This window comes from Brachybacterium sp. SYSU DS0246 (assembly GCF_059391765.1).
The window spans coordinates 1-48,609 of the sequence record NZ_JBZXYT010000028.1; the positions used below are offsets into that span (position 1 = coordinate 1).

The window sequence follows — 48,609 nt, forward strand, 5'->3', positions numbered from 1 at the left end:
TTTTAAACAGTTTAAGGGCAAGAAACCCCATTTTTGCTTTGATGAGGTGCGGGCGCGGGCGCGCCGCCGCTGCTGGCCCGGAGCCGTCGGCGGGTGTCGGGGTAGAAGTCACGGTCACCACAGGCTCGTCCCCACTGTTCTCTTCGAGATGGCGTTGGCGGACAGCACGAGCGTGAGCCCGATGATCGACTCGAACAGGCCGATCGCCGTCGCGTAGCTGAAGTTGCTGGACTCGATACCGATTCGATAGAGGTACGTCGCGATGACGTCAGCCGTCGGATAGGTCAGCGGGTTGTACAGCAGCAGGACCTTCTCGAAACCGACCGCCATGAACGTGCCGATGTTGAGGATGAGCAGCGTGATCATCGTCGGCCGGATGCCCACCAGAGTGATGTGCCAGGTCTGCTGCCAGCGGTTGGCACCGTCGATGCGGGCGGCTTCGTACAGCTGGTCATCGATCGTGGTCAGTGCGGCGAGGTAGAGGATGGTTCCCCAGCCGACCGTCTGCCACAGCTCCGAGCTGACGTAGATGGTGCGGAACCAGTCCGCGTTCTGCATGAAGTTGATTCTGTCGGCCCCCACCAGGGTGATCAGCTGGTTGACCGTTCCCTGGACCGAGAAGATCTGGAACACCATGCCGGCCACGATGACGATCGACATGAAGTGCGGCAGGTAGGAGACGGTCTGCACGAGACGCTTGAACCACCGCACGCGGATCTCGTTGAGAAGCAGCGCCAGGATGATCGGCATCGGGAAGCAGATCAGCAGCGTCAGCAGCCCCAGGATCACGGTGTTCTGGAAGACGTCCCAGAACTTCGCGTCCGAGATGAACATCTTGATGTAGTGCAGGCCCACCCATTCGTCGCCGAAGATGTTCCCACCGGGGCGGAACCGACGGAAGGCAATGATATTCCCCGCCATCGGCAGATACCGGAACACCAGCAGATACGCCAGCGGCAGGACCAGGAACGTGTACAGCCGCCAGTCCTTGCGCAGCACGCGCCGCCAGGTGTTCTTCTTGGGTCCGGGTCTCCCGCTCGAGGGAGGGGCCGCTGTCGCCGGTCGTGCGGGCACGCCGTCGACACCCTGTGTGCCATCCGGTGCGGGTGATCCCTGCTGAACGGTCATACGTCGTGTACCGGCTGCATCGACATCGATACTTCACCTCTTCTCATCACTACGTCGTGATCACCGCCGAAAAGATTCATCCGGAGTATCGGTGTGTTTTCAGTCTATAGGGCGCCGTTTCTCACCGTCAAGGGAAGCGCTCTCCCCTGCCAGTCGCTGCGGCGACCGCCCGATACGTTCTGAGCGCTGTGGACGGCGGACATCATTCCGGCAGGCCACAGCACTGCAGGGCGGCAGCGAGAGGGCTGTGCACCGTCAGGGTCCGCTAGCGGGAATCCTTCTGCGCGCACGCCGTCGGATACCCATCACGTAACGAAAGTTTTCGGACCGCGGTCTGACCGGGGCCCTCATGGTCCTCACGGTCCTCGGGTCGCCCCGTGAGGTCAGTGCTGACCGGGCAGGAACGCGGTGGCACCGGCGAGGGCGCCCTGCGACTCGGAGCTCCTGCTCACCGGCACGACCGTCGACGGCGTGACGAGCACCCGGTCGCCGTCGCCGACCTCGCGCACCTCGCCGACGACCCGGAAAGAGGCCTCGTGCGCGGTGTCCTCGCTCGAGGCGCCCACGCGCACCCGAAGCTCGCCGGGCTCGACGATGCGCCGGTAGTCCTCCCCGAGGAAGGCGGCGCGGTCCATGTGCAGATCGAAGGTGACCCGGGCGCTCTCCCCCGGGGCGAGAGCGACCTTGGTGAAGCCGATGAGCCGCTTCAGGGGGCGCACCACCGAGGCGACGGGGTCGCAGAGGTAGAGCTGGACGACCTCCTTGCCCTCGCGCTCGCCCACGTTGGTCACCACTGCCGAGACCTCGACGGCGCCGTCGGGCGCGACCTCGGTGGCCGAGACCTCCAGGTCCGAGTACTCGAAGCGGGAGTAGCCGAGACCGTGGCCGAAGGGGAACAGCGGCTTGGGATCGATGTTGGAGATGCCCTCGCTGACCCACGCCAGCACCGGGGCCAGATAGGTGCCGGGCTGGCCGCCCATGCCGCCGGGGATGCCGATGGGCAGGCGGCCCGAGGGGTTCACGCGACCGGAGAGGACGCCCGCGATCGCGCTGCCGCCCTCCTCGCCGGGCATGAATGCCTGCACGATGGCGGCGCAGCGGTCGACGTAGGCGCCGAGCGCGTAGGGACGACCGGTGACCATCACCAGCACCACCGGGGTGCCGGTGGCCAGGACGGCCTCGACCAGCTCGTGCTGGGCGCCGGGCAGCTGGAGGTCCGCGACGTCGCAGCCCTCGCCCGAGGTGCCGGCACCGAAGAGTCCGGCGATGTCGCCGACGGCGAGGACCGCGACGTCGGCGGCCTCGGCCGCCGTGACGGCCTCGGCGATCCCGGCGGTTCCCGTACCGGTGAAGTCCGTGCCCGCGACGGTGGTGACCGTGGAGCCGGGGAACTCGGCGGTCATCGCCTCGGCGAGCGACGGAACGGGGACGGCGGTGCCGTTGTCCTCCAGGCGCGAGAGGACGTGGTTGGTGAAGCTGTAGCAGCCCAGGAAGCTGCGCGGCTCGACGGCGCTGGGGCCGATCAGGGCGATCCGGCCCGGGGCCGCCAGCGGCAGGGTCGCGGCGTCGTTGCGCAGCAGGACGATGGATTCCTCGGCCAGCCGGCGCGCGACCTCGCGGTTCTCGGCCGGGTCCAGGTCGATGGCCTCGCCGGTCGTGGCGGGGTCGAAGCCCGGATCCAGCAGACCCAGCTCCACCTTCTGGCGCAGCACCCGCCGCACCGCGGTGTCCAGCACCTCGACGTCGAGGTCCCCATCCTCGATGGCCTCCAGCAGCAGCGGGAACGTGTTGGTCTCGGGCAGCTCGACGTCCATACCGGCGCGGAGCGTGGTCACGGCGGCCTCGCGCGTGGTCTCCACGACCCGGTGCATGGACTGCAGGAAGTTCACGGCCCAGTAGTCGGAGACCACGGTGCCCTCGAAGCCCCACGTCTCGCGCAGCAGCTCGGTCATCAGCCAGTGGCTGGCCGCGGGGGCGATGCCGTCGACGTCGGCGTAGGAGTTCATCACCGCGCCGACCTCTCCCCGGCGCACGGCCATCTCGAAGGGGACCAGGTCGATCTCGTGGAACTCGCGACGGCCGATGGAGACCGGGGCGTGGTTGCGGCCGGCGCGCGAGGCGGCATGGCCGGCGAAGTGCTTCAGCGTGGCGATCACGCCGGAATCCTGCAGACCCCTCACGTACTCGGTGGCCAGCATACCGGTGAGGTACGGGTCCTCCCCCATGGTCTCCTCGATGCGGCCCCAGCGGTAGTCGCGCACGATGTCGAGGACGGGCGCGAGGCCGACATGGGTTCCCAGTGCCCGCATGTCCGCGCCGATGCGACGGGACATCTCGCCGATCAGCTCCGGGTCGAAGCTCGCACCCCAGGCGATGGCGGCGGGATAGGTGGTGGCCTCGTGCGCCATCAGCCCGGTCAGGCATTCCTCGTGCGCGATCGCCGGGATCCCGTGCGGGGAGTTCTCGGTGACGGTGGCCTGCATGCGGCGCAGGTTCTCGACACCTTCCTGCGCAGTCATCGGGGCGCTGCCGAAGGGACGGGTGATGTGCCCGAGACCGTTGCGCGCCGCCTCCTCGAAGGGATCGCGGCCCTCGTCGAAGGTGGACTGCATGGGGGCGAAGCCCTCCGCGTCACCGATCTCCGGCCGCTTCCAGTAGCTGCCCAGCTGAGCGACCTTCTCCTCCAGGGTGAGGTCGGCCAGCAGCGCCTCGACGCGCTGCTCGGTGCCCACCGAGGGGTCTGTCCACGCGGGAACGGTCATGGGGTGCTCCTTCGCACTGCCGACGAGGGCACGCATCGGCGTCGGCCACTCGGGGTTCGGTCTCGTTTAGCAAGTTTTCGGCCACTTTCGGTGGTGCCGAGACTAGATGAGCGTCCGCTTGCCGGTCAACACCGGCGGCGCGATAGGGTGCAAGCGGTTCCCGACGGACGCTCCCCGGCCCCGGCGCTCCACGGCCTCCCGCGTCATCACTGGCCAACGGACTTTTTCGGCATGGACGCCGTGCCGGTGGGGATCGACCGCCGCGTCGGGAGCAGCGCCCGCCCGTCGTCCCGAAACTTTTCCCGAGGAGCCGTGAGACAGCCCGTGACATCGCCGCATCAAGATATCCGACCACTGCACGTCGGCATGGTCGGCTACGGCTTCATGGGGGCCGCCCATTCCCATGCCTGGCGCACCGCGCATCGCTTCTTCGACCTGCCGCTGACGCCGGTTCTGCACTCCATCGCGGGCCGCACGGACAGCTCCGTGCGCGCGGCCGCCGAGCGCTACGGCTTCGCGTCCGCCACCACACGCTGGCAGGACCTGGTCGAGGATCCCCAGATCGATCTGATCGACATCTGCACGCCGGGCGATACCCACCTCGAGATCGCCACGGCGGCGCTGGCCGCGGGCAAGCACGTGCTGTGCGAGAAGCCGCTGGCCAACTCGGTGAAGGAATCCGAGCAGATGGCCCGGGCCGCGCAGCAGGCGCGCGAGGCCGGATCACTGACGATGTGCGGGTTCAGCTACCGCCGCACCCCCGCGCTCGCCTACGCCCGCCGCCTGGTGGCGGACGGCGCGGTCGGCGAGATCCGCCAGATCCGGGCCAACTACCTCCAGGACTGGCTCTCCGACGCCGACGCCCCCATGACATGGCGCCTGGACAAGGACAAGGCGGGATCCGGGGCCCTCGGCGACATCGGCGCCCACGTCATCGATCTCGCCCAATGGGTCTCCGGCCAGCACATCGCGGAGGTCTCCGGCACGCTGGAGACGATGGTTCCGACCCGGCCCGCGGCAGGGACCGCGGAGGGACTCGGCGGCCGCGGCGACACCTCCGGCGAGCGCCAGCAGGTCACGGTCGACGACGTCGCACTGTTCACCGCCCGCTTCGCGAACGGCACGCTGGGCTCCTTCGAAGCCACCCGGATGGCGCAGGGCCGCAAGAACGCGATGCGCCTGGAGATCAACGGCTCGAAGGGCTCCCTGTCCTTCGACTTCGAGCGGATGAACGAGCTGCAGTTCTACGACGCCACCGCACCGGAGGGGCGGCAGGGCTTCACCCGCATCCTCACCACCGAGCCCGAGCACCCCTACGCCGAGGCCTGGTGGCCCACCGGGCACGGCCTCGGCTACGAGCACACCTTCACCCACGAGATCGCGGACCTCGTGCGCGCGATCGGCGAGGGCACCGAGCCCTCCCCGTCCTTCGAGGAGGCGCTGCAGGTCCAGCGCGTCCTCGCGGCCGTCGAGTCCAGCTCGGACCACGGCAGCAGCTGGCAGCGGATCGACACTCAGGAGAACACCCGATGACCGACCACCCCACCTCCTCGACCAGCATCTTCGTCGACGAAGGCCAGGATCCCGGCGCCCGCAGGGCGCTCGTCGTCCGCGGCGGCTGGGACGGCCACCAGCCCGTCGAGACCACCGACCTGTTCATCCCTTTCCTGCGGGAGAACGGCTTCGACGTCCGCATCGAGGGCTCCCCGGCCGTCTATGCCGACGCGGAGTACATGGCCACGGTGGATCTGATCCTCCAGTGCAACACGATGTCCACCATCGAGAAGGAGGAGTTCGAGGGCCTGCGCGCGGCCGTCGAGGCCGGCACCGGGCTGGCCGGCTGGCACGGCGGCATCGCCGACAGCTACCGCAGCAACTCCGACTACCTCACGCTGATCGGCGGCCAGTTCGGCTGCCATCCGGGCAAGCATCCCGACGAGCGCACCGGCGAGCAGTCCGACAACTACGTGCCCTACACCGTGAACATGCTGCCCGAGGCCGCCGAGCATCCCATCACCCGGGGCATCGAGGACTTCGACCTGGTCACCGAGCAGTACTGGGTGCTCTCGGACGACTACATCGACGTGCTCGCCACCACCACGCAGAAGGTGCGCGAATGGGATCCGTGGCACCGCCCGGTGACCTCCCCGGCGATCTGGACACGGCAGTGGGGCCAGGGGCGCATCTTCGTCTCCACGCCCGGTCACCGGGTCGAGGTGCTCGAGGATCCGAACGTGCGCACCATCGTCGAGAGGGGCCTGCTGTGGGCAGCACGCTGAACGATCAGAAGACCGCTTCGGCTCCGGCCGGGGCGGTCGGCGGCGACCGGGAGCCGATGCGGATCGGCATGATCGGCTGCGGCGTGATCTCCCGGCAGTACCTGGCCACCTTCGACGCCCTGCCGGGGGTCGAACTGGTCGCCGTCGCCGACCTCGACCCCGAGCGCGCGCAGGCCGCGGCGGAGGGCCGGGAGGGGGTGCGGGCGCTGGGAGTCGACGAGCTGATCGCCGATCCCGATGTCGACACGGTCCTGAACCTGACGATCCCCGCCGCGCACGCCGACGTCGACCTGCGCGTGATCGCCGCCGGCAAGAACGTCTACTCCGAGAAGCCGTTCGCGGTCACCACCGAGGAGGGGCGGGCGGTCCTCGAGGCCGCCCGCGAGGCCGGGGTCGTCGTCGGCAGCGCGCCGGACACGGTGCTGGGCACCGGCACCCAGACCGCCCGCGCCGCGATCGACGACGGCCTCATCGGCACCCCGATCGCCGCGACGGCGACCATGCTCACCCCGGGCCATGAGCGCTGGCATCCGCAACCGGACTTCTACTACGTCCCCGGCGGCGGCCCGCTGCTGGACATGGGGCCGTACTACATCCACGCCCTGGTCACGCTGCTGGGACCGATCGACGCGGTGATCGGGGCGAGCAGCCGGCTGCGCCCGGAGCGCACGATCGGCTCCGGCCCCCGCCAGGGCGAGAGCATCCCGGTCACCACCGACACCCATGTCACCGGTGTGCTCGTCCACGCATCCGGCGCGCTGTCCACGCTGGTGATGAGCTTCGACGCGGTCGCGACCGCGTCCCGCCCGATCGAGATCCACGGCACCGGAGGCAGCCTCGCCGTGCCCGATCCCAACCGCTTCGAGGGCGAGGTCTCCGTGCACCCGCTCGGCGGGGACGGCTGGGAGACGCTGCCGGAGTCGGCCGGATACGTCGGCGCCTCCCGCGGCATCGGACTGGCCGACATGGCCGAGCGCGGAGCAGCCCTGCGCGCGAGCGGAGAGCTGGGCCAGCACGTCCTCGAGGTCATGAACGCCGTGCTGGAGTCTTCGACCAGCGGGCGCAGGGTCGAGATCACCAGCACGTGCGAGCGTCCCGACGCGGTCGGCCTCCAGGATCTGCAGACTCCCGTCTGAGCTCGTGCCGTCCGAGCCGTGCCGTCCGAGCCGTGCCGTCCGAGCCGTGCCGTCCGAGCCGTGCCGTCCGAGCGGTGCCGTCCGAGCGGTGCCGTCCGAGCGGGGACGCTCGGCGGCCCGTTCGGGCTGGACCGTTCGAGGCTGCACCGCTCGGGCTAGCACGACACACCGCATGCCGTGGCAACATCCTGCACGCGACTGCTACGGCCGTGGTGATGCAGGACACTTCTGGAAATGGCTTACCGGAGCCAGGTGCGGCGCTGCGATGGCGCGACCCGCCCGATGCCGCAGCACGGCGCTGCTGGCAGGGCACGTCGTACGGGCCCGGCCCAGCCTCCGAGCCACCTCTCACCCTCACTGATCCCCCGCCAATCCCCCACTCTCCATCGCTCACCGTTCGCCCGCCCCACCGCCGGAAAGGCTCTCCGCCTCATGCTCAACGTCGCTGTCATCGGTACCGGCAACATCTCCGACGCCCATCTCGGTGCCTACCTGGAGGCGTCCGACGAGGTGCGCATCGTCGCCCTGGCCGACCTGACGCTCGAGCGGGCCGACGCCAAGCGTGAGGCGTTCGGCCTGACGGAGGCCCGCTCGTACGCGGACACCGACGCGATGTTCGAGGCCGAGGATCTCGACCTGGTCAGCGTCACCACTCCCCCGTCGGCCCACCGCCCGGTCGCGGTCAAGGCGCTGGAGGCCGGCATCAACGTGATCGTCGAGAAGCCGATGGCCCCCTCGCTCGAGGACTGCGACGCCATGATCGAGGCGCAGCGACGCAGCGGGAAGATCCTCTCGGTGATCGCGCAGAACCGATTCCGTGACGAGATGATGGGGCTCAAGGCCGTCCTGGATTCGGGCAAGCTCGGCTCGATCTCCCACACCCGCATCGCCTCGGAATGGTGGCGCGGACTCTCCTACTACGACCTGTGGTGGCGCGGCACCTGGGCCTCCGAGGGCGGCGGCTGCACGCTGAACCACGCCATCCACCACATCGACATCGCTCTGTGGCTGCTGGGCCGGCCGCAGGCGGTCGCGGCGATGATGACCAACGCTCAGCACCACAACGCCGAGGTCGAGGATCTCGGGGTGGCGATCCTGAAGTACGAGCGCGGCCTGGCGGAGCTGACCAGCTCTGTCGTCCACCACGGCCAGCAGCAGGAGATCGTGGTCCAGGGCGAGCACGCCCGTGTCTCCCAGCCCTGGGCCGTGGTCGCCGAGACCCCTCAGCCCAACGGGTTCCCGACCCCCGAGGGCAACAGCTCGCTGGTCGCCGACCTCGAATCCTTCAACGCGGCGCTGCCGAAACTGGAGCACACCGGCCACGCCGGCCAACTGCGCGACGTCATCGCCGCGATCAGGGAGGGCCGGGACCCGCTGATCACCGGCGAGGACGGCCGACGGGCCCTGGAACTGGTCACGGCGATCTACGCGGCGGCCATCGAGCGCCGCACCATCGACCTGCCGATCCCGGCCGATGACCCCTACTACCGCGCCGGCACCCTGGAGGCCAGGGCACCGCACTTCTTCGAGAAGACCGCCTCGGTCGCCTCCCAGGACGGCGGCATCACCGTCGGCGGGACGGACCCGGCCGGTGCCGCGGCCGCGTCCTGAGCCCGCCCGCGACCTGAGCCTGCCCGCGCCCCTCCCCGTCCGACTCCCCGTCCCGGATCACCCGGGCCACCCCGACCGTTCGTCGAAAGGACCCCTCCCATGGCCGCCTCCGAAGGAGCCGACTACGCCCCCGCCGAGATGCCCAGCCCGGTCGTCGTGCCCGGCGAGTTCGTCTTCGCCGCGATGCACCTCGACCACGGCCACATCGGCGGAATGACCCAGGGCCTGCTCGGGGCCGGGGGCACCCTGAAGTGGGTCTACGATCCCCAGCCCGAGCGCGCCCAGGCGTTCCAGGAGAAGTTCCCGCAGGTGAGGATCGCCGAGAGCGAGGAAGAGGTCCTCGCCGACGAGGAGGTCCACCTGGTCGCGGCCGCCGCGGTCACCTCCGACCGCGCGGCCCTGGGCATCCGCGTGATGGAGGCGGGGAAGGACTACTTCACCGACAAGGCCCCGCTGACCACGCTCGACCAGCTCACGAAGGCCCGCGAGGCCACCCAGCGCACCGGGAAGAAGTACGCGGTCTACTACTCCGAGCGGATCCACGTCGAGGCCGCCGTGCTCGCCGGCCAGTACATCGAGCGCGGCGCCATCGGCGACGTCATCCAGGTGATGGGCATGGGCCCGCACCGTCTCGGTGACCCCGCCTCCCGGCCCGACTGGTTCTTCGAGCGCGCCCGCTACGGCGGCATCCTCACCGACATCGGCAGCCACAACTTCGAGCAGATGCTCACCTTCACCGGCTCCGACGACGCCGAGATCCTCTCCAGCTCGATCGGCAACTTCGGTCACCCCGACCACCCCGAGCTCGACGACTTCGGCGACGCCCACATCGCCCTGTCCAGCGGCGCCTCCGGGTACGTGCGCGTGGACTGGTTCACGCCCGACGGGCTGCGCACCTGGGGCGACGGCCGGACGTTCATCCTGGGCACCGAGGGCTACATCGAGCTGCGCAAGTACCTCGACGTCACCACCGACAACGGTGGCGGCCAGGTCATCCTCGTCGACGGCAAGGGCGAGCACCGCATCGAGGCGAACGGCCAGGTGGGCTTCCCCTACTTCGGCGAGCTCATCCTCGACGTGCTCAACCGTACGGACAACGCCATGACCCAGGACCACGCCTTCAAGGCGGTCGAACTCGCCGTGAAGGCCCAGAACCAGGCGCGAGTGCTGGCCTCGGCACCCACCGCCTGACCCTGCCCTGCTCCCCGAGAGCCCGGTGACCTCGTGGTCGCCGGGCTCTCGTCTGTCCCCGGGCGGGGCGGGCGGGGCCTGCGAGCGGAGGGGACGATGGCACGAACCTGTAGCTGTGTGGCATCTGCCCTGCTCTGAGAGGGGTCTCGGTCCGCTCAGCTACACCTTCGTGCCACACTCCACGCTGCACACCGGCCGGGCGCTGTATGCCGCGCGGGGCGCTGCACACCGGCTGGACGCTGCACCCCGGCCGGGCGCTGCATGCCCCGGAAGACGCCCCTCACACACTCCCCCTCCACGCGCTCGCGCGAGGCCACGATGAGGAGCCGACCAGCGCCCTCCAACTCCATGTGTGCTGGTCCGGGCAGTTCTTGTCGCGAGGAGAGTTTCGAACGGGCATCGGACCATGACCTGGGCTTGACCGCTCTGGATCGCGCGGGCTACCTTGACACTGCACTCGCACTTTCCGAAAGCTTTCGGCACTGTTGCCGGACCTGCGAACTGGAGTACAGCAATGAAGCCTGTCACCCGCCGCGCGACTCTCGCCGGCCTCGGGATCTCCGTCCCTGCTCTCGTCACCCTCAGCGCCTGCGGCGGCGGCGCCCAGCCGTCGGGAGGGGCCGGTTCCCCGTCGAGCCTGTCCGTCTGGGCCCTCACAGGCGCCAAGCAGGACACCTACCAGGCCTCCTTCGACGCCTGGAACGAAGCGAACCCCGACAACGAGTTCGCCGTGCAGTTCTTCGCCAACGATGCCTACAAGGAGAAGATCCGCACCGCGATCGGCTCCGGCAACGCCCCCACCCTGGTGTTCAACTGGGCCGGCGGCACCCTGGCCGACTACGTCGACAACGAGTCCGTCGTCGACCTCACCGGCAAGGTGGATGACGTGCTGGGCCGCACCATCCCCTCGATCGCCGATGTCGGCAAGATCGAGGACAAGCAGTACGGAGTGCCCAACAACGACACCCAGCCGGTGATCCTGTACTACAACACCGAACTGTTCGAGCAGCACGGCGTCACCCCGCCCACCACGTGGGACGAGCTGATGTCCGCCATCGACACCTTCTCCGCCGCCGGCGTCACCCCGCTGTCCCTGGCCGGGCAGAGCGTGTGGCCGGAGCTGATGTACATCCAGTACCTCACCGACCGCATCGGCGGCGAGGGCGCCTTCCAGAAGGTGCTGGAAGGCGAACCGGAGGCCTGGTCCGAGCCGGCCATCACCTCCGCCCTGGAGTCCATCGTCGAGCTGGTCGACGCCGGCGCCTTCGGCTCCGGCTTCGGGTCGGTCACGGCCGATGCGGGTGCCGATGCCGCGCTCGTGCACACCGGGCAGGCCGCGATGCTGCTCCAGGGCAGCTGGGTGTACGGCACCTTCAAGCAGGATGCCCCCGAGTTCGTCGCCGACGGCAAGCTGGGCTTCCTCAACTTCCCCGAGGTCGAGGGCGGCGAGGGCGACCCGGCCAACGTGGTCGGCAACCCCGCCAACTACTGGTCCGTCTCGGCCGACGCCGACGAGGAGACCCAGGAGCTCGCGATCCAGTACCTCAACGAGTACAACCTCAACGACGACATGGTCGATGACTTCCTGTCCATCGGCGCCATCCCCGCCGTGGCCGGGCTGGAGGAGAAGCTCAAGGGTCTGGACGACGAGGACTTCCTGACCTTCGCCTACGACATGGTCCTGAACGCTCCCCACTTCCAGCTGTCCTGGGACCAGGCGCTGCCCCCGGCCCCCGCCCAGGAACTGCTGACCAACCTCTCCCAGATCTTCCTGGGGGAGATCGAGCCCGCGGACTTCGTCGCCAACATGAACGCGACCATCGACTCATGACCTCGGCGCAGTCCCCCACGCATCCGTCCGCCGCCGGCGCGGCCGGTGTGGACCCGTCCCGGGAGGACGCTGCAGGCTCCCGGGACGGATCCCGTGGCGGTGTCGACAGCCCCCGCGGAACCGGCGACCGGGCCCGCACGGGCTACCGGACCGGCCCCAGCAACTGGCTGCTGCTGCCGGCACTGAGCTTCTTCGGCATCTTCGCGCTGCTGCCGCTGGCGGGCGTGGTCGTGCTGTCCTTCTTCGCGTGGGACGGACTGGGCACGCCGCAGTTCGCCGGCCTCAGCGCCTGGTTCACCGTCTTCCAGGACCCGGTCACGCTGAACGCCATGAAGCTGACGTTCCTGCTGACGGCGCTGAGCTACGTGGTCCAGTTCCCGCTGAGCCTGCTGCTGGGCACGTTCATGGCCGGTCATCAGCGGTACCGAGAGGCCTTCTCCGTGCTGTACTTCCTGCCGCTGCTGTTCTCCGCCGCGGCCATCGGGATCACCTTCGGGGCGCTGCTGGACCCGAACTTCGGGCTCTCCCGCGCCTTCGGTCTCGACTGGCTCGGCCAGGACTGGCTGGGCTCGCCCAACCTGGCGTTCTACACGGTGATCATGGTGATCTCGTGGTCCTTCGTCCCGTTCCACTCCCTGCTCTACCAGGCGGGTGTGCGGCAGATCCCCGCCTCCATGTACGAGGCGGCGACGCTGGACGGGGCCGGCCGGGTGCGACAGTTCTTCAACGTCACCCTGCCGCAGCTGAAGTACACCATCGTAACCAGCTCCACCCTGATGCTGGTGGGGTCGCTGACCTACTTCGATCTGGTGTTCATCCTGACCCAGGGCGGCCCCGGCAATGCCACCCGGATCCTGCCGCTGGATATGTACCTGACCGGTTTCCGGTCCTATCAGATGGGCCCCGCCAGCGTGATCGCCGTGATCCTCGTGGTGGTGGGCCTGCTGCTGTCGCTCACCCTGAACCGGATCTCGGGAGCCGACCGCATGGAGAGCCAGATGGAGGGCGCCTGATGAGCATCTCGACCACGAGCGGTCACCGCTCCCCCAACGTCATCGGCGGCGTCCTCGCCTTCCTCTGGCTGCTGGTCATCCTGGTCCCGATCTACTACATCGTGGTCACCAGCGTGCGGCCGCAGTCGGACTACTACTCGTCCAACCCGCTGTCGCTGCCGCTGAACTTCACGTTCGAGCCGTATCGGTACGTGCTGGAGAACGACTTCCTGCGCTACTTCGCGAACTCGGTGTTCGTCACGGCGCTCACCGTGGTCGCCGTGGTGGTCTCCTCGCTGCTGGCCAGCTACGTGATCGTGCGCAGCCGCAGCCGGCTGGCCCGGTTCAGCCAGCGACTGTTCCTGCTGGGGATCGCCATCCCCCTGCAGGCCACGATCATCCCGATCTACTACCTGATCGTGGAGCTGGGCCTCTACGACACCCTGTGGGCGCTGATCCTGCCCTCGATCGCCTTCGCCATCCCGATCACCGTGCTGATCCTGACGAACTTCCTGCGGGACGTCCCCAAGGAGCTGTACGAGTCCATGACGGTCGACGGGGCGAGCGACTGGCAGATGTTCCGCTCGCTGGTGATCCCGCTGGCGAGGCCGGCGATCGTCACCGTCGGCATCTACGACGCGCTGCAGGTGTGGAACGGGTTCCTCTTCCCCCTGGTGCTCACCCAGAGCTCGGAGCAGCGCGTGCTGCCCCTGTCGCTGTGGGCCTACCAGGGCGAGTTCACCCAGAACATCCCGGCCGTGCTGGCCGCCGTGATCCTCTCCGCGCTGCCGATCCTGGCGCTGTACATCGTCGGCCGCCGGCAGCTGATCAGCGGTCTGACCGCGGGCTTCAGCAAGTAGCAGGCCTATCCGGCGCCAGCCGTCGGAGACGACGAGCCGGCCGCTGCATCCGATCGTGGATGCGGCGGCCGGCTCGTCATGGGTGCCGCGGAACGCGCGGGCTTCCCCATCGCTGCCCCGGCCCCCGCCACGGCCGACGGTCGTGGCGGGGACCGGGATGGCCGGCCTGGGCTCGACCGGCCGGGGACTCAGCCGTCGATGGCGGCGATGTCGAGCCCCAGATCTTCTCCGTCGCGGACGTACAGCGGCAGCGTCATGACGCCGTGCCTCTGGCGCAGCCAGCGCCCTCCGGTCTCGACGGTGCCGTCGAACACGGAGGTCCAGCGACCCTCGGGGAGGTAGAACTCCACCTCGCCCTGCGGGTCGAACACCGGCGCCACCAGCAGGGAATCGCCCAGCATGTACTGAGTGTCGATGGCGTGGCAGGTGCGGTCCTCGGGGAACTCGAGCACCATCGGGCGCAGCAGCGGGGTGCCGTGCTCGTGCGCCTGCCGCGCCATGTCCTGGAGGTACGGCACCAGCTGCTGCTTGAGCAGGGTGAAACGGCGCGCCACGGCCACGGCCTCGTCGTCGAACGCCCACGGCACCCGGTACGAGCTGGAGCCGTGCAGGCGCGAGTGGGATGAGAGCAGGCCGAAGGCCAGCCAGCGCTTGAACACCAGCGGGTCCGGGTTGCCCTCGAAGCCTCCGATGTCGTGGCTCCAGTACCCGAAGCCGGAGAGCGCCAGCGACAGCCCGCCGCGCAGGGTCTCGCCCATCGAGGGCAGCGAGGAGTCGTTGTCCCCACCCCAGTGGACCGGGTACTGCTGGCCGCCGGCCGTCGCGGAGCGGGCGAACAGCACGGCGTCACCCTCCCCGCGCCGCTGAACGAGCAGGTCGAACACGGTGCGGTTGAACAGGTGCGTGTAGTAGTTGTGCATCTTCTCCGGCTCGGCCCCGTCGTGCCAGGAGATGTCCCGCACCGGGATGCGTTCGCCGAAGTCGGTCTTGAAGCAGTCCACGCCCATGTCCAGCAGGGTCTCGAGCTTGCCGCGGTACCAGCGCACGGCCTCGGGGTTGGTGAAGTCCACCAGCGCCATCCCCGCCTGCCACAGGTCGGTCTGCCACACGTCGCCGGAGGTGGTGCCAACGAGGTAGCCGTGCTCCATGCCCTCGTCGAACAGATAGGACTTCTGGGCGATGTAGGGATTGATCCACACGCAGACCTTCAGCCCGCGCTCGTGCAGGCGCCGGATCATGCCCTCGGGGTCCGGGAACGTGGCCGGATCCCAGATGAAGTCGCTCCAGGTGAAGCCGCGCATCCAGAAGCAGTCGAAGTGGAAGACGGACAGCGGGATCCCGCGCTGCTCCATGCCGTCGATGAAGGACATGACGGTGGCTTCGTCGTAGTCGGTGGTGAACGACGTCGACAGCCACAGTCCGTACGACCATTCCGGCACCAGGGGCGGCCGGCCCGTCAGGCCGGTGTAGCGGCGCAGCACGTCCTTCGGCGTGGGGCCGTCGATCAGCAGGTAGGTCAGGGACTGGCCCTCGACGGAGAACTGCACGCGGGTGGTCATCTCCGAGCCGACCTCGAAGGACACCCCGCCGGTGTCCTCGACGAACACGCCGTACCCGCGCGAGCTGAGGTACAGCGGCACGTTCTTGTACGCCTGCTCGGAGGTGGTCCCGCCGTCCTCGTTCCAGATGTCGACGCTCTGGCCGTTCTTCACGAAGGCGCCGAAGCGTTCACCGAGCCCGTAGATGCTCTCCCCCGGTCGGAGCGTGAGCTGCTCGTGCATGTACCGCTTCCCGTCGGGCGCGATGACGTGCGCGATCGACCGTTCCAGGGAGCTGGTCAGCTCGCGTCCGGCCGAGACGAAGTCCGCCTTCCACTCATCCCCCCGGGCGATCCGCAGCTCGAGGTCGCCGGCGGCGAGCGAGACGGCCCCGTCGGCGCCCTCGGTGATCACGCCGCGGTACTGCGCATCCGCGGCGATCTCGAAGCGCGGCTCGGGAATGCGCACCCCGCGATGATTCTGGACGCGCACCCGGATCACGCCGTCGGCGACGGCCTGGTAGGTGACGGTCAGCTGCGGGTTGTTCAGGGTGTCCCCGCGGGTGTGCACGGGCCGGACCGGGGCGTAGGCGCGCACCTCTGACTGCTCGGCATCGACCTGGAGGTCGTGGACCTGCCGTCCGCGCTGGACGGTGAAGCCCTCGCGGTCGAGCCAGTATCCGTTGGTGAAGCGCATGGTCAGCGTTCCTTTCGCGGGGTCGGGGAAGAGTCCTGCGGCGTCACGTCCTGTGGCGTCACGTCCTGTGGCGTCACGTCCTGCGGCGTCACGTCCTGTGATGTCACTTCACGGCCCCGGCCGTGACACCACGGGTCAGGGTGCGCTGGAAGATCAGGAAGAAGATGAAGGTGGGCAGCAGCGAGAGCAGGGCTCCCGCGTTCAGCGTCGGCACGTCGAGCATGCGGTCGCCCTGCAGCGACGACAGCGCGATGGGCACCGTCTGGTTGTCGTTGCTGGTGAGCATGACCAGCGGGATGAAGAACTCGTTCCACGTCCAGATGAAGAAGAAGATCATCAGCACGGCCATGGTCGGGCGCACCACCGGGTACACGATCCGCCACAGGATCTGCCAGCGAGTGGCACCGTCCAGCTGCGCCGCCTCCAGCAGCGCAGGCGGGAAGGTGCCGAGCACGGAGGCGAGCAGGTAGGTCCCGAACGCCGACTGGACGACGGTGAAGATGATGACGATCGACCAGGGGTTGTCCGTCAGCCCGACCATGCGTGCCATGTCGAACAGCGGGTAGATCAGCACTTCCTGCGGCAGCATGTTGGCCATCAGGAAGAGGCCGACGAGCCACAGGCGCCCCGTGACCTTCCCGACGCCGAGCGCATAGGCGTTCAGCAGGGACAGCAGCACGGCGAAGACGGACACCAGGGCGGAGGTCCACAGCGAGTTCCACAGCTTGACCGGGAAGTTCACCCGCTCCCAGAACGCGGTGAGCCCGTCGAGGTAGAGGCCGCGGGGCAGGGACAGGGGCCCGCCGGCGGAGTAGTCCGCCGGGGACTTGAAGGCGTTCAGCAGCATCAGCAGGAACGGGCCCACCATGAACACGGCCATCGCGAGGGCGAGGGCCAGCACCACCCAGCGGGCCCATCCGCGGTGGTGGCGGTCCCGTCGACGACGCGGCGACGGAGTCGCCGGGCCGGTCGGGGCTCCGGCACCCTCGGGCGCAGCGACCCCGGGCGCGGGGGCGGAAGCAGTCATGTCTGCGGCCATGTCAGCGGCCCTCCTGGTCTTTGCGGGCACTGCGGTTCTGCAGCACCTGGATGCCACCGGCGATGACGACGATGATCAGGGTCAGCACGGTCGCGACCGCCGCCCCGTATCCGACCCGCGAGGTGTCGAAGAAGTTCAGGTACGAGTAGTACGAGGGCACGAGAGTGGAGCTCTCCGGGCCGCCGCGCGTGAGCACGTAGATCGGCGCGAAGACCTTCAGCGCTGCGATCGTGCAGGTCAGCACGATCACGAAGGTCTCCGGGGAGATCTGTGGGACGGTGATGGCGCGGAACCTGGCGAACCAGCCCGCTCCGTCGAGCTCGGCCGCCTCGTACAGCTCGGGCTCGACGCGCTGCAGGGCGGACATGAAGATCACGGTGGGGTACCCGATCTGGATCCAGATCAGCACCAGCATCACCGAGGGCAGCGCGAGCGAGGGGTCGCCGAGCCAGTTGGGTGGGTCGGCGATGCCCAGCCCTTCGAGCATCGTGTTCACGGCGCCCGTCTGGCTGTTGAGGATCCAGTTCCACACGATGCCGGCGACCGAGATCGGCAGGATCTGGGGCATGTAGTACGTGGCGCGCAGGAACGCGGCGGTCTGGCTGTTCCAGTGCTTGGCGACGTAGTCGAACAGCATGGCGGCCAGCAGCAGCCCGATGAGGGTCGGCACCACGACCATGGCCGCGATCATCGAGATCGAGTTGCGGAAGGAGAGCCAGAAGGCCTCGTCGGCCAGCAGCGCGGTGTAGTTCTCCAGCCCGTTCCAGCGCTTGGGCGCGAGCCCGCCCTTCCAGCTGTGCAGGCTGTACCAGATGTTCAGCACGAAGGGGACGAGGATGACGACGAGGAAGGAGATCAGGCCGGGCAGCATGTAGGGCCAGTACCCGGCCCGGCTGTTCCTGCTCCGCCTGCGCCGCGGGGCCGGCGTCACCGCGGTCGGCGCGGCATCGGTCGTGGTCATGTGCTCTCCTCAGAGGGGTGGGGCGGACCGCTCGCGGCGGCCCGCCCCGGGGTGGTCCAGCTGGTGCTCTTACTCGCCGGTGAGGTCGGCGCGCCCGGTGGAGTAGCTCTCGCCGAGCTCTGCCATGGCGTCCGCAGGGGACTTCGAGCCGTTGATCAACGACTGCATCGCACTGACGACCTGGTCGTAGAAGCCGGCCACCGGCCAGTCCGGGTAGAAGGCGAGACCGTCGGCGTCGATGACCTCGGTGAAGTTCTCGGTCATCTCCTTGGTCTTCTCGTCCTCGATCGTGGAGGTGTCGCCGGCGACGGGCAGGCCGCCCTTCTGGCCGAGCAGGTCCTGGACCTCCTGGGTCATGGTGATCTCCATGAACTCGTAGGCCAGGTCCTTGTTGGCGGCATTGGTGGGCACGACCCAGAGGTTGCCGGAGGAGCCGATGGTCAGGTCCGTGCCGGGGAAGAGGAACTGCCCCCAGTCGTCGGACATCTCTGCCACCAGGCGCCCGAACCACCAGGAGCCGGAGAACATGATCGGGTAGGTGCCCGAGATGAAGGCGGTGCCCATGTCCTCGGCGGTCAGCCCGGCGGAGTCCGCGGCGATGTAGCCCTTCTCGACCCAGTCGGCGAAACGCTGGGCGCCGGCCATGATCGGATCCCCGGCGAAATCGACCTCGCCGTCGAACAGCTGATAGGCGTCCACGAAGCTGCGGTCACCGTGGGCGAGCACCAGCTGGTACCACAGCTGCCCGGCCGGGTACTCGGCGCCCGCTTCGGCGAGGGGGACGGTGCCCTGGTCGACGAAGGTCTGCAGGACCTCCTCGAACTCCTCGAGCGTGGTGGGGACGGAGACGCCGGCTTCGTCGAACATCCGCTTGTTGTAGAAGACGTAGACGTACTCGCCGTAGTTGGGCAGGCCGAACCAGTCGCCCGAGCCCATCAGCCCGGACTCGTCGTACCGCGAGGTGGCCTGCAGGCTCTCGGAGAGCTTGTCCCCCCAGCCGTTCTCGTCGGCGACCTCGGTCAGCGGCTCGAGCAGCCCCTGCGAGGCGAGCTGGCCGGCGGTGGAGTTGCCCTTGTTGTACTCCATCAGGTCCGGGACGTCGTTGCCGGTCAGCACGATCTTGGCGTTCTTCTGGAGCTGCTCGAAGGTCTGCTTCTCGACGGTGACGGTGACCTCGGGGTGCTTCTCCTCGAAGATCTCCTGCGCCCGGGCCCAGGCCTGGCCCATGGCGGAGTCCTCGTTCTCGTAATGCCAGATGACCAGGGACGTGCCGTCACCGGACCCGCCGCCGGAGCCGCACGCACTGAGCGTGGGGACGGCGGCGGCCCCGAGCGTCGTGGCCGCGGCGAGGGTGGTGAAATCTCTGCGCTTCATGGTTCCTACTTCCTTGTGAGGGACGGGCTGTCAGCTGCTGTCCGACGGACGCCGCGGATCGTGGGACCCGGTGCCGGGGATCGGAATGCTGGTGGGATCGCGGCGATCGCTGACGGAGTCGCCGTGGTATCGGGTGCAGGTCACGAGGACCTGGCTGGGGGCGGATTCCGGGTCGTCCAGCCGCGCGAGCAGACCGTCGACGGCCCGGCGGCCCATCTCCTCGCCGGGACCCTGCCAGCCGGCGAGCGTCGGCGTGGTCATCGATCCGGTGCGGCGGCTGGAGACGACGGTGACCACGGAGAGGTCGCGGGGCAGCTCGACGCCCATGAGCGCGAGCTCGTTGACGAGCCCGACCACGGCGAGGTCGTTCAGGGCGATCACGGCATCGGGGCGGTCCTCCCCGCTGAACAGGTCTCTCGCCAGGGCGCGACCGGCCTGGGGGGAAGCCTCGACCGTGTATTCCCGGTGGCGGATGCCGCGCTCGCCGGCGATCCGGGCGAAGGATTCGTGGGAGCGCACCGCGGGGGCGTACCCGTCGGCCTCGAGGGCGCTCGAGCGGCCCAGCAGCGCCACGTCGCGGTGGCCGAGCTCGATCAGCTCGTCCAGGGCCTCGCGGACCGTGGCCTCGAAGTCGATGTCGACGTAGGGCAGGCGAGAGGTGTCGCCGGTACGGCCGATGGACAGGAAGGGCACGTCGGCTTCCGACAGGGCATCGATCCTGCGGTCCTCGATACCGACCTCGACCAGCAGGACGCCGTCGGCATGCCCCTGGCCGACGAGGTCGATGAGCTCCTCGGGAGCGCGGTCGACATCGATCGGCCACACCGAGAGCAGGTATCCCAGTTCGGACGCCCGATCGTAGGCACCGCGGACGATCTCGAAGACGGTCTCGCCGGCGGTGAAGTCGAGCTCGGGCAGGTGCAGGGCGAGGATCCGGGTGCGCCGGCTGGCCAGGCTGCGAGCGATCGCGTTGGGCCGGTAGCCGAGCTCGGTCATGGCCTGCTCGATGCGTTCCTTGGTCGCCGGGGACACGGGCCGGTCCCCCGAGAGCATGTAGGACACGGTGCTCAGGGCGACGCCGGCATGGCGTGCGACCTCGCTCATCGTGGCCATCCCGCGTCCTCCTCGTCGTGGGTCGCGCTGTGCGGCGACTGCTGTGTCAACGCATCGAAGCGCTTCGTCGAAGCGTTTCGTCGAAGCGCTTCGACCGCTTAGTCTGCAACTCTTACTTAAGGGCTGTCAAGATCGGCCTCGGCGCCTCCCCGTCGGCACGACCGACCCTTCGACCTCTTGATATGCTGATCGAAACATCCGTTCCGCGTTGTGGAACGCTTTGCGCCGGGCAGTCCCCCGGGTCGTGTTCCGGCGTCACGCAGACAGCGTGACCACGCACCAACCAGGAGGCTCCCGTGTCCACCTCCGGGGACGTCCCTCGTCTCGACAGGGCCCGCTCCGGCGGACTGCCCCGCCTCGGGGCCGCCGCCCCGTCGGACCCCTCCCGCGCCGGCATCATCCACCTGGGCCTCGGCGCCTTCCACCGCGCCCACGCGGCCGTGCACACTGCGCGAGCGCTCGCCGCCGAGGAGGGCGACTGGGGCATCATCGGCTTCGCCAACCGCTCCCGCTCCGTCGTCGACGCGATGAGCAGGCAGGACGGCCTCTACAGCGTCCTCGAGCTCTCCGAGAGCGGCACCCGGGCCGACGTCGTCGACGTCCACCGCGGCGTCGGGGTGATGGCCGAGGATCCGCTGGCCGTGATCCGGGAGGTCGCCGACGCCCATCGCCGGATCCTCACGCTGACCGTCTCCGAGGGCGGCTACTACGTCTCCCCGCGCACCGGTCACCTCGACGTCGACGCCGAGCCGCTGCGGGCGGACCTCGCCGACCCCTCCGCGCCTCGCACCGTGATCGGACTGCTCGCCCGCGGCCTCACCGTTCGCGCCCGCAGCGGCGAACCGTTCACCGTGCTGCCCTGCGACAACGTCTCCGCCGCCGGGCAGACCGCGCGCCGGATGGTCACCGAGTTCCTCGAGCACTCGGGGGCCGAGGACGACGTGCTGACCTACGTGCGCGACCAGGTCGCCTTCCCCGACGCCATGGTGGACCGCATCGTGCCCGCCACCACGCCCGAGACGTCCGACCAGGTCGCCGAGCTGCTGGGCGTCCGGGACGCCGCACCGGTGCGGGCCGAGCAGTTCTCCATGTGGGTGATCGAGGACGACTTCCCCGCCGGCCGGCCCGCCTGGGAGCGCGGCGGCGCCATCATGTCCGACGAGGTCGAGAAGTACGAGCAGGTCAAGCTACGCATCCTCAACGGCCCGCACTCGCTGATCGCCTACCTCGGCGCTCTGGACGATCGTGGCACGATTCCCGAGGCCTTCGAGCAGGACTGGATCGCCGAGGCCACCCTTGCCCTCATCGAGCGCGAGAACGTGCCCACGATCGACCTCCCCGCAGGTTTCGACGTCGACGAATACATCGCTGACCTGCAGCACCGCTGGCGCAACCACGACCTGGGCCACCGCACCCGCCAAGTGGGGTCCGACGGGTCGATGCGCCTGCCGCAGCGCGTCCCGGTCCCGGCCCTGTTCCACCTCGAGCGCGGCGACATGCCGGCCCTGCTGGCCCTGACGGTCGCGGCCTGGTTCGCGTGCGTGATCCCGCCGCGCGGCGTCGAGCCCGGTGAGCAGGCCCGGGCGATGAGCGATCCTGCCCAGCAGCGACTGCAGGAGGTCGCAGCCTCGGCCGCGACCCCGGCGGAGCACGCCCGGGTGCTGCTGGAGAGCGGATGCCTCTCCGCGCAGCTGGCCGAGCATGAGGAGTTCGTCGAGACCGTCGGCCACCTGCTGACCACCATCGTCCGGTCGGGCCCGCGCGCCGCGGCCGGCGAGGCCCTGTCCGCGTCCCTGACGTCCGCCCCCTCGAAGGAGAACCGCCCGTGAAGGCCCTGACCATCCATGCCGCAGGCGACATCCGCTGGCAGGACGTCCCCGACGTCGAGCCGGGCGAGGGCGAGGTGCGCCTGCGGGTCGCCTACGTCGGCATCTGCGGCTCCGACCTGCACTACTACTTCCACGGCGCCAACGGTGCGTTCGTCATCCGCGAGCCGCTGGTCCCGGGCCACGAGCTGTCGGCCGTCGTGGATCTGGACCCCACCGGTGAGTACGCGCCCGGCACTCCGGTGACCGTGCACCCGGCCCGGTACGGCACCAGCCAGCCGGGCCTGGAGGACCGCCCCCATCTGTGGCCGCACGGTGACTACCTCGGCAGCGCCAGCGTGTTCCCTCACCGCCAGGGCGCCGCCGCCGAGTACCTCGTCATCGATCGCGGGAACCTGCGCCCGCTGCCGGAGAACCTGCCGCTGCGTCGGGCGACCCTGGCGGAGCCCTTCGCCGTGTCCCTCCACGCCGTCACCATCGCCGGTGACGTCACCGGGAAGAAGTGCCTGGTCCTGGGAGCAGGGCCGATCGGTCTGCTGGCCGTCTCCGCCCTGCTGCACCGCGGGGCCGACTCGGTCGATGTGACCGACGTGCGCCCCGAGCCGCTCGAGCGCGCGGCGGCCCTCGGAGCCTCGAGGACGATTCAGGTGACCGACGAGGCCCCGGCCGACGACACCTACGACGTCGTGCTCGAATGCTCCTCGGCGCCGGCCTCGCTGTCCTCCGGCATGCGCGCCGTGCGACCGGCCGGGATCATCGTGCAGGTCGCGATCCTGCCGGACACCGAGATCCCGGTGAACCTCGCCCGCCTGGTCGCCAAGGAGGTGCAGCTGCGCGGGACCCAGCGCTTCGACACGGAGATCGACGAGGCCATCGAGCTGCTGGCCGCCGACGAACGGTTCGACGCGGTGATCACCCAGATGCTCCCGGGCTCCGAGGCCACCGAGGCGTTCGCGACCGCGAAGGACGCCTCCCGCTCGGCCAAGGTGCTGCTGGAGCTGTCACCACCGCAGCGATGAGGATCGAGGCCGCCGGGGCTCGAGCCGTGCGCACCGCAGCTGTGAGAATCGGGGTGCAGGTGCATCCCGTCGACCGCCACCCACGACAAGGGGACCTCTCATGACCACCAACGACCGCCCCACCCTTCCCGAGCGCACCGCGGCCGCGCGCCTGATCGTGGTGATCCGCGGCGAGCGTGCCGACCAGTACGCCCCGATCCTGGAGACCCTCGCCGGCGCCGGCATCCGTTCCGTCGAGCTGACCCTCTCCACCCCCGGCACCCTCGAGGAGCTGCCGGGCCTGGTGGAGCGCTTCGGCGAGCAGCTGGACATCGCCGTCGGCACCGTCACCGACCCGGGCGACCTGCGCACGGCCGCCAAGCACGGCGCCCGTTACATCGTCACCCCGATCACCCGCCCCGACCTGCTCGAGGCCGCCGCCGAAGCAGGCATCGCGATCATCCCCGGCGGCCTCACCCCGAGCGAGCTGCACCAGGGCTGGGCCGCGGGCGCGGCGGCGGTCAAGGTGTTCCCCGCCAGCGTCGTCGGCCCCGGCTACGTCAAGGACCTGCGCGGCCCGTTCCCCGGCATCCGAGTGATCCCCTCCGGCGGCGTGGACCTGGAGGCGGCCCGCCGCTGGCTGCAGGCCGGAGCCGACGCCGTCAGCGTCGGCGGCCCGCTGCTCGGCGACGCCCTCAAGGGGGGCAGCCTCGATGCCCTGGCCGATCGCGCCGTGCAGTTCGTCGGCGCGACCACCCGGGAGGCCGGGGCGTGAGCAGTCCCGCCGGCCCGCCCGCGCCCGCCGTCCCCCAGCAGCCGGTGCCCGCCGGCTCCGCACCCTGGGTCGTGACCCTCGGCGAGACCATGGCGCTGATGCGCAGCGCCGCCGTCGGTTCCCTCGCCCACCTGTCCTCGGTGGACATCGCGCTCGGCGGCGCCGAATCGAACCTCGCGATCGGCCTGCGCCGTCTCGGCGTCCCGTCGGCCTGGGTCAGCCGGGTGGGCGATGACCCGCTGGGCACGCGGGTGATCCGCGAGATCCGTGGCGAGGGCGTGGAGGTGCACTGCGGGATCGATCCCGAGCGGCCGACGGGGCTGATGGTCAAGTCGCGCCCCAGCGCCACCACCACGCGCGTGGACTACTACCGGGCCGGCTCCGCCGCCTCCGCGATCAGGCCGGACGATCTCCCCGTCGGCCTCATCGAGCACGCCCGTCTGCTGCACCTCAGCGGCATCACGCCGTTGCTCTCGGAGAGCGCGCATGCCACCAATGCGGCCGCCGTCCAGCGGGCCGTCGCCGCCGGCGTGCCCGTCAGCCTCGACGTGAACTACCGCTCCCGCCTGGGCTCCCGCGAGCGCCTCGCGGAGCTGCTCGGGGACATCCTCGAGCACGTCGACATCCTCTTCGGCGGGCCGGAGGAGCTCTCGATCCTGACGCCGGATGTCGCCGAGGATGATCACCGCGGGCTGCTGCGGGCGCTGTCCGCCGGGTCCCGCCGCGAGGTCGTCATCAAGCTCGGCGCCGACGGGGCCGCGGCTGTCGCCGGGGGCGACGCCACGGACATCGCTGAAGCACCTGGGCATGAGGTCGACGTGGTCGACACCGTCGGCGCCGGAGACGCGTTCGTCGCCGGCTACCTCAGCGCGCGCCTCGAGGGGCTCGATGTGCCCGCTCGCCTCACCCGGGCCAACGCCTGCGGAGCCCTCGCCTGCACGACCCCCGGCGACTGGGAAGGCTCCCCGCGCCTTCGCGACCTCGACGCGCTGCTCGCCGGGAGTGGCGCCGACCCGGTCAGCCGCTGATCCGCTGAGCCGGGCCGTGCTGCCTCCTGCGCGTGGCACACTTCCCGCCGTGGGCACGAGCGACGCGGTATCCGTACGGCCGACCTCAGCGGCCGACTTCGCGGAACTTCGGGCACTCTTCGACGATCCGTCCTTCCACGGCTGGGGCGGGCCGAGCCCCTTGCCGGATGCGGTGATCCGGGCGAAGTACCTCGGGGCGCGTCTGCCGGAGGTGGAGTGCTTCCTGGTCCTCCGCCACGGTGAAGCCGTCGGGCTCGCCCAGCTCCACGCCGCTGATGACAGGCGCAGCGGCGGGATGGACCTGATCCTCCTGGCCCGGGTGCGCGGCGCAGGCATCGGCCGCGCGGTCGTCTCGATCCTGGTGGAGCGAGCGCGCAGTGTGCACGGATGGTCGCGTCTGACAGTGGACCCCGAGGGGCCGTCCTGTCTCGTGCGTCTCCCACCCGGGCCGAGGACGTTGCACTGGTTAGCATTGCTCACTATCGTGAGTGCCTGTGACGACTCCTCCCCCGCCCTCCGCTGAGCTCTCGCAGCATCTTGCGCTGGTCTGCAGCCAGTTCTCGCGGCTCGCCGCCCGACGGTCCGAGGTCGGGGTCGGCACGGTGTCCTGGCGCGTGGTCGCCACGATCGACCGGCACGGACCGCTGCGCCTCAGCGAGATCGCCGACCGTGAGCGGGTCTCCCGTCCCACGGCGACCACGGTCATCAAGCGCCTCGAGGAGGAGGGCCTCGTCCAGCGCGAGGTCGATCCCGACGACTCCCGCTCCTCGCTCGTCTCCATCACCGATCGGGGCTCGGCCCAGCTCGCGCAGTGGAGAACGCAGCTCGCGGACGGGGTCGGGACGCTTCTCAAACCCCTCCCCGCCGAGGACCTCGACGCGCTCGATCGGGCCGCGGAGATCCTCGCCCGCATCGTCGACACGCACGACGGGTAACCCTCACGACGGCATGACCGTCGGCCCGTCGACCCGAGAGGTCGCACGGCTGCAGGCCGGCGTCCTCGTGCCCGCCCGGTGGCCCCGCCGGCGAACACGTGCCCTGCGCCGACGATCACATCCCGAACCGCCCGCCCTTTCCCCATCCCACCCCGCTCGAAGGACTCTTCCGCATGGCTTCCCAGGCTCCCGAGTCAGCGTCGCGACACGCCGCCACCTCACCGTCGGCCCCTCAGACCGCTCCCGCTGACGGCCCGCCGTCGGCCTCGCAGGCCGCGCCGGCCGGCAGCTCTGCCCCGACCCTGCGCGAGGCTTTCCGCCAGCCCAAGGCCGTGTGGGCGATCGCCTTCGCCGCGACCGTGTCCTTCATGGGAATCGGCCTGGTCGACCCGATCCTGCCCGCCATCAGCACCCAGCTCGAGGCCACGCCCTCGCAGGCGATGCTGCTGTTCACCAGCTACCTCTTCGTCACCGCGATCGCCATGTTCTTCACCAGCTGGTTCGCCTCGCGGGTGGGCGTCAAGCGCACCCTGCTGATCGGCCTGACCCTGGTGGTCATCTTCGCGGCGCTGGCCGCAGGGGCCGGATCCGTCGGCGAGATCATCGGGCTGCGGGCCGGCTGGGGCCTGGGCAATGCCCTGTTCATCGCGACCGCGCTGGCCGCGATCGTGGGTGCGACCGCCGGGCCCAGCGCCGGCGCGATCATCCTCTACGAGACTGCGCTCGGCATCGGCATGGCCGTCGGACCCCTGCTGGGCGGGCTGCTCGGCCATGTCTCCTGGCGCGTCCCCTTCGCGGGCACCGCCGTGCTCATGGCCGTCGGCTTCCTCGCGATCATGATGCTGCTGCAGAAGGAGGCCACGCCCGCGCACGTCTCCCCGCTGGCCTCGCTGCGCGCGCTGGCCCACCCGGCGCTGCGCACCCTCGCCCTGACCGCGATCTTCTACAACTTCGCCTTCTTCACGCTGCTCGCCTACTCACCCTTCCCCCTGGAGGATGCGGCCGCCGCCCACGGACTCGAGTTCGGCGCCCTCGGCATCGGCGGCGTGTTCTTCGGGTGGGGCGTGGCGCTGGCGATCACCTCGGTGTTCGTTGCCCCGATCCTGACTCGCAGGCTCGGGCTGATCCCCACCCTGCTGGGCACGCTCGGGCTGCTCACCGTGCTGATGCTGGTCCTCAGCGTCTCCCATGAGTCGATGGCCGGCCTGGTGGTGCTGATCATGATCGGTGGCCTCCTGCTGGGCATCATGAACACCGCCCTGACCGAGACCGTCATGGAGGCCACCGACCTTCCGCGTGGAGTGGCCAGCTCCGCCTACTCGGGTGTGCGCTTCCTCGGCGGGGCGATCGCCCCGGCCGTGGCCGGCCCGCTCGCGGCCGCGACCGCAGCGGGTGCTCCGTACCTCCTGGCGGCCATCAGCGTCGTGGCGAGCATGCTCATGCTGATCATCGGCCGGCGCCACCTGGACTCGGTCGGCCAGCACCACCTCACCGGTGTCGAGGAGGCCGAGGCGATCACGGCCGGCGACGAGGCCTGAACCCGCCGAAGGGCCGCCGAACGCCAGGGCACCTGGCGAACGCCACGCAGTGCACGGTCGGGGCGGCGTGCAGCCGAGAAGGACTCTCGCGTAGTTGAGCGTGTCCACTGCCTGGTCAGCACGCCGAGGGGCTACCTGCTTGTATACAATCCGGAGCATGGTGCGCGCTCGTCCACATCTCACCCTCATGCTCGCCCTGACCTTCTCGACCGGGGTGATCGATGCGGTCGGCTACCTCGGTTTCGATCGGGTCTTCAGCGGCAACATGACCGGCAACGTGGTCCTGCTCGGGATGGGACTCGCGGGCGCCAACGGGCTCCCGATCGTCCGGCCGGCACTGGCCCTGCTCGGCTTCCTGGCGGGGGCCGTCCTGGGCGGGCGTGTGCTCGGCCCCACCCCCAAGGGCACGTGGACCACGCGCACCACAGTGCTCCTGGTGCTGGTCACGGCCGGTCTGCTCGGTTCCGCGATCATCGCCGCGCTGCCCGGCACGCCGTCCCATGCGGTCCTCGGAGCCGCCACCACCACTCTGCTCGCGGTGGCGATGGGCATGCAGGCGGCCGCGGCCCGGCGCCTCGCCGTCGCCGACGTCACCACCGTCGTGGTCACCTCCACCATCGTGGGGCTGGCCGCCGATTCCCGTCTCGCCGGCGGCACGGGCGAGGCCTGGGGCCGACGGATCCTGGCCATCGTGCTCATCGTGCTCGGCGCCTTCGTCGGCGCACTGACGCTCTACATCTCGTTGTGGCTGGGTATCGCGGTGACCGTCGCCGTCACCCTCAGCGTCGCGATCCTCGGGCACCGGCTGCGCGAGAGCGAGTGAGAGAGCCCGCACGTCTCAGAAACGTTCCCGCGGGAACGCTTTCGAGCCGTAGACGTTCCCGCGGGAACGTCTACGAGATGCGCGCGTTCCCGCGGGAGCGTTCTCCGGGCGGGTGAATCGCCGCGCCGACCCGGGATCGCCGCGTCGCCCCGGGATCGCCGCGTCGACTCGGGTGGGCGGCGGCAGCTCACGCCCGGCGGACCCGACCGGCCACTCAGGCCTGCTCGGGCGTACGGGAGGCCAGGAAGGCGTTCCGGGAGCGTTCGAGGTGGCGGGACATGAGCTCGCTGGCCTCGCGGGCGTTGCCGCGGCCGATGTGCTCGAGGATCTCCCGGTGCTCGTTCCACGCGGCGTCTCCGCGGTGGCGCACGTGGGCCGGGGCCAAGGCATGCATCCACTGCGTGCGCCCGGTGAGCTGACGCAGCAGCGAGGTGAAGCTGGCCCGCCCCGACAGCGCCCCCAGCGCATTGTGGAAGCGCACGTTCAGAGCGGCCAGCTCCTCCGGACGATCTGCAGAGATGGCGTCGTCACCGGCTCGCAGGATCTCGTGCGCCGCCTCCCATGCCGCTGCCCATTCCGGGTCCCCCTGCGGCGAGGTCAGGCGGGCGGCGCGCTCGGCCGCGGTGCGGGTCGTGGAGGTCTCCAACACGGTCCTCATGTCGAACAGCACGCGCATGTCCTCATGCTCGGGCTCGGCCACGCGGGCCCCGGCGTTGGGGCGCAGCTGCACGTAGCCGTCGGTGGCGAGCTCACGCAGCGCCTCCCGGACGGGGACGCGGGAGATTCCGAACTGCTGGGCGAGGGCGACCTCGCGCAACCGTTCGCCGGGGGCGAGGGCGCCGGTGATGATCGCCTCGCGCAGGTCGCCAGCGATTCTCACCGCCGCCGGATCAGACATTCATGAACTCCCGACCCGGCGCTGCCTCGAGCAGGCCACGGGTGTAGTCGTGGGCAGGGTCGCTGATCACTGTACCGGTGGCTCCGGTCTCCACGATGCTGCCGCCGTGCATGACCACCACGTCGTCGGCGAGGTTCGCGACCACCGCCAGGTCGTGCGTGATGAACAGGCAGGAGATGCCCAGCTGCGTCTGCAGGTCGCCCAGCAGCTCCAGGGTCTGGTCCTGGACGAGGACGTCGAGCGCGGAGACCGCCTCGTCGCACACCAGCAGCTGCGGGGAGCTCGACAGGGCCCGGGCGATCGCGACTCGCTGACGCTGACCGCCGGAGAGCTCTCCGGGCAGGCGGGAGGCCACCTCGCGCGGCAGCGCCACCTGGTCCAGCAGCTCCGCGACGCGCCGAGCCCGCTCGGCCCGGGTGCCGATGCCGAAGACCGCGAGTGGCTCGGCGATGATGCGCTGCACCGTCCACGTCGGATCCAGCGAGGAGTAGGGGTCCTGGAAGACGGGCTGGGCGAAGCGACGCAGGTCGCGGCGCACCGATGAACGGCGCGTGTCCACCGGGCGGCCGTCCATGAGCACTGTGCCCGCGCTGGCCTTCTCCAGTCCGAGGACGATCTTGGCGAGCGTCGATTTGCCCGAGCCGGATTCGCCGATGACCGCTGTGGTGCGGCCGCGGCGGGCGGCGAAGGAGATGCCGTCCAGGGCGACGACCTCGCTGCGGCCGCCGCGCAGCCGGTAGACCTTGCGCAGGTCCTCGATGCGCAGCACCTGCTCACGACGGGCCTGCGCGGACGAGCGCGGGGGCGGCTCCTCCTGCCGCGGCGCGACTTCGAGGGTGGGCGAGGCCTCGACCAGCCGCTTGGTGTACTCCTCCCGGGCCGAACGCAGCACCGCGCTCGGCGATCCGCGCTCGATGACACGGCCCTCGTGCATGACCAGGATGGTGTCGGTGCGGTCGGCGGCCACCCCGAGGTCGTGGGTGACGAACAGTAGGGACATGCCGCGCTGGACGACGAGGCGCTCGAAATGGTCGAGGATCTGCTTCTGCACGCTGACGTCGAGGGCGCTGGTGGGCTCGTCGGCGATGATCACGTCGGGGTCCCCGGCGAGCGCGATCGCGATCAGCACCCGCTGACGCATGCCGCCGGAGAACTCGTGCGGGAACTGCTTGCGGCGCCGTTCGGCCTCGGGGATGCCGGCCTCGGTCATCAGCCGGACGACGTCCTGCGTGATGGCGGCGCGGTCGCGGTGGCCGTAGGCGCGCAGGGCGTCGGCGATGTGGTCGCCGATGCGCATCGTGGGGTTGAGGTTGGTCATCGGGTCCTGCGGGACAAGGGCGATCCCCTGCCCGCGCAGCCGGCGATAGGTGGCCTCGGGGGCGCCGGCGAGCTCCCGGCCGCGGTAGCGGATGGAGCCGGCGGTGATCCGGCCGGCGCCGGGCAGCAGCCCCAGGATCGCCGAGATCGTCGTGGACTTGCCCGATCCCGAGCCGCCCACGATCGCGGCGCGCTCTCCCGGCGCGAGGGTGAGACCGACGTCCTGGAGGACCGCGGTGTCGCCGTAGGCGACCGACAGGTCCCGGATCTCCAGGACGAGCTCGTCCTGCGGGGCCGAGACGCCGGGGTCGTGCTCTCTCGCATCGTTCATGCCGCTCACCGTCCTGCCGCGTAGCCCTGGGCGCCGCGGGGATTCGCGGCGGATCGGAGGATCCCGGTGGCCGGGTCCCGGCTCACGCAGGACAGCCGCCCCAGGGCCCAGTCGCCGGCCCGGACCACGCGATGACCGCGTGCTTCGAGGCCGGCGATGACGTCGGGTCCCAGCCGGTCCTCGACCACCGCCCCGCCCGGTGTCCACGTGCGCGGCCAGAACGAGCCCGGCATCGACGTGGTGTGCAGCGCGGGCGCGTCGATGGCCTGCTGCGGTTCGAGGCCGCCCACGAGCACCCGCAGCAGGAACAGCAGCTGCCACTGGTCCTGCTGGTCGCCACCGGGGGATCCGCAGGCGAGCACCGGGATGCCGTCGCGCAGCACGAGGGTCGGGGTCAGGGTGGTGCGCGGCCGCTTCCCCGGCCGCAGGGCGGAGGGCATCTCCTCGTCCAGCCACATCATCTGCAGCCGGGTGCCCAGGCAGAACCCGAGCCCGGGGACGGCCGGTGAGGACTGCAGCCAGCCGCCCGACGGGGTGGCGCTGATGATGTTGCCCCAGCGGTCGACGACGTCGATGTGGCAGGTGTCCCCGCGTGCCTCGCCGCTGGGCCGGACCGTCGGCTCCCCGGCGCCGTGGTCGACGTCGCCGCCGGTGGCCTGCGCGAATTGTTTCTCGGTGACCAGGGGCGGCAGCGGCAGGGGCCCGTCGCCGACGCGGCCGGGGCGGAACTCGTGGGAGGCCTGCTCGGTGATCAGGGCGCGCCGGGAGGCGATGTACTCCTCGCTCAGGAGGGTTTCCAGCGGCACCTGGCCATCGCCGTAGTGGGCGTCGCGGTCGGCCAGGGCCAGCTTCAGCGCCTCGAGGATGGTGTGGGCGCCGAGCTCGGTGGCCGGGTCGAGGTGGTCGTCGTCGAAGCCGTCGAGGAGGCGCAGGGCCTGCAGCAGCACCGGGCCCTGGCCCCAGGGGCCGGTCTTGGCGATCGTCCATCCGCGGAAGCTGGCGGTCGCGGCGGGCTCGAAGGTGGCCTCGGTGGTGGCGAGGTCGGCGGCCGTGATGACGCCGGCGTGGTCGGCGCCGTCGGAGTGGCGATGCGGGGTGCGCACGAACTCGGCGATCGCCTCGGCGACCGGTCCGGTGCGCCACCGCTCGCGGGCCGCCTGGATCCGGGCCGCGCGCCCATCGTCCTCGGTGCCGGTCTCGACAGCCTCGCCGGCTGCGATGAGGTCGCGCAGCACGGCCGCGTACTCAGGATTGTGCACGAGCTGCCCCGGGGCGGGCGGCGCACCGTCCGGCATCCACAGCGCCGCCGAGCTGGGCCAGTGCTCGGCGAACATCTGCGAGAGCGCCTCGATCTGGGCGCTGACCCGGGCGAGCACGGGGTGGCCGTCCTCGGCGAGCTCGATCGCGTAGGCCAGGACGTCGGCCAGCTCCCACGTGCCGTGCTCGGCCAGGAGCTTCAGCCAGGCGTCGACCGCCGTGGGGATCGCGGCCGCCAGGGCGCCCGTGCCGGGAACCCGTTCGAGCCCTTCGGCGCGGTAGTGCTCGATCGTTGCGCCCGCGGGGGCGGCGCCCTGGCCCATCATCACCACCGGCGTGGGGTCCTCCGCCGTGGCGAAGACCCCGGTCATGTCGCCTCCTGGGCCGTTGAGATGCGGCTCGACCACGTGCAGCGCGAAGGCCGCGGCGGTGGCGGCGTCGAAGGCGTTCCCGCCGCGCTCCAGGACGGCCTGAGAGCACGCGGTCGCGATCCAGTGGGTGGTCGCGCTCATCCCGAAGGTGCCCTCGAGAGTGGGGCGGGTGGTCGGACCTGGCGGCACCACGAACCCGGGCTGCGGGCGGCCGGGGCTGGTCGAGGTGGAGGGGCTGGTCGGGCTGGAGGGGCTGGTCGGGCTGGAGGGCGTCATCGGCGGCTTCCCTTCGTCACGGACGGATCGAAGGCATCCCGCAGGGCGTCTCCGAAGATGTTGAAGGCGAGGCAGATCAGGACGATCGCCAGGCCGGGAAAGATCGCCGCGGACGACGACCGGTAGATGTACTGCTGGGCGTCGGAGAGCATGATCCCGAGGCTGGGCGAGGGCGGCTGGATGCCCAGGCCGAGGAACGAGAGGGTCGCCTCCCCGATCACGGCCACCGGCATGATCACCGTGGCCTGGACGATGATGGCGCTGACCGCGCCCGGCAGGATGTGCAGTCCCAGGATGCGGGGCGCCGAGGCGTCCGTCGCGATCGCCGCCTTGACGAACTCCGTCTCGCGCAGTCGCAGGGTCTCGCCGCGCACCACCCGGACCATGGTGGGGATGTTCGCGATGCCCAGTGCGAGGGCGGCATTGGTCAGGCTCGCCCCGGCGATCGCCGTCAGCCCGACGGCGAGCACGAGGAACGGGAAGGCGAGGGCCACATCGGTCAGGCGGGAGACGACGAGGTCCGCCGGCCGCCAGTAGCCGGCGAGCAGTCCCAGCGGGGTGCCGATGCCCACGGCCAGCACGATCGTCAGGAGGCCGACGATCATCGAGGCCCGCACCCCGTGCAGCAGGCGGGAGAGGATGTCGCGGCCCAGGTCGTCGGTCCCCAGCGGGTAGCCGACGGTGCGGGGCACCTGGAACGGGTGGGCGAAGTTGGTCTCGGCGAAGCCGTGCGGAGCGAGCAGGGGCCCGAGGACGGCCGCGCCCACCACGAGCGCCACCAGCACGGAGCCGATGACGCCCTGGGGCGTGGAGACCAGTGCGCCCAGGACGCTCTGGCGCCGGGGCGTGCCCGCGACCGGCGCGTCCGTCGGGCCCTTCGCGCCGGGGCCCGGCGTGGCCGTCCCGGCGGTGGGGCCCGAGCTCGAGCCGGTGCCCCGGGCGGGGGTCGAGGGGGTTCTCAGCGCGTCGGTCACGAGGTGGCACCGCCTGTCCGGATCTGTGGATTGATGACGGAGTAGAGGACGTCGACGAGAATGTTGATCAGGACGTAGCCGGCGGTGATGACCAGCACCACGGCCTGGATCACGGGATAGTCGCGGGCGAAGACGGCATCGAGCGTGAGCCGTCCCAGGCCCGGCAGCGCGAAGATGCGCTCGGTGACCACCGCCCCGGAGATGAGCGCTCCCAGCTGCAGGCCGACGATGGTGACCAGCACGATCAGTGAGTTGCGCAGTCCGTAGCGCAGCAGGATGCGCCCGCGCCCGATGCCGGTGGCGCGGGCGGTGCGCACGTAGTCGGTGCTCATGGTCTCGATCATCGAGGCTCGGGTCTGCCGGGTGATGACCGGGGCGAGGCTGGTCCCCAGGATCACCGAGGGCAGGAACAGGTGGTGGATGCCGCGTATCGGGTCCTCCAGCACATCGACGTATCCCGAGGCGGGGAACCAGCCCAGTCCGACGGCGAGCAGCAGGATCGCCAGCAGCCCCAGCCAGAAGTTGGGCACGGACAGCCCGATGAGGGCGAAGAGATTGGCGCCCACCTCTTCGGGACGCCCACGGCGTCGCTCGGCGAGCATGCCGAGCGTGATCCCGACGATCACGGCCACCAGGATGGCGAACCCGGAGAGCCACATGGTCACCGGCAGCGTGGTCGCGATCATCTGGGTGACGGGCTGGCCGGTGCGGGTGGAGGCGCCCAGGTCGCCGGTGACGATGCTCTGCAGGAACGCCAGGAACTGCACCGGCAGCGGTTCGTCCAGGCCCAGTTCGGTGCGCACCGCGGCGACCTGCTCCGGGGTGGCCTCCTCCCCTGCCATCGCCAGGGCCGGGTCGCCGGGCAGGGCACGCACGCCCAGGAAGATGACGAGGGCGGCGATCAGCAGCGTGGTCAGCGCCTCCGCCATTCGCACGAGCAGGAAACGGATCATGAGCGATCACCATCCAGGAAGGCGGCGTGGGAGAGGTGGACGACCCCGTCTGCGTACACGGCCACGCCGGCGACGTCATCGCGGTGAGCGGTCAGGCTGCGCACGCGATAGAGGTAGATGAAGGCATTGACCTCCTGCATGCGGGCGACCGCCTCGCCGTAGACCTCGGCGCGCTCGCCGATGTCTGTGACCTGGGTGGCGTCCTCCAGCAGCTGGTCGACCTCGGGGTCGGAGACTCCCGGGTAGTTGTTGCCGCCGCCGGTGGTCCAGAAGGAGTAGGCGTTGCCGTGGGGATCGACACGGCCGGACCATCCCAGCAGCACGACCTCGAAATCCCCGCGGCTCTGTGCGTCCAGCACCGCCGTGTACTCCATCGGCGCGACCTGGATGGCGAACCCGGCCTCCTTCGCCTGGGCCTGCAGGGCCTGGGCGTAGCGCAATCCGTCCTGGGTGTTCGAGACCGTCACCCGGACCGGGTACGGGATCTCCACTCCGGCCTCCTCGAGGAGCGCCTTCGCGGCGTCCGGGTCGTAGGCCGGCAGGTGGCGGCTCTCGGGCGAGGCATACGGTGAGGAGGGCGAGATCGGGGAGCCCGCCGCCGTGTACCAGCCGTTGAAGACGGTGTTGACCAGGGCGTTCCGGTCCACGGCGTGGGACAGGGCCTGTCGCACGCGCTCGTCGGTGGCCAAAGGGGTGCTCGGGGGCTCGTGCCCCTCGGGGGCGTGGCCGACGTTGACGGTCAGCCCCTGGTAGCCCAGTGACTCCACCTGCAGGGTGCCCACGCCGTCCACGGCCTGGAGCGCTTCGAAGTCCTGCGGGGAGATGCTGTCGGCGACGTGAACATCACCGGACTGGATGTTGGCGGCGCGGATGTTCGCATCGGTCATGATCCGGTAGGTGATGCGGTCGAGATGGACGTTGTCCGCGTCGTAGTACAAAGGATCCGCCTCAACCTCGATGGCAGTCTGCGGCACGCGACGGACGAACTTGAACGCGCCGACGCCGACGGGGTGGTTCCCGAAGTCCTCCCCGAGCTCGTCGAGCGCCTGCGGCGACATGATCATGCCGGCGCGATCGGCGAGGGCCGCGGTGAACGGGGCGAAGGGGCTCTCGAACCTCACGCGCACGCGCAGCGGCTCTATGGCCTCCACGGCGGTGATCGGTCCCAGTTCGGAGGCACGGGTCGAGCCCTCGAGGGTGAGGTGGCGTTCGAGAGTGAGGCGTACGGCCTCCGCGTCGAACTCGGCGCCGTCGGCGAACAGGACGCCGTCCTTGAGGGGGATCTCGACGGTGAGGCCGTCCTCGGAGATCGTGGGCAGCTCGGTGGCGAGCATGGGCACGATCTCGCCGTCGGCCGAGATGTCGTAGAGCTTCTCGCACATCGTCTGCATGACGAAGCGCGTATACAAAGAGCTCGAGGTGGTGGGGTCCAGCCGGTCCGGCTCGGAGGACAGCGCCATGACCAGGTGCCCGCCCTCGCGGAGCGGCCTGCCGTCAGCGCTGACCTGCTTGCGCTCGGGGCGTTCGGGCGGGTCTCCCAGTGGCTGGAGCGGCACGCACCCCGTCACCAGCGCAGCAGCGCCTGCTGCTCCGAGACCCAGTGCTGAGCGTCGTCTCACGTGGCCACCTCCGTCCTGCTGCGGGATGACGAAGAGTTCGGGGGGTCAGGACCTCTCCGACGACACGTCGATCCGAACTCCTCGGATCCGAACTCCTCGCGTCGTCACGCCACTTTTGTATACATTCCGGCGCCAGACGAGAGAGGGGCGCATGGTGGACACAAGATCACGGACCGATAACGGCGACGCCGTGCGATCGGACTCCGAGCAGCGGGAGCCGGCGCGAGCGAGCCCCTCAGAGCCCGAGGACGGCCGTGGCGATCGTGAAGTAGATGATCAGGCCGGTGGCGTCGCAGAACGTGGAGATGAAGGGGTTGGAGAACACGGCGGGATCCGCCCCGACCCGCTTCGCCACCAGCGGCATCAGGCCGCCGACCATCGCCGCCATCATGCACACCGACAGCAGGGTCGCCCCCATCACGAGGCCGATGGGCCAGCCGTAGACCAGCCCCGCGATCACGAGCCCGAGGCTGCCGAGGACGGCGCCGAGGGTGGCCCCGACCCGCAGCTCGCGCCACACCACCCGCGGGAGATCGCGCACTCGCACCTCCCCTGTCGCCAGCGCCCGGGTCACGGTGGTCGCGGCCTGGTTGCCGGTATTGCCGCCGGTGCCTGTCAGCAGCGGGATGAACAGGGCGAGCACGACGACCCGGTGGAGCCGGTCCTCGAAGATCTCGAGCACCTGGACGGTGAGGATCGCCGAGACCGCCAGGATCAGCAGCCACACGATGCGGCTGCGCACGATCCGCAGGATCGGTGTGGAGAGATAGGCCCGGGGCAGCGGCTCGGACCCACCGGTGCGCGCGGAGTCCTCGGCATTCTCCTGCTCGATGATGTCGACGGCATCATCGATGGTCACGATCCCCACCAGCCGGCCCTCGCGGTCGAGGACGGGCATCGCCAGCAGCTTCGCGTCGAGGAATCGCCGCGCCGCCTCCTCGCGGCCGTCGGTGGCCAGGGCGTGGACGGCCTCGTGGGCGAGGTCGCCCACGAGCTCGTCCTCGTCCGAGACCAGCAACCGGCGCAGGCCCACGACGCCGAGCAGGCGTCGCGTGCCGTCCACGACCGGCAGCATGTAGATTGTCTCGGGCTCGTCCGCGTGGGAGCGCACGTGCTCCAGCGCCTCGCGCACGGTCGCCGATGGCCGCAGGGTGAGCATCTCCGGCGACATGTACCGGCCGATGGAGTCCCGCGGATACCCCAGCACCACCGTGGTCATGGCGCGCTGACCGGCGTCCAGACCCCGCATCAGGCGCTCGGCGACCGAGGCCGGCAGCTCGTCGAACAGGGAGGCCCTGTCATCGGGGTCCAGGTCGTCGATGATCTCGGCGACCTGGGGAGTGCGCAGCCCGGAGATCAGCCCCGCCTGGTGGTCCGCGGGCAGCGCCTCGAAGACGGCCAGTGCGGTGCCCTTGTCGAGCACGCGGAACAGCAGCGCGGCCTCCGTGGCGGGCCGGGACTCGACAAGATAGACGAGCTCCGCGGTGGGCAGGAGGCCGGCCTCGAGGGCCAGCTGTTCGAGCTGGCCCTCGCCCAGCGGCTCGGCGCGCAGCAGGGTGAGGACGGAGTCGACGGTCGTCTGGGTCTCGCTCACCGTGCCATTGTCGCCGAGGCCGCCGCTCACCAGTCGTGCACGGAACCGTCCCGCAGCCGATTGACGGGCAGATAGGCCGGCACGTACTCGTGGGCCGCCGCGGCCTGCTCGTCGAGCTCGACGCCGAGCCCCGGGGTCTCCCCCGGGTGCAGCATGCCGCCGTCGACGCTGTAGCTGGTACGGAACACCTCGAGCGCGGTGGCCGAGTGCGGCATGTACTCCTGGATGCCGAAGTTGTGGATCGCCAGGCCCAGGTGGAGGTTCGCGGCCATGCCCACGGGCGAGACGTCCGTCGGCCCGTGGAAGCCCGAGCGGATCCCGTAGATGCCGGCGAAGGTCATGATCTGGCGCAGACCGGTGATGCCGCCGGCGTGGGTGGTCGAGGAGCGCACGTAGTCGATGAGGCGCTCGGTGATCAGCGTCTGGTAGTCGTGGACCGAGTTGAACACCTCGCCGATCGCCAGCGGGGTCACGGAGTGCTGGCGCACCAGGCGCAGCGCGGCCTGGTCCTCGCCGGGCGTGCAGTCCTCGAGCCAGAACGGGTCGTAGGGCTCGATCGCCTTGGCGAGCTTGGCCGCCTCGATGGGCGACATGCGGTGGTGCCCGTCGTGCAGGAGCCGCAGCTCGCCGCCGAACTGCTCGCGCACCGCGGCGAAGACCGAGGGCAGGTGGCGCAGGTAGGCGGCGGTGTCCCAGGTCTCCTCCGTCGGCCGCAGCGCCGCGGGCTCGGAGCCATCGGTGGTGGGCCGGCCGGCGGGCTCGTACTCGTAGGCAGCCCCCGGGGCCGCGTCGTGAACGCCGTAGATCTGGCCCAGGCCCGGCACCCCGCTCTGGATGCGCACAGCCTGGAAGCCCTGGTCGACGTATCCGGCAACGGCGTCGTTCAGCCGTTCGATGGTGCTGCCGGAGGCGTGGACGTAGGCCATCAGCCCGGTGCGGGAGGCGCCGCCGAGCAGCTTGTACAGGGGCTCGCCGGCCTTCTTCGCGGCGATGTCCCACAGGGCCATGTCCACCGCGGCGACCGCGGCCATGGTGACGGGCCCGCGCCGCCAGTACGGGCTGCGGTAGAGGTACTGCCAGGTCTGCTCGATCGCGGACTCGTCGCGGCCGACGAGGGTGGGGGAGACGTGGTCGCGCAGGTAGGAGGCGACCGCGAGCTCGCGTCCGTTCAGGGTGCCGTCACCCCAGCCGATGATCCCGTCGCTGGTGGTGATCTTGAGGGTCACGAAGTTGCGACCGGGGCTGGTGACGATGACGTCGAGGCGCTGGATGCTCATGACTGCCCCTCCTGAGGCGCTGCTGCGGTCCACGCCCCGAGCGCACACGGCGTCGTCGGCGCGGGGGAACGGCATGTTCTGTATCGTGGAACAGGTATTCCGTAATGCATGTCAGCCTAGGGCGAGGAGTACCCCGCAGCAACGCGGTCCCAGACGGACAGGAGACGATCGACGCCATGACCACCACCCCGGACGGCGGCTCCTCCCCCGTGGGCAGCGTCGACAAGGCGCTCGCCCTGCTCGAGATCCTCGCCGACGCGGGGCCCGACGGGATGACGCTGCGCGACATCGCCGGGCGCAGCGGGTTGAACAAGGCCTCGGTGCACCGGTTGCTGCGCGCCCTGATCCACCGCGACTTCGCCGAGCAGGTGCCGCCGGACCAGCGATATCGCCTGGGCAGCGCACCCCTGGTCATGGCAGGGCGCTTCGAGGGCGGTGACCACCTGCCGGTCCTGTTCGCGCCCTCCCTCGCCTCGATCTCCCAGCGCACGCAGGAGCTCGTCCATCTCGGCCGGATGGACGGCGCACACGTCCTCTACCTCGACAAGGTCGAGCCCGAGCGCACCCTGCGGGTGTGGTCCCGCGTCGGCAAGCGGGCTCCCGCCGGGCGCACCGCCATGGGCCGGGCGATGCTCGCGGCCGACGGGATCCGCGGGTCCGCTCTGGACGCATACGCACAGGCCACCGCCGCCCGTGCGGCCGAGCCCGGAGCCGAGGTCACTCCTCGGCGTCTTGCCGGCGTCGTCGAGGAGGCCGCGCGCCGTGGCTGGGCGAGCGAGGTCGAGGAGAACGAGACGGGTATCGCGTGCGTAGGGGTCGCCATGGTCCGGCCCGGTGGGAAGTCGGCGGCGGTCAACGTCACCAGTCCGATCGAACGGATGGGAGAGCAGCGCCGCGCAGAGATCGGCGCGCTGCTGCGCGAGGAGCTCGCTCGCCTGGCTCCGGCCGGGTTCTCTCTCGCCGACACCGACCGATCGGGTGCCCCTGCCGGGGGCCGCACCGGCACCGGGGACGAGGGCTGATCCCGTAGTCTTCGCGGCGTCGCCGAGCGTGACATCAGCGAACGTCGTCTCCACCGCCACCGCGGGGAAAGAAGAAGAGCCGGATGACCGCCCTCTCCATGCTGGCCGGGATCGCCCTCGTCCTCGTCGGCCTCTTCGACATGTTCCACACGCTGCTGCACCCGCGCGGGAAGGGACGGCTGAGTCACGCCGTCATCGTGGCGTTCTGGAAAGGGTCCGCCGCGCTGGGTCACCGGTTCGGTTCCGCCGTGGGGCCCGGCGGCATGGTGGCCGTCATCATCCTGTGGGTGCTGCTGCAGGGCGTGGGATGGGCGCTGATCTACGCGCCCCACCTGCCTGAGGCATTCTCGTACTCCGGCGTCGATCCCGCCCAGCAGGGCCCCCTCACCGAACCGCTGTACGTCGCCTTCATGACTCTGTCGACCCTCGGCTACGGCGACGTCGTCCCCAACGCCGACTGGGTGCGCGTCATCGCGCCACTGGAAGCCCTCACGGGATTCGCCCTGCTGACGGCCGCGATGACCTGGTTCATGCAGGTCCATCCCGCCCTCGCGCGCCGACGGACCCTGGCCCTGCGCCTCGCCGCTCTGGCCGACGCCGAGTACGCCGCGGAGCTCTCACAGCTCGAGCCCAGCTCGGCGGCGCGGACCCTGGAGACCCTGACCGCCGATCTCGCCGGCGTCTGCGTGGATCTCTCCCAGCACTCGGAGAGCTACTTCTTCCAGGAAGAGGATCCGGAACAGTCCCTGGCCCGCCAGTTGCCCCACGCGCTCGAGCTGCGCGATGCCGGCCGGGAGGCGCCGTCGGCCGACGTGCGGGCCACAGCCCGGGCGCTGTCCGAGGTGATCTCCCACCTGGCACAGAAGATCGAGGGGTTCGTCAAGGTGGAGGGAGAGCCGGAGGAGGTCTTCCGCGCCTACGCCGACGACCACGCCCGCAGGCAGCGGGAGTGATGACGGCGAGAGGGTGCCCGGCCACGCAGCATGGAACGTCCTGATGACGAAGTGCCCAGCTCCGGGCCGCATACTATGCCGCGCCGGTACGGGCAGGCCCCCACCGGGTGGGGCGAAGGAGAGGTGCTCATGAGTTCTGTGCAGCGGCCGCGCGGGCGGCATCGCGCGATGTCACCGCGGCGGAAGGTGCGCCTGCGCCGCACTCTCCTGGTCACCGGTGCGCTCCTGGCGGTCGCCGTCCTGGCCGGCGTGATGATCCCGGCGATGCGCCTGCAGGGCAGCCTCGAGACGGCTCCGCTGCGGGCCGGGACCGACGAGGCCGATCCCCTCCCGACCGACGGGATGAACATCCTGGTCCTCGGATCAGACAGTCGCGATCTGACCAGTGGGAACTTCGAGCAGGGTGACGGCAGCAAGCGCTCCGACTCGCTGATGGTGGTCCACCTGGCCGAGGACGACGATCGGATCGACGTGGTCCAGATACCGCGTGACACCGTGCTCGAGCTGCCGGCCTGTGCTGACGCCGGGCGCGGCGAGGCGCCGAGCAGGCGCGGCATGATCAACTCTGCGCTGAACTACGGCCCGGCGTGCTCGGTGCGCGCCGCCGAGGAGCTCACCGGGGTCGGCATCGACCACTTCGTCGAGGTCGACTTCGATGGGTTCGCGGACATCATCGACGCCCTCGGCGGCATCCCGGTCCACCTCGAGGAGCCGTTGCAGGATCCCTTCGCCGATCTGGATCTCCCGCAGGGTGATCAGGTCCTGGACGGCTACCAGGCACTGGCCTGGGCTCGCACCCGGCACGCCGTGGGCGATGGCAGCGACATCGCGCGCTTGGATCACCAGAAGGAGGTCATCGACGCGATCGCGAACACGGTGCGTCACGACGGGGTGCTGAACCGTCCGGACCGGTTGTACTCCTTCCTGGACGCCGTGATCGCCTCCCTCACCGTCGACGACGATCTCGGGTCGGTCAGAGCGCTGGCCACCCTCGCCACACGCGTCTCGCACGTGGACCAGGACGACATCACCATCGTCACGATGCCGTGGGAGCCGGCTCCGGGAGACCCGAACCGTGTCGTCCCCTCGGCTGATGCCGAGGACGTCTTCACCTCACTGACCGAGGACGTTCCGCTGCCGGAGCAGGCGTGAGCAACGGGCATCAGCGCCCCACGACACGCATTCCGCTCACCGGATCCGGGGACGCGGCACTCGCGAGGAGAGCAGCGCCGCCACGATCCCCAGCACGATCGCGGCCACGCACGACATGGCGATCTGGTCCGACGGAATATGGAACCAGACGCCCGGTCGGCCCATGAGCGTCAATGCCCTCACGAGGATGTCCACGACGAGCTCGCCCCCGGCGAGCACGGCGCTGACCACCGCCCCGAGGGCAGCACCCACGGCGACGGCGCCGGATCGCCGGCCGAACACCACGAGAACGAGCACCACCACCGTCGTGGCGAGCGTCCATACGGCGACGTGGAAGGCGTCGTCGGCGACGCTGCTCAGGGTGGTTCGGATGGGCGCCGCCTCGAGCTGTTCCGGCGTATACATCCGGGAGAAGACGGGATAGAAGATCTGCTCCCCCGTCGTGCGGAAGTCGTACGGTGCGCCCAGTCCGAGCAGCAGGCCGGCCGACGGGGCCAGCACCCTACCGGCAGCCTCTCTTCCCTGCCACGACCGGACGACCACCACCACGGCACAGAGCGCCCCGGCAAGGATCACCGCGTGCAGTCCCGGGCGCAGCACGTCGAAGGGGGAGAGCCCCTGGCCGGAGGTTCCCCACAGTGAGGGGGCCCACCACAGTGACCTGTCCAGCACGATCGTGCCGAGTCCCAGGAGGACGCCGAACCCGGCGAAGACGGCGACTCGGCGTCGGCTGCTCGCCGGGATGACGAGGAGCAGGGCACCCAGCGGGAGCGCGATCAGCAGCAGGTGGGCGATGTCGTGCTGGATGCCGTACTCCAGCGAGCGCAGCGCGGACGGCAGACGGTTCACCGGTGCACCAGCCTCAGCGAGGAGTCCCCCTCGAGGTCCGCGCCCCTCACCCCTCCACCGTCGCGTCGGCCTCGCGCGAGTGACGCGCCTCGAGCACGCCGCCGGCGATGCTGCCGATGGCGAAGGCGATGACCAGGACGATCAGCAGGGTCGACAGTGAGGTGCCGGGCGCTCCGCCGACGATCATCGAGGCGAGGGTCAGCACGCCCGCCACGGCGGCGGCGCAGGCGGTGCCGATCTGGAGCGCCCGAACCCGCCCGCCGAGTGCCACCAGAGCAGATGCGAGGGCCACCACGGCCATGGCGTCGATGACGACTGCGGCGAGCGCGATGACCTCGGAGGAGGAGATCCCGAAGAAGGCGGGAAGGATCCGGCTGGGATCGCTGAGCCCGATCAGCACGCAGGCGGCGATGCCCAGGCCCGCCCCGAGCGCCGAGCCGTCGCGCCGCAGCACGACCAGCACCGCCGCAGCCAGCGCGCACAGCACTCCCAGGACGATCCCCACGCCGGTGAGAGATCCGATCAGTCCCCCGCTGCCCACGAAGCTCGCCGCCCCCGCGATGATCACTCCCACCAGCAGGCTGGCTCCCAGGCCGAGCCCGGCACCGCTCCACATCCGGCGCGGCGCCGCGACGACACCCGCGGCGAGGAGGAAGGCGATCGGCACGGCCAGGGCCACGGCCGTCAGGGCCGAGGCGAGGAGCTCGAGGGGATCGAGATCGAAGATCATGCTTCATGGTCTCCCGAGCCGGCGCTCGCGGGGGCCGGGTTCTCAGAACCGTGACCTCGCGCCGGCGCTGAGCGCCCGCGCTGAGCGCCGGCGTCCACGGCGCGCACCGGCACCGCCGATGAACACCGTCAGCCGCGTCGTGGCGCCACGGTTCCCCGCGGGAGCAGCCGCGGCACATCCTGCGTGAGGTGGACGGGTCGGGCCGGATCCGCCAGAAGCGAGGTCGCAGCCCGCCCGAGATCCACCCCCAGCTGATGCGGCTGGCGGTCGATCACCGCGAGCGGCGGGTCATGGGTCTGGCACGCCGCAGAATCGTCCCAGGCCACGATGGAGACGTCCTGCGGGACGGCGACGCCCATCGCGACCGCCCGGTCGCAGCCGGCGATGGCCATGGCGTCGTTGTCGTGGACGATCACCGTCGGCCGGAGGGATCCGGACAGCAGGGTCCGGACGCACTCGGCGCCGCTGGCCGCGCCGTAGTCACCGTCTGCCGCGAGCATCGCCATGCCGTGCTCGCGCACGAAGGCCTGGTAGGCCTCGCGCCTCCACGCGCTGTGCAGCAGGTTCGACGGCCCGCCCACGTGGGCGATCGCCTCGTGGCCGAGTTCGCGCAGGTCCTGGAGCAGCCGCCGCATGGTCCCGCCGTTGTCCATGGTCACGCTCGAGGAGATCCGGCGCTGGCGTTCGTCGCCGATCACGATGAACGGCAGGCCGAGCTCCCGGGCGGCCGACGGTCGCGGATCGTCCACGTGGAGGTCCTTGAGGATCACCACGTCGGCCAGGGGCCGCTCGGCCCATCGCCGCAGCGCCTCGATCTCCTCGTCGACGCTGCGGCACACGCGGCTGAGGACGGTGTGTCCGAGAGGGACCACCGTGTCCTCCAACCCCTGCAGCACCTGGGTGTAGAACTGCTCGGACCTCGCCGACCACACGGATTCGGGGATCGCGATGCCGATGGTGCCCATGCTCCCCCTTCGCGCGCCGGCGCTCAGACGGCGCGCGAACGCGCCCGCGCCACCAGGTCGTTGGCGGTCAGCAGCACGTCCTCGGCCAGGAACGCCTGCGGGTCGGCGGTCGAGTTCGTGCGCACGCACACGACGGCGCTCTCTCCCGGCAGCAGGGTGGCCAGCTGGCGGTCGACGTCGGCGGCCGGATCGACCTTGTCGGCCAGGACGCACAGGTCCCGGACTGTCCCGGTCGCCCTGACGGTGATCACCACGCCGTCCTCCGTCGTCGCCGCCGAGGCGGTGAACGCGCCGTCGGCCAGCGCGGAGTCACGGTCCTCCGCGAAGAAATGCACCGTGCGCACCGGGGCGGAGGGGGCCGCCCCCGCAGCCGTCGCCGACCCGTCGGGCTCCTCGCTCGAGCTGTCGAACTCCACGACGAGCACCTCGCGGGCGGCGTCCCCGGGGCTCGCCAGCTGCGCCGGAACGGGCAGGGTGGCCGCTGAACGGGCCTCGACCCGCACGTCGAGGCTGTCCTCGGCGAGCACGGTGCCCTCGTGGTCCTGGCGTCGCAGCCGGAGCCGCCCGGTGAGGGCCTGGTCGGTGTCGTTGCCGAGGCTGACGGCAGGCCCTTCCTCCCGGGGCTGGACGGTCAGCAGCACCGGCGCGTAAAGATCGCGCAGGGCGTACCACAGCAGCTTGCGGCGACCGTCGCCGTCGACCGCGGCCCAGGAGGTCACCGGCCAGCAGTCGTTCAGCTGCCACACGATGGTGCCGCCGCAGATCGGCCAATAGGATCGGTAGTGGCCGATGCCGCAGGTCAGCGCGCGGGCCTGGTTCAGCTGGGTGGCGAAGTGGAAGTCGTCGAACCCCTCGACCGGAGGCAGGTGCGGCGCCATGCCGCGGCGCAGCTTGTCCTGGCCGCCCACGGCCTTCTGGTGGGAGAGCATCGTCTCCGAGTCCGGGTCCAGGGGGCGTTCGGTGATGGCGCGGGCGATGGTCGCGTAGTTCGCCGGGCCCTGATAGCCGAACTCGGCGGAGAACCGCGGGATGGTGTCGCGGTAGCGCTCGTAGTCGTTGTCCTGCTCGGAGGCCCAGGCCACCCAGTTGTGCACGGTCCCGTGATCGGGGTTGCGGGGATCCTCGGGCAGCGGCCGCGAGTAGGGGCTGGTGGGGGTGTAGCTGCGGGTGGGGTCGAGCTCGGCGAGCAGGGCGGGGAACAGCTCGGTGTAGTAGCCGAGACCCCAGGCGGTGCCTTCGGGCAGGGTCTCCTTCCAGCCCCAGTGGTAGTAGCCCTCCACGTTCTCGTTGCTGCCGTTCCAGTGGATCAGCGAGGGATGCCAGGCCAGGCGGACGATGTTCTCTCGGGCCTCGGCCTCGAACTCGCTGCGCAGCGGCTCGGCCTCGGAGTAGGCGGCGCAGGCGGTGGCGAAGTCCTGCCACACCAGGATGCCCAGCTCGTCGCACAGGTCGTAGAGCACGTCGGATTCGTAGAGCCCGCCGCCCCAGATGCGCAGCATGTTCATCCCGGCCTCGACGGCGTCGTCCACGCGGGCGCGGTAGTCCGCCGCCCTCAGGCGGGTGGGGAAGCAGTCCTCGGGGATCCAGTTGGCGCCCTTGGCGAGGATCGGGCGGCCGTTGACCACGACGGTGAAGGAGGTGCCGATCTCGTCGGGCTCCTCGACCACCCCGGCGGTGCGGAAGGCGATGCGGTGCTCGCGGTTCTCGAGAACCGCTCCGTCGGCGTCACGCAGCTCGAGCTGGACCGTGTACAGGGGCTGGTCGCCGTAGCCGCGGGGCCACCACAGCTGCGGCTCAGCGACGCGGAGCGCGAGATCGACGTCGTCGGCCGAGTCGCGGATGATCGCCTGGTCGACTTCTGTTCCGGCCGGGTCCAGCAGCTGCGCGCGCAGCTCGAACTCGGAGTCATCGAGCAGGTCGGCGCGCTCGACCGCTGCGGCCAGGGAGACCGCTCCTGAGCTTCCCTCGACGGTGACGCGCGGGCGCACCTCGGCCAGGCGCGCGGTGGACCACTCCTCCAGCGCGATCGGGCCGGCGATGCCGCTGGTGACCAGCACCGGACCCCAGTCCCACCCGAAGTTGCAGGCCATCTTGCGGATCGCGTTGTAGGGCAGGTCGTTGCCCACCACGGGGAGCTCGCCGAGCACGGCGGTGTTCTCGCGGGCGGTGCGCAGCGGCGAGGCGAAGAGGATCTCCAGCTCGTTGGGGCCCGCACGCAGCGCGTCGGTGACGTCGAAGCGCCAGGAGCGGTGCTGGTTCTGCACGGCGGCGATGCGCCGGCCGTTGAGCATGATCGTGGCGGCGGTGTCGAGGCTGGCTGCGACCAGGTCCACCCGGTCCGCTGCGGTGCCGTTCCCGTCGGACCATTCGAACTCGGTGCGGTAGAGGACGTCGCACTCGCCCGTCCACTGCAGCTCCTGCTCGTGGCGGTCGACGTAGGGATCGGGGATGAGGCCGGCATTGTGGAGATCGGTGACGAAGCTGCCCGGCACGATCGCGGGGACATCGACCGCCTCGAACGGGGCGGGCCCGGCGGTGATGGTCATCGTCCAGCCGCCGCGCAGCTCGTGGCGGCGTGCGGCGAGGGCGGCGGCGGTATCGACATCGACGAGATCGTTCATTCAGGCGTCCTCCGACGGGGCGAGGTGGTCCGGCATGGGCACACCGCGGCGCTCCGCCTCGGCGAGGAACCGTGGATTGTTCCCGGGTTCCGGGGCGGCCACCAGCAGCTGCCGGGTGAAGGACGCCTGCGGGCGCAGGATGACGTCGTCGGCCGGCCCGCGTTCGACGACCTCTCCGCGGTACATCACCAGGATCTCATCCGAGAAGTGGCGGGCCGTCGCGAGGTCGTGGGTTATGTAGAGCATCGCGAGGTTCTCCTCGCGCTGCAGGCGCGCGAGCAGGTTCAGCACCCCCAGGCGGATCGAGACGTCCAGCATCGAGACGGGCTCGTCGGCGATCAGCACGCTGGGTTCGGGGGCGAGGGCACGGGCGATCGCCACCCGCTGGCGCTGCCCGCCGGAGAGCTCGTGCGGTTTGCGGTCGATGAAGTCGGCCGACGGAGAGAGGTTGACGCGGTCCAGCAGCTCGCACACGCGCTGGCGCACGTTCGCTCGGGTGGCCTTGCCGTGGAGCAGGAGGGGCCGCTCGATGTGGTGGCCGATGCTGTGGAACGGGTTCAGCGAGGCGAAGGGATCCTGGAAGACCATCTGCACCTCGTCGCGGTACTCGCGCAGGGCGCGACCCCGGCGGCCGATGGGCCGGCCGTTCAGCGTGATCGTCCCCGAGCTGGGGCGCTCCAGCTGCGCGATCAGCTTGGCGATGGTGGACTTGCCGGAACCGGACTGGCCGACGACGGCGACGGTACGGCCGGGAGCGAGTTCGAAGCTGACCTCCTGGACCGCGCGGAGGGCGGAGAAGCGCACGCCCTGACGGATCCGGTAGGTCTTGCTGAGCTGGTCGACGGCGAGAGTCGTCATCGTGTCTCCTCCGATCCGTCGGTGTGCGTGCCCGTTCCCGCCTCGGCAGGATCCGTCCCGGCGGGCTCCTGACCGGCGCGTTCCTGCCCGGGCCCGCCGAAGCCGGCACGGACGAAGTCCCCGGTGCTCCCCGTGAGGGACGGGAAGGAGCCCAGGAG

Annotated in this window: 39 protein-coding genes; 19 read left to right on the forward strand and 20 right to left on the reverse strand. The window is 70.5% G+C overall.

The genetic code is table 11. The features are described 5' to 3' along the window. Positions 1-114 precede the first annotated feature (114 nt). Positions 115-1,074: an ABC transporter permease gene (locus AC5020_RS13290; RefSeq protein WP_464988632.1), complete on the reverse strand. Its 960-nt coding sequence runs from the start codon at positions 1,072-1,074 to the stop codon at positions 115-117. A 437-nt stretch (positions 1,075-1,511) separates the two neighbouring features. Then, positions 1,512-3,890, reverse strand: a complete 2,379-nt coding sequence (locus tag AC5020_RS13295; protein ID WP_464988633.1) for a beta-glucosidase family protein — start codon at positions 3,888-3,890, stop codon at positions 1,512-1,514. A gap of 366 nt (positions 3,891-4,256) precedes the next feature. Between AC5020_RS13295 and AC5020_RS13300 the strand changes: the two genes are divergently transcribed. The 8 genes from AC5020_RS13300 to AC5020_RS13335 all read left to right on the forward strand — a co-directional run bounded on the left by AC5020_RS13300 (position 4,257) and on the right by AC5020_RS13335 (position 13,790). Further along, positions 4,257-5,423 (forward strand): Gfo/Idh/MocA family protein, encoded by a 1,167-nt coding sequence (locus tag AC5020_RS13300; protein ID WP_494564440.1) that lies wholly within the window; start codon positions 4,257-4,259, stop codon positions 5,421-5,423. Next, positions 5,420-6,169, forward strand: a complete 750-nt coding sequence (locus AC5020_RS13305) for a ThuA domain-containing protein (protein ID WP_377018660.1) — start codon at positions 5,420-5,422, stop codon at positions 6,167-6,169. The genes AC5020_RS13300 and AC5020_RS13305 overlap by 4 nt, the downstream gene beginning before the upstream one ends. A gap of 56 nt (positions 6,170-6,225) precedes the next feature. Beyond that, positions 6,226-7,305: a Gfo/Idh/MocA family protein gene (locus AC5020_RS13310; RefSeq protein ID WP_494564441.1), complete on the forward strand. Its 1,080-nt coding sequence runs from the start codon at positions 6,226-6,228 to the stop codon at positions 7,303-7,305. Between the two features lie 432 nt (positions 7,306-7,737). Continuing rightward, on the forward strand, positions 7,738-8,916 hold the full coding sequence (locus AC5020_RS13315) for a Gfo/Idh/MocA family protein (RefSeq protein ID WP_464988636.1): 1,179 nt from the start codon (positions 7,738-7,740) through the stop codon (positions 8,914-8,916). Between the two features lie 99 nt (positions 8,917-9,015). Further along, positions 9,016-10,107 (forward strand): Gfo/Idh/MocA family protein, encoded by a 1,092-nt coding sequence (locus AC5020_RS13320; RefSeq protein WP_464988637.1) that lies wholly within the window; start codon positions 9,016-9,018, stop codon positions 10,105-10,107. A 514-nt stretch (positions 10,108-10,621) separates the two neighbouring features. Then, positions 10,622-11,938 (forward strand): extracellular solute-binding protein, encoded by a 1,317-nt coding sequence (locus AC5020_RS13325; protein ID WP_377792507.1) that lies wholly within the window; start codon positions 10,622-10,624, stop codon positions 11,936-11,938. Next, positions 11,935-12,951 carry a carbohydrate ABC transporter permease gene (locus AC5020_RS13330; protein WP_464988638.1) on the forward strand — a complete coding sequence of 339 codons (1,017 nt, stop codon included), beginning with the start codon at positions 11,935-11,937 and terminating at the stop codon, positions 12,949-12,951. The genes AC5020_RS13325 and AC5020_RS13330 overlap by 4 nt, the downstream gene beginning before the upstream one ends. After that, the gene (locus tag AC5020_RS13335) at positions 12,951-13,790 is read left to right on the forward strand and encodes a carbohydrate ABC transporter permease (protein WP_464988639.1); all 840 of its coding nucleotides are present in this window, start codon (positions 12,951-12,953) and stop codon (positions 13,788-13,790) included. The genes AC5020_RS13330 and AC5020_RS13335 overlap by 1 nt, the downstream gene beginning before the upstream one ends. A gap of 188 nt (positions 13,791-13,978) precedes the next feature. Here AC5020_RS13335 and yicI read toward each other — a convergent pair whose 3' ends face one another. The 5 genes from yicI to AC5020_RS13360 form a co-directional block, all read right to left on the reverse strand. Then, on the reverse strand, positions 13,979-16,024 hold the full coding sequence (gene yicI, locus AC5020_RS13340) for an alpha-xylosidase (protein ID WP_464988640.1): 2,046 nt from the start codon (positions 16,022-16,024) through the stop codon (positions 13,979-13,981). 103 nt (positions 16,025-16,127) lie between these two features. After that, on the reverse strand, positions 16,128-17,063 hold the full coding sequence (locus tag AC5020_RS13345; protein ID WP_464988641.1) for a carbohydrate ABC transporter permease: 936 nt from the start codon (positions 17,061-17,063) through the stop codon (positions 16,128-16,130). A 1-nt stretch (position 17,064) separates the two neighbouring features. Next, positions 17,065-18,024: a carbohydrate ABC transporter permease gene (locus AC5020_RS13350; RefSeq protein WP_377018650.1), complete on the reverse strand. Its 960-nt coding sequence runs from the start codon at positions 18,022-18,024 to the stop codon at positions 17,065-17,067. 69 nt (positions 18,025-18,093) lie between these two features. Next, positions 18,094-19,398 (reverse strand): ABC transporter substrate-binding protein, encoded by a 1,305-nt coding sequence (locus AC5020_RS13355; RefSeq protein WP_377792502.1) that lies wholly within the window; start codon positions 19,396-19,398, stop codon positions 18,094-18,096. Between the two features lie 30 nt (positions 19,399-19,428). Beyond that, complete coding sequence (locus AC5020_RS13360; RefSeq protein ID WP_377792501.1) at positions 19,429-20,511, reverse strand: LacI family DNA-binding transcriptional regulator; 1,083 nt, start codon at positions 20,509-20,511, stop codon at positions 19,429-19,431. Positions 20,512-20,807: 296 nt separating this feature from the next. Between AC5020_RS13360 and AC5020_RS13365 the strand changes: the two genes are divergently transcribed. From AC5020_RS13365 to AC5020_RS13400, 8 genes are all read left to right on the forward strand, one after another. Further along, the gene (locus AC5020_RS13365) at positions 20,808-22,340 is read left to right on the forward strand and encodes a mannitol dehydrogenase family protein (RefSeq protein ID WP_464988642.1); all 1,533 of its coding nucleotides are present in this window, start codon (positions 20,808-20,810) and stop codon (positions 22,338-22,340) included. Then, a complete protein-coding gene (locus AC5020_RS13370) occupies positions 22,337-23,356 on the forward strand; it encodes an L-idonate 5-dehydrogenase (RefSeq protein ID WP_464988643.1) in 1,020 nt (339 codons plus the stop codon). The genes AC5020_RS13365 and AC5020_RS13370 overlap by 4 nt, the downstream gene beginning before the upstream one ends. Before the next feature lie 100 nt (positions 23,357-23,456). Continuing rightward, complete coding sequence (locus tag AC5020_RS13375; RefSeq protein ID WP_464988644.1) at positions 23,457-24,110, forward strand: bifunctional 4-hydroxy-2-oxoglutarate aldolase/2-dehydro-3-deoxy-phosphogluconate aldolase; 654 nt, start codon at positions 23,457-23,459, stop codon at positions 24,108-24,110. Beyond that, complete coding sequence (locus AC5020_RS13380; RefSeq protein WP_464988645.1) at positions 24,107-25,138, forward strand: sugar kinase; 1,032 nt, start codon at positions 24,107-24,109, stop codon at positions 25,136-25,138. Before AC5020_RS13375 ends, AC5020_RS13380 begins: the two co-directional genes overlap by 4 nt. Positions 25,139-25,187: 49 nt before the next feature. After that, positions 25,188-25,661: a GNAT family N-acetyltransferase gene (locus tag AC5020_RS13385; RefSeq protein ID WP_464988646.1), complete on the forward strand. Its 474-nt coding sequence runs from the start codon at positions 25,188-25,190 to the stop codon at positions 25,659-25,661. Then, positions 25,633-26,073, forward strand: coding sequence for a MarR family winged helix-turn-helix transcriptional regulator (locus AC5020_RS13390; RefSeq protein WP_464988647.1), 441 nt, complete (start codon positions 25,633-25,635; stop codon positions 26,071-26,073). The genes AC5020_RS13385 and AC5020_RS13390 overlap by 29 nt, the downstream gene beginning before the upstream one ends. 173 nt (positions 26,074-26,246) lie before the next feature. Next, a complete protein-coding gene (locus AC5020_RS13395; RefSeq protein ID WP_464988648.1) occupies positions 26,247-27,611 on the forward strand; it encodes an MFS transporter in 1,365 nt (454 codons plus the stop codon). Between the two features lie 157 nt (positions 27,612-27,768). Beyond that, a complete protein-coding gene (locus AC5020_RS13400; protein WP_377018639.1) occupies positions 27,769-28,434 on the forward strand; it encodes a YoaK family protein in 666 nt (221 codons plus the stop codon). A 214-nt stretch (positions 28,435-28,648) separates the two neighbouring features. Here the strand turns inward: AC5020_RS13400 and AC5020_RS13405 are convergent, their stop codons facing one another. The 8 genes from AC5020_RS13405 to manD all read right to left on the reverse strand — a co-directional run bounded on the left by AC5020_RS13405 (position 28,649) and on the right by manD (position 39,301). Next, complete coding sequence (locus AC5020_RS13405; RefSeq protein ID WP_464988649.1) at positions 28,649-29,314, reverse strand: GntR family transcriptional regulator; 666 nt, start codon at positions 29,312-29,314, stop codon at positions 28,649-28,651. Positions 29,315-29,324: 10 nt separating this feature from the next. Next, the gene (locus tag AC5020_RS13410; protein ID WP_464988650.1) at positions 29,325-30,980 is read right to left on the reverse strand and encodes a dipeptide ABC transporter ATP-binding protein; all 1,656 of its coding nucleotides are present in this window, start codon (positions 30,978-30,980) and stop codon (positions 29,325-29,327) included. A gap of 5 nt (positions 30,981-30,985) precedes the next feature. Further along, positions 30,986-32,749: a gamma-glutamyltransferase family protein gene (locus AC5020_RS13415; RefSeq protein ID WP_494564442.1), complete on the reverse strand. Its 1,764-nt coding sequence runs from the start codon at positions 32,747-32,749 to the stop codon at positions 30,986-30,988. Between the two features lie 131 nt (positions 32,750-32,880). Continuing rightward, positions 32,881-33,858 carry an ABC transporter permease gene (locus AC5020_RS13420; protein WP_377018636.1) on the reverse strand — a complete coding sequence of 326 codons (978 nt, stop codon included), beginning with the start codon at positions 33,856-33,858 and terminating at the stop codon, positions 32,881-32,883. Beyond that, positions 33,855-34,811: an ABC transporter permease gene (locus AC5020_RS13425; protein WP_464988652.1), complete on the reverse strand. Its 957-nt coding sequence runs from the start codon at positions 34,809-34,811 to the stop codon at positions 33,855-33,857. Before AC5020_RS13425 ends, AC5020_RS13420 begins: the two co-directional genes overlap by 4 nt. Beyond that, a complete protein-coding gene (locus AC5020_RS13430; protein WP_464988653.1) occupies positions 34,808-36,430 on the reverse strand; it encodes an ABC transporter substrate-binding protein in 1,623 nt (540 codons plus the stop codon). The genes AC5020_RS13425 and AC5020_RS13430 overlap by 4 nt, the downstream gene beginning before the upstream one ends. A 235-nt stretch (positions 36,431-36,665) precedes the next feature. Continuing rightward, complete coding sequence (mgtE, locus tag AC5020_RS13435) at positions 36,666-38,024, reverse strand: magnesium transporter (RefSeq protein ID WP_464988654.1); 1,359 nt, start codon at positions 38,022-38,024, stop codon at positions 36,666-36,668. 26 nt (positions 38,025-38,050) lie between these two features. Continuing rightward, positions 38,051-39,301, reverse strand: coding sequence for a D-mannonate dehydratase ManD (gene manD, locus AC5020_RS13440; RefSeq protein ID WP_464988655.1), 1,251 nt, complete (start codon positions 39,299-39,301; stop codon positions 38,051-38,053). 176 nt (positions 39,302-39,477) lie between these two features. On the opposite strand from manD, the gene AC5020_RS13445 reads away from it, so the two are divergent. The 3 genes from AC5020_RS13445 to AC5020_RS13455 all read left to right on the forward strand — a co-directional run bounded on the left by AC5020_RS13445 (position 39,478) and on the right by AC5020_RS13455 (position 42,428). Further along, on the forward strand, positions 39,478-40,323 hold the full coding sequence (locus tag AC5020_RS13445) for an IclR family transcriptional regulator (RefSeq protein WP_464988656.1): 846 nt from the start codon (positions 39,478-39,480) through the stop codon (positions 40,321-40,323). 83 nt (positions 40,324-40,406) lie between these two features. Further along, a complete protein-coding gene (locus AC5020_RS13450) occupies positions 40,407-41,276 on the forward strand; it encodes a potassium channel family protein (RefSeq protein WP_464988657.1) in 870 nt (289 codons plus the stop codon). Between the two features lie 129 nt (positions 41,277-41,405). Next, positions 41,406-42,428, forward strand: coding sequence for an LCP family protein (locus tag AC5020_RS13455; protein WP_464988658.1), 1,023 nt, complete (start codon positions 41,406-41,408; stop codon positions 42,426-42,428). 36 nt (positions 42,429-42,464) lie between these two features. Here AC5020_RS13455 and AC5020_RS13460 read toward each other — a convergent pair whose 3' ends face one another. The 5 genes from AC5020_RS13460 to AC5020_RS13480 all read right to left on the reverse strand — a co-directional run bounded on the left by AC5020_RS13460 (position 42,465) and on the right by AC5020_RS13480 (position 48,451). Continuing rightward, a complete protein-coding gene (locus tag AC5020_RS13460; protein WP_464988659.1) occupies positions 42,465-43,277 on the reverse strand; it encodes a hypothetical protein in 813 nt (270 codons plus the stop codon). A gap of 46 nt (positions 43,278-43,323) precedes the next feature. Continuing rightward, the gene (locus tag AC5020_RS13465; RefSeq protein ID WP_464988660.1) at positions 43,324-44,007 is read right to left on the reverse strand and encodes a hypothetical protein; all 684 of its coding nucleotides are present in this window, start codon (positions 44,005-44,007) and stop codon (positions 43,324-43,326) included. A gap of 128 nt (positions 44,008-44,135) precedes the next feature. Next, positions 44,136-44,972: a LacI family DNA-binding transcriptional regulator gene (locus AC5020_RS13470; RefSeq protein ID WP_464988661.1), complete on the reverse strand. Its 837-nt coding sequence runs from the start codon at positions 44,970-44,972 to the stop codon at positions 44,136-44,138. Between the two features lie 23 nt (positions 44,973-44,995). Continuing rightward, the gene (locus tag AC5020_RS13475) at positions 44,996-47,593 is read right to left on the reverse strand and encodes a glycoside hydrolase family 2 protein (RefSeq protein WP_464988662.1); all 2,598 of its coding nucleotides are present in this window, start codon (positions 47,591-47,593) and stop codon (positions 44,996-44,998) included. After that, on the reverse strand, positions 47,594-48,451 hold the full coding sequence (locus AC5020_RS13480) for an ABC transporter ATP-binding protein (RefSeq protein WP_377792482.1): 858 nt from the start codon (positions 48,449-48,451) through the stop codon (positions 47,594-47,596). It abuts the gene before it with no gap. Between the last annotated feature and the right edge of the window lie 158 nt (positions 48,452-48,609).

Bases quoted from the DNA above. Each gene is read 5' to 3' on its own strand.
- AC5020_RS13295 (WP_464988633.1), bottom strand. From the start codon at position 3,890: ATGACCGTTCCCGCGTGGACAGACCCCTCGGTGGGCACCGAGCAGCGC.
- AC5020_RS13300 (WP_494564440.1), top strand. From the start codon at position 4,257: ATGGTCGGCTACGGCTTCATGGGGGCCGCCCATTCCCATGCCTGGCGC.
- AC5020_RS13305 (WP_377018660.1), top strand. From the start codon at position 5,420: ATGACCGACCACCCCACCTCCTCGACCAGCATCTTCGTCGACGAAGGC.
- AC5020_RS13310 (WP_494564441.1), top strand. From the start codon at position 6,226: ATGCGGATCGGCATGATCGGCTGCGGCGTGATCTCCCGGCAGTACCTG.
- AC5020_RS13315 (WP_464988636.1), top strand. From the start codon at position 7,738: ATGCTCAACGTCGCTGTCATCGGTACCGGCAACATCTCCGACGCCCAT.
- AC5020_RS13320 (WP_464988637.1), top strand. From the start codon at position 9,016: ATGGCCGCCTCCGAAGGAGCCGACTACGCCCCCGCCGAGATGCCCAGC.
- AC5020_RS13325 (WP_377792507.1), top strand. From the start codon at position 10,622: ATGAAGCCTGTCACCCGCCGCGCGACTCTCGCCGGCCTCGGGATCTCC.
- AC5020_RS13330 (WP_464988638.1), top strand. From the start codon at position 11,935: ATGACCTCGGCGCAGTCCCCCACGCATCCGTCCGCCGCCGGCGCGGCC.
- AC5020_RS13335 (WP_464988639.1), top strand. From the start codon at position 12,951: ATGAGCATCTCGACCACGAGCGGTCACCGCTCCCCCAACGTCATCGGC.
- yicI (WP_464988640.1), bottom strand. From the start codon at position 16,024: ATGCGCTTCACCAACGGATACTGGCTCGACCGCGAGGGCTTCACCGTC.
- AC5020_RS13345 (WP_464988641.1), bottom strand. From the start codon at position 17,063: ATGGCCGCAGACATGACTGCTTCCGCCCCCGCGCCCGGGGTCGCTGCG.
- AC5020_RS13350 (WP_377018650.1), bottom strand. From the start codon at position 18,024: ATGACCACGACCGATGCCGCGCCGACCGCGGTGACGCCGGCCCCGCGG.
- AC5020_RS13355 (WP_377792502.1), bottom strand. From the start codon at position 19,398: ATGAAGCGCAGAGATTTCACCACCCTCGCCGCGGCCACGACGCTCGGG.
- AC5020_RS13360 (WP_377792501.1), bottom strand. From the start codon at position 20,511: ATGGCCACGATGAGCGAGGTCGCACGCCATGCCGGCGTCGCCCTGAGC.
- AC5020_RS13375 (WP_464988644.1), top strand. From the start codon at position 23,457: ATGACCACCAACGACCGCCCCACCCTTCCCGAGCGCACCGCGGCCGCG.
- AC5020_RS13395 (WP_464988648.1), top strand. From the start codon at position 26,247: ATGGCTTCCCAGGCTCCCGAGTCAGCGTCGCGACACGCCGCCACCTCA.
- AC5020_RS13400 (WP_377018639.1), top strand. From the start codon at position 27,769: ATGGTGCGCGCTCGTCCACATCTCACCCTCATGCTCGCCCTGACCTTC.
- AC5020_RS13410 (WP_464988650.1), bottom strand. From the start codon at position 30,980: ATGAACGATGCGAGAGAGCACGACCCCGGCGTCTCGGCCCCGCAGGAC.
- AC5020_RS13415 (WP_494564442.1), bottom strand. From the start codon at position 32,749: ATGAGCGCGACCACCCACTGGATCGCGACCGCGTGCTCTCAGGCCGTC.
- AC5020_RS13425 (WP_464988652.1), bottom strand. From the start codon at position 34,811: ATGATCCGTTTCCTGCTCGTGCGAATGGCGGAGGCGCTGACCACGCTG.
- manD (WP_464988655.1), bottom strand. From the start codon at position 39,301: ATGAGCATCCAGCGCCTCGACGTCATCGTCACCAGCCCCGGTCGCAAC.
- AC5020_RS13445 (WP_464988656.1), top strand. From the start codon at position 39,478: ATGACCACCACCCCGGACGGCGGCTCCTCCCCCGTGGGCAGCGTCGAC.
- AC5020_RS13450 (WP_464988657.1), top strand. From the start codon at position 40,407: ATGACCGCCCTCTCCATGCTGGCCGGGATCGCCCTCGTCCTCGTCGGC.
- AC5020_RS13455 (WP_464988658.1), top strand. From the start codon at position 41,406: ATGAGTTCTGTGCAGCGGCCGCGCGGGCGGCATCGCGCGATGTCACCG.
- AC5020_RS13465 (WP_464988660.1), bottom strand. From the start codon at position 44,007: ATGATCTTCGATCTCGATCCCCTCGAGCTCCTCGCCTCGGCCCTGACG.
- AC5020_RS13470 (WP_464988661.1), bottom strand. From the start codon at position 44,972: ATGGGCACCATCGGCATCGCGATCCCCGAATCCGTGTGGTCGGCGAGG.
- AC5020_RS13475 (WP_464988662.1), bottom strand. From the start codon at position 47,593: ATGAACGATCTCGTCGATGTCGATACCGCCGCCGCCCTCGCCGCACGC.
- AC5020_RS13480 (WP_377792482.1), bottom strand. From the start codon at position 48,451: ATGACGACTCTCGCCGTCGACCAGCTCAGCAAGACCTACCGGATCCGT.